Origin of the sequence: Amycolatopsis speibonae (genome assembly GCF_042647925.1) — a bacterium.
GTDB classification, from domain to species: Bacteria; Actinomycetota; Actinomycetes; order Mycobacteriales; family Pseudonocardiaceae; genus Amycolatopsis; species Amycolatopsis speibonae.
In genome coordinates this window covers 168,266-224,749 of record NZ_JBHRWK010000024.1, presented here as the reverse complement: position 1 = coordinate 224,749, position 56,484 = coordinate 168,266, and the positions used below count along the sequence as shown (strand labels likewise).

At 67.7% G+C, this 56,484-nt stretch carries 47 protein-coding genes (2 of these 47 only partly in view); 21 read left to right on the top strand and 26 right to left on the bottom strand.

From position 1 onward, the window contains the following. The 3 genes in view from ACFOSH_RS18520 to ACFOSH_RS18510 are tightly spaced (at most 37 nt apart) and all read left to right on the top strand, a layout consistent with a single transcriptional unit that may run on beyond the window. A protein-coding gene (locus ACFOSH_RS18520; protein WP_378240188.1) for an oxidoreductase crosses the window boundary here: on the top strand, positions 1 to 622 show its 3' portion. The gene continues 53 nt to the left of window position 1, outside the view; 622 of the gene's 675 nt are visible here — the last part of the coding sequence; its start codon lies off the left edge, out of view; it ends in the stop codon at positions 620 to 622. Between the two features lie 37 nt (positions 623 to 659). Next, positions 660 to 1,010, top strand: coding sequence for a PLDc N-terminal domain-containing protein (locus ACFOSH_RS18515; protein WP_378240186.1), 351 nt, complete (start codon positions 660 to 662; stop codon positions 1,008 to 1,010). Between the two features lie 36 nt (positions 1,011 to 1,046). Next, positions 1,047 to 1,463 (top strand): nitroreductase family deazaflavin-dependent oxidoreductase, encoded by a 417-nt coding sequence (locus ACFOSH_RS18510; RefSeq protein ID WP_378240184.1) that lies wholly within the window; start codon positions 1,047 to 1,049, stop codon positions 1,461 to 1,463. A 1-nt stretch (position 1,464) separates the two neighbouring features. Here ACFOSH_RS18510 and ACFOSH_RS18505 read toward each other — a convergent pair whose 3' ends face one another. Both ACFOSH_RS18505 and ACFOSH_RS18500 read right to left on the bottom strand, forming a co-directional pair. After that, the gene (locus ACFOSH_RS18505; protein ID WP_378240183.1) at positions 1,465 to 2,646 is read right to left on the bottom strand and encodes an acyltransferase family protein; all 1,182 of its coding nucleotides are present in this window, start codon (positions 2,644 to 2,646) and stop codon (positions 1,465 to 1,467) included. A gap of 97 nt (positions 2,647 to 2,743) precedes the next feature. Continuing rightward, positions 2,744 to 4,078, bottom strand: coding sequence for an FAD-binding oxidoreductase (locus ACFOSH_RS18500; protein ID WP_378240181.1), 1,335 nt, complete (start codon positions 4,076 to 4,078; stop codon positions 2,744 to 2,746). A gap of 70 nt (positions 4,079 to 4,148) precedes the next feature. On the opposite strand from ACFOSH_RS18500, the gene ACFOSH_RS18495 reads away from it, so the two are divergent. After that, positions 4,149 to 5,033 carry a LysR family transcriptional regulator gene (locus ACFOSH_RS18495; RefSeq protein WP_378240180.1) on the top strand — a complete coding sequence of 295 codons (885 nt, stop codon included), beginning with the start codon at positions 4,149 to 4,151 and terminating at the stop codon, positions 5,031 to 5,033. Here ACFOSH_RS18495 and ACFOSH_RS18490 read toward each other — a convergent pair. From ACFOSH_RS18490 to ACFOSH_RS18480, 3 genes are all read right to left on the bottom strand, one after another. Beyond that, a complete protein-coding gene (locus ACFOSH_RS18490) occupies positions 5,002 to 6,111 on the bottom strand; it encodes a methyltransferase (RefSeq protein WP_378240179.1) in 1,110 nt (369 codons plus the stop codon). The two genes, ACFOSH_RS18495 and ACFOSH_RS18490, sit on opposite strands and share 32 nt — an antisense overlap. A gap of 125 nt (positions 6,112 to 6,236) precedes the next feature. Next, entirely contained in the window at positions 6,237 to 7,061 is an 825-nt protein-coding gene (locus ACFOSH_RS18485; RefSeq protein ID WP_378240178.1) for an SDR family oxidoreductase, read from the bottom strand. After that, the gene (locus tag ACFOSH_RS18480) at positions 7,058 to 7,666 is read right to left on the bottom strand and encodes a hypothetical protein (protein ID WP_378240177.1); all 609 of its coding nucleotides are present in this window, start codon (positions 7,664 to 7,666) and stop codon (positions 7,058 to 7,060) included. Before ACFOSH_RS18480 ends, ACFOSH_RS18485 begins: the two co-directional genes overlap by 4 nt. A 52-nt stretch (positions 7,667 to 7,718) precedes the next feature. Here ACFOSH_RS18480 and soxR point away from each other — a divergent pair, with 52 nt between their 5' ends. Beyond that, positions 7,719 to 8,165, top strand: a complete 447-nt coding sequence (gene soxR, locus ACFOSH_RS18475; protein WP_378240176.1) for a redox-sensitive transcriptional activator SoxR — start codon at positions 7,719 to 7,721, stop codon at positions 8,163 to 8,165. Here the strand turns inward: soxR and ACFOSH_RS18470 are convergent. The 3 genes from ACFOSH_RS18470 to ACFOSH_RS18460 all read right to left on the bottom strand — a co-directional run bounded on the left by ACFOSH_RS18470 (position 8,155) and on the right by ACFOSH_RS18460 (position 11,377). After that, positions 8,155 to 9,372 (bottom strand): RNA polymerase sigma factor, encoded by a 1,218-nt coding sequence (locus tag ACFOSH_RS18470; protein WP_378240175.1) that lies wholly within the window; start codon positions 9,370 to 9,372, stop codon positions 8,155 to 8,157. The genes soxR and ACFOSH_RS18470 overlap by 11 nt on opposite strands. Beyond that, positions 9,363 to 9,728 carry a YciI family protein gene (locus tag ACFOSH_RS18465; RefSeq protein WP_378240174.1) on the bottom strand — a complete coding sequence of 122 codons (366 nt, stop codon included), beginning with the start codon at positions 9,726 to 9,728 and terminating at the stop codon, positions 9,363 to 9,365. The genes ACFOSH_RS18470 and ACFOSH_RS18465 overlap by 10 nt, the downstream gene beginning before the upstream one ends. Positions 9,729 to 9,832: 104 nt before the next feature. Next, positions 9,833 to 11,377 carry a trypsin-like serine protease gene (locus ACFOSH_RS18460; protein ID WP_378240173.1) on the bottom strand — a complete coding sequence of 515 codons (1,545 nt, stop codon included), beginning with the start codon at positions 11,375 to 11,377 and terminating at the stop codon, positions 9,833 to 9,835. Between the two features lie 159 nt (positions 11,378 to 11,536). On the opposite strand from ACFOSH_RS18460, the gene ACFOSH_RS18455 reads away from it, so the two are divergent. Beyond that, positions 11,537 to 12,304 (top strand): SDR family oxidoreductase, encoded by a 768-nt coding sequence (locus ACFOSH_RS18455; protein WP_378240172.1) that lies wholly within the window; start codon positions 11,537 to 11,539, stop codon positions 12,302 to 12,304. 6 nt (positions 12,305 to 12,310) lie between these two features. Here ACFOSH_RS18455 and ACFOSH_RS18450 read toward each other — a convergent pair whose 3' ends face one another. Continuing rightward, positions 12,311 to 12,847 carry a TetR/AcrR family transcriptional regulator gene (locus ACFOSH_RS18450; RefSeq protein WP_378240171.1) on the bottom strand — a complete coding sequence of 179 codons (537 nt, stop codon included), beginning with the start codon at positions 12,845 to 12,847 and terminating at the stop codon, positions 12,311 to 12,313. A 77-nt stretch (positions 12,848 to 12,924) separates the two neighbouring features. Here ACFOSH_RS18450 and ACFOSH_RS18445 point away from each other — a divergent pair, with 77 nt between their 5' ends. Together ACFOSH_RS18445 and ACFOSH_RS18440 are read left to right on the top strand one after the other, a co-directional pair. Next, entirely contained in the window at positions 12,925 to 13,419 is a 495-nt protein-coding gene (locus tag ACFOSH_RS18445; protein WP_378240170.1) for a DoxX family protein, read from the top strand. Between the two features lie 51 nt (positions 13,420 to 13,470). Continuing rightward, complete coding sequence (locus ACFOSH_RS18440) at positions 13,471 to 13,632, top strand: hypothetical protein (protein ID WP_157376423.1); 162 nt, start codon at positions 13,471 to 13,473, stop codon at positions 13,630 to 13,632. Between the two features lie 9 nt (positions 13,633 to 13,641). Here ACFOSH_RS18440 and ACFOSH_RS18435 read toward each other — a convergent pair whose 3' ends face one another. The 3 genes from ACFOSH_RS18435 to ACFOSH_RS18425 all read right to left on the bottom strand — a co-directional run bounded on the left by ACFOSH_RS18435 (position 13,642) and on the right by ACFOSH_RS18425 (position 17,018). Continuing rightward, positions 13,642 to 14,349 (bottom strand): hypothetical protein, encoded by a 708-nt coding sequence (locus tag ACFOSH_RS18435; RefSeq protein WP_378240169.1) that lies wholly within the window; start codon positions 14,347 to 14,349, stop codon positions 13,642 to 13,644. 400 nt (positions 14,350 to 14,749) lie between these two features. After that, the gene (locus ACFOSH_RS18430) at positions 14,750 to 15,940 is read right to left on the bottom strand and encodes an HNH endonuclease signature motif containing protein (RefSeq protein ID WP_378240211.1); all 1,191 of its coding nucleotides are present in this window, start codon (positions 15,938 to 15,940) and stop codon (positions 14,750 to 14,752) included. Between the two features lie 211 nt (positions 15,941 to 16,151). Next, positions 16,152 to 17,018 carry a DUF4394 domain-containing protein gene (locus ACFOSH_RS18425; RefSeq protein WP_378240168.1) on the bottom strand — a complete coding sequence of 289 codons (867 nt, stop codon included), beginning with the start codon at positions 17,016 to 17,018 and terminating at the stop codon, positions 16,152 to 16,154. Between the two features lie 149 nt (positions 17,019 to 17,167). Between ACFOSH_RS18425 and ACFOSH_RS18420 the strand changes: the two genes are divergently transcribed. Continuing rightward, complete coding sequence (locus ACFOSH_RS18420; protein ID WP_378240167.1) at positions 17,168 to 17,599, top strand: hypothetical protein; 432 nt, start codon at positions 17,168 to 17,170, stop codon at positions 17,597 to 17,599. Position 17,600: 1 nt separating this feature from the next. Here the strand turns inward: ACFOSH_RS18420 and ACFOSH_RS18415 are convergent, their stop codons facing one another. From ACFOSH_RS18415 to ACFOSH_RS18390, 6 genes are all read right to left on the bottom strand, one after another. Next, positions 17,601 to 20,615 carry an AfsR/SARP family transcriptional regulator gene (locus tag ACFOSH_RS18415; RefSeq protein WP_378240166.1) on the bottom strand — a complete coding sequence of 1,005 codons (3,015 nt, stop codon included), beginning with the start codon at positions 20,613 to 20,615 and terminating at the stop codon, positions 17,601 to 17,603. 87 nt (positions 20,616 to 20,702) lie between these two features. Continuing rightward, positions 20,703 to 24,689, bottom strand: a complete 3,987-nt coding sequence (locus ACFOSH_RS18410) for a TIGR02680 family protein (RefSeq protein ID WP_378240165.1) — start codon at positions 24,687 to 24,689, stop codon at positions 20,703 to 20,705. Further along, positions 24,686 to 25,906 (bottom strand): TIGR02678 family protein, encoded by a 1,221-nt coding sequence (locus tag ACFOSH_RS18405; protein WP_378240164.1) that lies wholly within the window; start codon positions 25,904 to 25,906, stop codon positions 24,686 to 24,688. The genes ACFOSH_RS18410 and ACFOSH_RS18405 overlap by 4 nt, the downstream gene beginning before the upstream one ends. Next, on the bottom strand, positions 25,903 to 27,396 hold the full coding sequence (locus tag ACFOSH_RS18400) for a TIGR02677 family protein (RefSeq protein WP_378240163.1): 1,494 nt from the start codon (positions 27,394 to 27,396) through the stop codon (positions 25,903 to 25,905). Before ACFOSH_RS18400 ends, ACFOSH_RS18405 begins: the two co-directional genes overlap by 4 nt. 87 nt (positions 27,397 to 27,483) lie before the next feature. Next, positions 27,484 to 27,810 carry a hypothetical protein gene (locus tag ACFOSH_RS18395; protein ID WP_378240162.1) on the bottom strand — a complete coding sequence of 109 codons (327 nt, stop codon included), beginning with the start codon at positions 27,808 to 27,810 and terminating at the stop codon, positions 27,484 to 27,486. Positions 27,811 to 27,845: 35 nt separating this feature from the next. Continuing rightward, a complete protein-coding gene (locus tag ACFOSH_RS18390) occupies positions 27,846 to 28,205 on the bottom strand; it encodes a hypothetical protein (protein WP_378240161.1) in 360 nt (119 codons plus the stop codon). A 408-nt stretch (positions 28,206 to 28,613) separates the two neighbouring features. Here ACFOSH_RS18390 and ACFOSH_RS18385 point away from each other — a divergent pair, with 408 nt between their 5' ends. Together ACFOSH_RS18385 and msrA are read left to right on the top strand one after the other, a co-directional pair. Continuing rightward, complete coding sequence (locus tag ACFOSH_RS18385) at positions 28,614 to 30,008, top strand: helix-turn-helix domain-containing protein (protein WP_378240160.1); 1,395 nt, start codon at positions 28,614 to 28,616, stop codon at positions 30,006 to 30,008. 81 nt (positions 30,009 to 30,089) lie between these two features. Next, positions 30,090 to 30,584 carry a peptide-methionine (S)-S-oxide reductase MsrA gene (gene msrA / locus ACFOSH_RS18380; RefSeq protein ID WP_378240159.1) on the top strand — a complete coding sequence of 165 codons (495 nt, stop codon included), beginning with the start codon at positions 30,090 to 30,092 and terminating at the stop codon, positions 30,582 to 30,584. 87 nt (positions 30,585 to 30,671) lie between these two features. Here msrA and ACFOSH_RS18375 read toward each other — a convergent pair whose 3' ends face one another. Genes ACFOSH_RS18375 through ACFOSH_RS18365 form a run of 3 tightly spaced genes read right to left on the bottom strand, consistent with a single transcriptional unit; the run spans position 30,672 to position 33,271 of the window. Beyond that, complete coding sequence (locus ACFOSH_RS18375) at positions 30,672 to 31,898, bottom strand: plasmid pRiA4b ORF-3 family protein (protein WP_378240158.1); 1,227 nt, start codon at positions 31,896 to 31,898, stop codon at positions 30,672 to 30,674. Between the two features lies 1 nt (position 31,899). Next, on the bottom strand, positions 31,900 to 32,640 hold the full coding sequence (locus tag ACFOSH_RS18370) for a hypothetical protein (protein WP_378240157.1): 741 nt from the start codon (positions 32,638 to 32,640) through the stop codon (positions 31,900 to 31,902). A gap of 52 nt (positions 32,641 to 32,692) precedes the next feature. After that, the gene (locus ACFOSH_RS18365) at positions 32,693 to 33,271 is read right to left on the bottom strand and encodes a TetR/AcrR family transcriptional regulator (RefSeq protein WP_378240156.1); all 579 of its coding nucleotides are present in this window, start codon (positions 33,269 to 33,271) and stop codon (positions 32,693 to 32,695) included. A 78-nt stretch (positions 33,272 to 33,349) separates the two neighbouring features. On the opposite strand from ACFOSH_RS18365, the gene ACFOSH_RS18360 reads away from it, so the two are divergent. Further along, complete coding sequence (locus ACFOSH_RS18360; protein WP_378240155.1) at positions 33,350 to 33,736, top strand: cupin; 387 nt, start codon at positions 33,350 to 33,352, stop codon at positions 33,734 to 33,736. Positions 33,737 to 33,739: 3 nt separating this feature from the next. Here ACFOSH_RS18360 and ACFOSH_RS18355 read toward each other — a convergent pair whose 3' ends face one another. Beyond that, entirely contained in the window at positions 33,740 to 34,297 is a 558-nt protein-coding gene (locus ACFOSH_RS18355; RefSeq protein WP_378240154.1) for a DUF6907 domain-containing protein, read from the bottom strand. A gap of 330 nt (positions 34,298 to 34,627) precedes the next feature. Between ACFOSH_RS18355 and ACFOSH_RS18350 the strand changes: the two genes are divergently transcribed. The 4 genes from ACFOSH_RS18350 to ACFOSH_RS18335 are packed head-to-tail and all read left to right on the top strand — an operon-like array spanning position 34,628 to position 40,005. Continuing rightward, positions 34,628 to 35,239 (top strand): DUF4365 domain-containing protein, encoded by a 612-nt coding sequence (locus tag ACFOSH_RS18350; protein WP_378240153.1) that lies wholly within the window; start codon positions 34,628 to 34,630, stop codon positions 35,237 to 35,239. Next, the gene (locus tag ACFOSH_RS18345; protein ID WP_378240152.1) at positions 35,236 to 36,297 is read left to right on the top strand and encodes a hypothetical protein; all 1,062 of its coding nucleotides are present in this window, start codon (positions 35,236 to 35,238) and stop codon (positions 36,295 to 36,297) included. The genes ACFOSH_RS18350 and ACFOSH_RS18345 overlap by 4 nt, the downstream gene beginning before the upstream one ends. A 13-nt stretch (positions 36,298 to 36,310) precedes the next feature. Continuing rightward, on the top strand, positions 36,311 to 36,937 hold the full coding sequence (locus tag ACFOSH_RS18340; protein WP_378240151.1) for a hypothetical protein: 627 nt from the start codon (positions 36,311 to 36,313) through the stop codon (positions 36,935 to 36,937). Then, positions 36,934 to 40,005, top strand: a complete 3,072-nt coding sequence (locus ACFOSH_RS18335; RefSeq protein WP_378240150.1) for a helicase HerA domain-containing protein — start codon at positions 36,934 to 36,936, stop codon at positions 40,003 to 40,005. The genes ACFOSH_RS18340 and ACFOSH_RS18335 overlap by 4 nt, the downstream gene beginning before the upstream one ends. A 74-nt stretch (positions 40,006 to 40,079) precedes the next feature. On the opposite strand, the gene ACFOSH_RS18330 is transcribed toward ACFOSH_RS18335, so the two are convergent. Genes ACFOSH_RS18330 through ACFOSH_RS18315 form a run of 4 tightly spaced genes read right to left on the bottom strand, consistent with a single transcriptional unit; the run spans position 40,080 to position 48,080 of the window. Next, entirely contained in the window at positions 40,080 to 41,309 is a 1,230-nt protein-coding gene (locus tag ACFOSH_RS18330; protein ID WP_378240149.1) for a TIGR02679 family protein, read from the bottom strand. Then, positions 41,309 to 45,346, bottom strand: coding sequence for a TIGR02680 family protein (locus tag ACFOSH_RS18325; protein ID WP_378240148.1), 4,038 nt, complete (start codon positions 45,344 to 45,346; stop codon positions 41,309 to 41,311). Before ACFOSH_RS18325 ends, ACFOSH_RS18330 begins: the two co-directional genes overlap by 1 nt. Beyond that, positions 45,343 to 46,536, bottom strand: a complete 1,194-nt coding sequence (locus tag ACFOSH_RS18320) for a TIGR02678 family protein (protein WP_378240147.1) — start codon at positions 46,534 to 46,536, stop codon at positions 45,343 to 45,345. The genes ACFOSH_RS18325 and ACFOSH_RS18320 overlap by 4 nt, the downstream gene beginning before the upstream one ends. After that, positions 46,533 to 48,080 carry a TIGR02677 family protein gene (locus tag ACFOSH_RS18315; protein ID WP_378240146.1) on the bottom strand — a complete coding sequence of 516 codons (1,548 nt, stop codon included), beginning with the start codon at positions 48,078 to 48,080 and terminating at the stop codon, positions 46,533 to 46,535. Before ACFOSH_RS18315 ends, ACFOSH_RS18320 begins: the two co-directional genes overlap by 4 nt. Positions 48,081 to 48,286: 206 nt before the next feature. On the opposite strand from ACFOSH_RS18315, the gene ACFOSH_RS18310 reads away from it, so the two are divergent. The 5 genes from ACFOSH_RS18310 to ACFOSH_RS18290 all read left to right on the top strand — a co-directional run. Then, the gene (locus ACFOSH_RS18310; protein WP_378240145.1) at positions 48,287 to 49,000 is read left to right on the top strand and encodes a hypothetical protein; all 714 of its coding nucleotides are present in this window, start codon (positions 48,287 to 48,289) and stop codon (positions 48,998 to 49,000) included. Positions 49,001 to 49,562: 562 nt separating this feature from the next. Next, positions 49,563 to 49,988: a DUF6416 domain-containing protein gene (locus ACFOSH_RS18305; RefSeq protein WP_378240144.1), complete on the top strand. Its 426-nt coding sequence runs from the start codon at positions 49,563 to 49,565 to the stop codon at positions 49,986 to 49,988. A gap of 703 nt (positions 49,989 to 50,691) precedes the next feature. Then, entirely contained in the window at positions 50,692 to 52,218 is a 1,527-nt protein-coding gene (locus tag ACFOSH_RS18300; protein WP_378240210.1) for a DUF2397 domain-containing protein, read from the top strand. Then, positions 52,215 to 53,360, top strand: a complete 1,146-nt coding sequence (locus ACFOSH_RS18295; RefSeq protein ID WP_378240143.1) for a DUF2398 family protein — start codon at positions 52,215 to 52,217, stop codon at positions 53,358 to 53,360. The genes ACFOSH_RS18300 and ACFOSH_RS18295 overlap by 4 nt, the downstream gene beginning before the upstream one ends. Positions 53,361 to 53,365: 5 nt before the next feature. Beyond that, positions 53,366 to 56,484, top strand: partial view of a TIGR02680 family protein gene (locus ACFOSH_RS18290; protein WP_378240209.1) — the 5' portion only. 1,072 nt of this gene lie beyond the right edge of the window; 3,119 of the gene's 4,191 nt are visible here — the first part of the coding sequence; the start codon lies at positions 53,366 to 53,368; its stop codon lies off the right edge, out of view.

Sequence of the window (56,484 nt, the reverse complement as noted above, 5' to 3'; positions counted from 1 at the left end):
GCCGGGTGGCGTCCGGTGGTTGCGGGCGACCGTCGCCCGGTTCAGCCGCCCGGAGGACCACACCCGGCGGAGGGCGCTCGTGCTCACCGCGCTCGCGCCGATGGGGTCCTTGCGGGAGAAGGCTTTCGCGTGCACCAAGGCGATGGAGGACGAGCCTGTGGAGCGGATCCTGTGGACGGTCCCGGTCGCCGTCCTGGCCGCCGAACTGGGTTTGCCGGACGTTTCCCGCGACATCGCAACGGTTTCCGCGAGTTATCACCCGCACACCGAAACCGGGCCCGACGCCGAAGAAGCCATGCGACGGCTGATCGAGGCCTGCGGCGGTGACGTCGACGAGCGGGCGGCCGCGCGGATCGGGCTCCTGGTGCAGGCCTGCGACGCGACGGCCAAGTTGCTCGGCAAGGCCCTGGCCGCGCACCGGCCCGGCGAGGACGCCGCGAGCCTGCTCGACCGGGTCCTGCGCGAGGACCCGCCGGTCCGGATCACCCGAAGGTGGGTCAACGGTGCTGTGGTCGAGGTGGACCTGACGGAACGGCCATTCGGAGCAGGGCCCAAGAAATGCCCGGGACAGGCGCACGCGCTGGGTGTGGCCGCGGGAATTCTCGACGCCCTCCTGTGCTAATACTTACCCCGGCAATCCGGAACTGGGGAGATTTTCGATGCTGTATTTCAATGGCTTATTCGGCGTTATCACCCTCGGCCTGTGGATCTTCTGCATCGTCGACGTGATCACCACGGACGAGGGATCGTGTCGCAACCTGCCCAAGACCATGTGGCTGTTGCTGGTGCTGATCGTCCCGCTCGTCGGCTCCATCGTCTGGCTCGTCGCCGGTCGCCCGCAGCACGCCGCCCGAGCCCCGCGCGGCCGCTACGAACGTGAGTCGCCGGCGTTCCCGGAGTACGACCGGCCGGGCCGCTTCGCCGCGACGAGCGCCGATGACGACGAGGAATTCCTGCGCAAGTGCCGCGAACGCGCCGAAGCGCAGCGCCGCAAGGCCCGCGAGGACTGACGTAACCTCGGCGAGAAGATCGACACTGGAGGACGAATGACCGATCCGCTGGACTGGAACCGGAACATCATCAAGGAATTCCGTGAGAACGAGGGGAAGGTGGGCGGCCCGTTCGAGGGCGGCGCGCTGCTCCTGCTCACCACCACGGGGGCGAAGAGCGGCGAGCCGCGCACCTCACCACTCGCGTTCGGCGAGGATGACGGCCGGTACGTCATCGCCGCGTCGTACGCCGGGTCCGACAAGAACCCGGCCTGGTACCACAACATCGTGGCGAACCCGAAGGTCACCATCGAGATCGGCACGGAGAAGTTCGAAGCGACCGCGACGGTCGTGCTCGAAGACCGCGCCGAGCGTGACCGTCTTTACGCCAAGCTGGTCAGCGTCATGCCGGGCTTCGCCGACTACGAGAAGAAGACCGATCGGGTGATCCCGGTCGTCACGATCTCGCGCTGAGTCAGCGCGCGCCGCTGGGGGCTTCGACGACGCTCGGCGCCTTGAGTTCGGCCTCGGCCGCACGCAGTGCCTTGCGCTCCTGGCGGCGCGCGATCAGCTTCTTGCCGACGAGGATCATCGGCTGCTCCACCCAGCGGTGGATCAGGTCCGCGATCCCGAGCCCGACCGCGAACACGGTCAGCGCGCTGATCATCCGGTGTTCGCCCAGCGGCGGGATGGCCGCGACCACGGCGAAGTGCACCGGCCCCTGCAGCAGGTAGAGCGAGTACGAGCGCTCACCGACGAACCGCATCACCCTGGTCGCCAGCAGCCAGCGCAGCGGCCCCGGCGAGACCAGCACGACCAGCAACATCGCCGAGAGCAGGCCGTAGGCGATCAGCAGGCCCAGGTTGCTGCCGGTCTCCCACCACAGGCTTTCCATGTTGACGTGCAGCAGGGCGAACGCGCCGAACACCGGGATCGCCGCGAGTGGGTGGGTCAGCGGTTTGATCACCGCGTAGGACCGGCGGTAGTGCATCGCGATCGCCAGCACGCAGCCGATCAGCAGGATCGCGTAGTGCACCGTCGACCGGTAGATCGGCACCTGCGGCCCGTTGAGCACCCAGCCGCTGGTGACCCCGACCAGCCCTGCCATCAGCGCGAACGCGGCGAACGCCAGCGCGAGCTTGCGCCAGGCCGCGGCCAGGCCGACGGCACCCGCGACCACCAGCAGGAACGGCCAGACCAGGTAGAACTTCTCCTCGATGCCCAGCGTCCAAGAGCCGCTGAAGAAGTTGTCCGGGCCGTTCGGCGTGCTGCCGGGCAGGAACTCGTTGAAGAAGGTCAGGTAGTACTTCAGCGCGTGCGGGAGCTCGCGGGTGAAGAACTCGCCGCGCAGCCACACGAAGACGACGATCCCGCCGAGGATCACCAGGTAGGGCGGCAGGATCCGGAACACCCGGCGCAGGTAGAACGCCGAAAGCGAGATCCGGCCTGTCCGGTCCTGCTCACGCAGCAGCAGCGTCGTGATCAGGAACCCGGACAGCACGAAGAAGATGTAGACACCGACCCAGCCGGAAAGCCAGCTCCACTTCGGACCCGCGAAGTGGAAGAGGATCACGATGGTGGCCGCGATCGCGCGCAGCCCGTCGAGCGCGGGGAACCGACGCATGGCGAGGAACTCGTCATGGTCCAAAGTGCGCACAGTGCCCCCTGATGGCGGTATCGGCCCGGAAGTATACGGGTGCCGCCCACTGCGCCTTCGCCCCGGATGGACGCCCTCGATCAGCGAATTCCGGAGATCACCCAGCGTCACGCGCCGGTTCGACGTTGTGCGTCAGCCGGAAACGGTTCGCCGGGTCGACGGCCGCCTTGACCTCGGCGAGACGCCGCAGGTCCGCGGGGGAGTACACCTTGGACGCTTCCTCGGACGCGCCGCTCTCGCCGTAGACGAAGGTCAGCAGTTTGCCCGTCGACCAGGGTTTCAGGACGTCGAACAGCTTCCCGTGGGCGGCGTTGATCTCGGCGGGCGAGGCGTCGTCCACTACGGACAGTGTCCGCACGGTGAAGCCGGCTTCGCGGTCCCAGCCGACCCCGGGGTGCTCGGGCTGGTCGGACAGCGCGCCGCCGAGGAGGTCCAGCAGGACCACGGTCGGCACCGGGGCGCCCGGTCCGGCGTGTTCGAGGATCGCGTCGAGCATCGTGTCATTGAGTTCGGACACGGTGACGTTGTCGGCGCGGTAGCCGTGCGGGAACGGCGGCTCGTTCGCGATCTTGCCCGATTCGGTGAACGGGATCTCGGCGAGTGTGTCGGCCAGCGGTTCGGCGGCGGCGCGCAGCGGGGCGACCAGGCGTTCGCCCTCGGCGGCGTCGCCGAGATAGGCGATCCGGATCTGCGCGACATGCTGCCCGCGCAGCGGCTCGGGCACCATCGGCAGGTCCGGCATCGGGACCATGCCCAGCGACGACGTCATCTCGCGCGGCATCTCGGCCGCCCAGTCGCGCCAGGCGCGGAGCACCGTGGCCAGTGATCCGGTGCCGAACTGGAGGCTGCCGCCGTACAGCCGGGTGACCGGGACGAGCCGGAATTCGAGCGCGGTGACGATCCCGAAGTTGTCGCGGCCGCCGCGCAGCGCCCAGAACAGGTCCTGTTCGGTGTCCGGGGTGGCTCGGCGGAGTTCGCCGTCGGCGGTCACGACCTCGATCGCGGTCACCTGGTCGGCGGCCAGGCCGTACTTGCGGCCGAGCAGGCTGAACCCGCCGCCGAGGGTGTAGCCGACGACGCCGACGCCGGGGAAGGAACCGCTCAGCGGCGCCAGCCCGTGCTCGGCGGCCGCTTCGATGACCGCACCCCAGCGCACGCCCGCGTCGACCCGTGCGATCCCCTCGTCGATCCGGATCCCGGTCATCCGGTGGGTGGTGATCAGCACGCCGCCCTCGAAGGGGACGCCCACGCCGTGCCCGGTCGACTGGACGGCGATCGGGAGGTCGTGCTCGCCGGCGTAACGGACGGCCTCGACGACGTCGGCGGCCGAAGCGGCGGCCACGATGACGTCGGGACGACGGGGCACGGCGGTCTGGAAGCCGGCGAGTTCGTTGTCGTAACCGGAGTCGCCGGAGCGGAGCATTGTGGTCATGACACCAGTTTGAGCCCGATCCGGCCAGAAGTCCAAGATCTGGTTTGTCTGGCAACTATAATCATCGGTTATGGAACTGCGTCAGCTCGAATACTTCGTCGCGGTGGCCGAGGAAGCGAACTTCACCCGGGCCGCCGAGCGGCTGCACGTCGCGCAGCCCGGGGTCAGCGCCCAGATCCGCCGTCTCGAACGCGAACTCGGCCAGCCGCTGCTCGACCGGTCGGCCAGGGCGGTGCGGCTCACCGAGGTCGGTGCCGCCGCGCTGCCGCACGCGCGGGCCGCGCTCGCCGCCGTCGCCGGGGTGCGGCAGGCGGTCGACGACCTCACCGGGCTGGTCCGCGGCCAGGTCGCGATGGGCATGGTGTCCTCGCGCGGTCCGGTCAACCTGCCGGATCTGCTCGCGCGCTTCCACGAACGTCATCCCGCCGTGGACATCACGCTCGCCGAGGCGACCTCCGACGTCCTGCTCGCCGGTGTCGCCGACGGCCGGTTCGACATCGCGCTGATCGGCGTCTCCGGCGAGCCGCCGCCGGGGATCGGTCTCGAGGTCGTCCTCGACGAACCGCTCGTCGCCGTCTCCGGGCCGGAGGATCCGCTCACCGCGCACGCCACGATCACGCTGTCGGAGCTGGAAAGCCGCTCGCTGGTCAGCCTGCCGAAGGGCACCGGCATGCGCGCGATCGTCGACGCGGCCTTCCTCGCCGACAGCGTCCAGCCGAGGGTGACGCTGGAGGCGGGCGACCCGAACGTCGTCGCCCAGCTGGTCGGGCGCGGGCTCGGCGTCGCCGTGGTGCCGATGTCGCTGGCGACGCACTACACGGAACTGCACGCCATGGAGATCACGCGGCCGGCCGGGCTGCGGGCGAAACTGGCGCTGGCCTGGCGGACGGAGGGGCCGGTCAGCCCCGCCGCCCGCGTGTTCGTCAGTCAGGCGCGGGCGCTGCTCGCGCTTTGAGCCTCCGTGTTGTGAGTTGCCACAGCGAGGTCACCTCCCGCGCGCGGGCGTCGTGCAGCGGATCGCCCGGATCGGTGGCGCGCGGATGTCTCGGCCGGATGTCCTGCCTGCCGCGTACTTCGAGGCCGGACCGCTCGAACGCGGCGAGGAGCTGCTCGCGCGTACGCAGGCCCAGGAGTTCGGCGAGGTCGGAGAGGATCAGCCAGGCCTCCCCGCCGGGGGCGAGATGCCGGGGCAACCGGTCCAGGAACGCGTGCAGCATCCGGCTTCCCGGGTCGTAGACGGCGCGTTCGAGCGGGGTGTGCGCCCGGGCGGGCAGCCAGGGCGGATTGCAGACGACCAGCGGCGCGCGGCCGGGCGGGAACAGGTCCGCCTCAAGGGTTTCGAGGCCGCCGAAACCGAGGCGTTCGAAGTTCTCGCGCGCGCAGGCGAGCGCGCGGGGCTCGTTGTCCGTCGCCACCACTCGTTCGACGCCGCGATGGGCGAGGACAGCGGCGAGCACGCCGGTCCCGGTGCCGATGTCGAACGCCAGTTCCCTCGTGGGTAACGGAGTTCTCGCCACCAGATCGACGTACTCGCCGCGGACGGGGGAGAAGACCCCGTGGTGCGGATGGATCTTCGCGCCGAGCGCCGGGATTTCGACGCCCTTCACCCGCCATTCGTGCGCGCCGACGACGCCGAGCAGTTCGCGCAGCGACACCAGCGCCGGGCTTTCGGAAGGTCCGTAGACCTCGGCGCAGGCCACCCGCACGTCGGGTCCGCGCCGGAGTGGCAGGACGTGCCCGGGATCCAGCGGGACCAGCAGCCTGCCGAGGATCCGCGCCCGGCGCGCCTGATGGTTCCGCTGGTCCTGGAAGGGTTTCCCGGCCGCTGTGCCGCAGCGACGGGACATCGCGGAGAGAAGGTTCCGCGCGTTCGGGAAGTCGCCGTGCCAGGCGAGACCGGTGCCGGCCGCGGCGAGCCGGAAAGCCTCGTCGGCGGTGGTCCCGTCGTCGATGGTGACGACGGTTCGAGGCGGTGAAGCGGAGACGGTGGTCAGCCAGCGCCGACCACCGTCCTTTAAGGACAGGGGGTTCATGGTTTCCGTTCCTGTTTCCGCCCGCGGCGAAGAGACCCCGCGGGCGTTGCTCCGTGGGGGGCGATTTCAGGAACGGCGGCTAGTGGACCGCCGCGGCATGAACCGGTGTCGACACGGACCCGAGTTTACCGGAACTCGCCGGCGTGCTCGGCCGCCCAGACCTCGAAGTCCAGTCCCGGCCTGCCGGTGACGTCCTGGACGGTCGAGGTGACCGGGCCCGGTGCCGTCAGCAGGCCCCGCATCCCGCCCAGCATGGTGTCGACGACGAAGTCCGGCATCTTCGTGAGCAGGGCCGCTCGCGCTTCTTCGACCGGGATCTCCTCCCAGCGCGCCGGACGGCCCGCGGCCTCGCCGATGATCCGCACCTGCTCGATCTGCGTCATCGACCGTGTGCCGGTGAGCGAGTACTTCGCCCCCGCGTGCCCGTCACCGGTCAGCGCCTCGACGGCCACCGCGGCCATGTCCTTCTCATGGATCAGCGGCATCGACGCCTCGCCGTACGCGCCGCGGACGACACCGTCCGCACGGATCGCGGGCGCCCAGCCGAGGGTGTTGGCCGCGAATCCGTGCGGCCGCAGGAAAGTCCATTCCACGCCCGCCGCTTCGATCGCCTCCTCGACGGTGCGATGCCAGGCGCCGATGGCGTTGTCCTGCTCTGTCAAGGAATCGTCGACGGCGCCCGAGGAAAGGAACACCACGCGCTTCACCCGCTCGCCGAGCAGTGACACGGTGGGCACCAGTGCTTCGGCGGATCCGGCGAGCATCAGGAACACCGTGTCGACGCCGTCGAGCGCCGGCGCGATCGTTTCGGGTTTCGTCAGGTCGCCGCGGACACCGTCCGGCGGCGGGTTCCGGCTCAGCGGCCGGACCGGGACGTCCCCTGCCCGCAATTGGGCGACTACCTGCGAACCGACGTTGCCCGTCGCTCCGGCGACCAGGATCGGCTTCATGCCGCCACCGCCGAGAAGACCGGGCGGTACCGCTTGACCGACCCACCCGACATCCCAGGGTAGGTCTGCACCTTCTTCCACACGTCCGTCGTGCCGATGCCGTTCGCGCCAGGGGCCGCGAGCGCGGCGAGATGAGCTTCGACGCTGGTCCATTCGGCGTAGTTCAGCACCCGGGTTCCGTCGGCGCTCACGTGGAAGAAGCCCGAGATCCCGCCTTCCGGCCGCGCGGGCTCCGACGCCAGCGCTTCGAAAACGAGGTCGATCCAGTCGCGTTGCCGTCGTTCGTCGGGCCCTTCGAATTCGACCGAGACGACCACGAGCACGCCGGGCGTCCCCTCGCCGCGCTGCCCGCGGTAGAGGCGGTACACCGGTGCGCCTTCGAGGTTCTCGATCGCGTCTTCGCTGGTCCACTGCTCGTAGGTGAAGGCGCCGTCGTGGCCGACGCCCTCGTAGGCGGTGAAGGAAACGAGCCCGTCGTGGCTTTCGAACGCCCTCCGCGCCGCGTCGGCGTCCGGCCATTCCCGCGCCACCGCGACCGTCGCCTCGTTCGGCGTCGGCCACTGTTCCTTGTGGATGGTCATCTCGGAGGTCCCCTGTGCTGTCATGCCTCCAGCATGAAACTTAAACAAGGGTTCAAGTCAAGCTAAGCTGGGGCGCATGTCCGAACTGCCGTCCGAACTCACCATCGGGGAGCTGTCGCGGCGCAGCGGGGTCGCCACCTCCGCCCTGCGGTTCTACGAGCGTCAAGGCCTCATCAGCAGCAGGCGGACCAGCGGAAACCAGCGCCGCTACCCCCGCACCACGCTCCGCCTGGTCGCTTTCGTCCGCGCGTCGCACCACCTCGGCATCCCACTGGAGGTGATCGGCGGCGTGCTCGACCTCCTGCCGGAGGGCGCCGCGCCGGATCACGAATTCTGGCGGCGCGCCTCCGCCTGCTGGAGCGCGGAACTCAACAAGCGCATCGAGCAACTGGAGTGCATGCGCGACCGGTTCACCGAATGCATCGGCTGTGGCTGCCTGTCCTTCGATCAGTGCGTGCTGGTCAACCCCGGTGACTTCCTCGCGGCGAAGGGGCCTGGCGCGGCCCGGCTGATCACGGACTGACGACGGCCAGTTTCCTTTCCAGCAAACGGCGTTCGGCGTCGTTCCCCGCCAGCCGGATCGCCGTTTCGTAGGCCCGCGCCGATTCCGCCTGCCGGTCGAGCCGGTGCAGCAGATCGGCGCGGATGGCGTGGTAGAGATGGTATTCCTCCAGCTCCAGGCCGTCGATCACGGCGAGCGCCGCCTGCGGGCCGTCCACTTCGGCCACCGCGACGGCGCGGTTGAGCGCGACGATCGGGGTCGGGTTCATCGTCAGCAGCAGGTCGTAAAGCTGGACGATCTGCGGCCAGTCCGTGCTTCCCGGGTCGGCGGCGTCGCTGTGGACGGCGTTGATCGCCGCCTGGATCTGGTACGGCCCAGGCTGGTTTCGCCGTAGGCAGCCGCGGACGAGCTCCTGGCCTTCAGCGATCAGCTCGCGGCTCCACCGTGACCGGTCCTGGTCCGCCAGCAGCACGACGTCGCCGTCCGCGCCGGTGCGGGCGGCCCGGCGGGATTCGGTGAGCAGCATCAGCGCCAGCAGCCCGGTGGCCTCCGGTTCGTCGGGCATGAGACCGGTCAGCAGCCTGCCGAGCCGGATCGCCTCGGCGCACAGGTCCTCCCGCACCAGGCGTTCGCCCGAACTGGCCGTGTAGCCCTCGTTGAACACGAGGTAGATCACGGCGAGCACCGAACGCAGCCGATCCGGCAGGTCGGCGTCTTCCGGGACGCGGTAAGGGATCTTCGCGTCGCGGATCTTGCCCTTCGCGCGGACCAGCCGCTGCGCCATCGTCGTTTCGGGGACGAAGAACGCGTGCGCGATCTCGCCGGTGGTCAGCCCGCCCAGCAGTTTCAGCGTCAGCGCGACCTGCGCGGTGACGGCCAGCGCGGGGTGGCAGCAGGTGAAGACCAGTCGTAGGCGATCGTCGCGCACAGGTCCCTCCTCGGCTGGTTCGTCACCGGCGCTCATCAGCGCGGCTTGGGCGTGTTTGTCGTCGCGCGCGGCTTCCCGGCGCAACTTGTCGATGCCCTTGTTGCGGGCGGTCGTGATGATCCAGCCCGCCGGGCTCGGCGGCAGACCGGTGGACGGCCACCGGTCCACCGCCGCGGCGAAGGCGTCCTGGACCGCGTCTTCGGCGAGGTCGATGCTGCCGAAGACGCGGACCAGGACAGCCACCGAGCGGCCGTACTCCTGGGTGAAGACCCGGCCGATCTCTTCGGTGGTCAGACGCACGAAGGGCCTTCTTCGCCCTGGAACGGCCGGACCTCGACGGGCAGGTAGGTGATCTCGGTGACCCGGCGGCCCCATTCGAGCGCGGCGTCCAGATCCGGTGCCTCGACGATGGTGAACCCGCCGAGATGCTCCTTGCCCTCGGCGTACGGGCCGTCCGTCATCGCGATCTCGCCGTTCTCCTTGGCCCGCAGCACGGTCGCCGTGGTCGGCGGGTGCAGCCCGCCGGCGAACACCCAGGCGCCCGCGGCCTTCATCTCCTCGTTCAGCGCCTGGATCTTGCGCGCGATCGGCTCGAGGAACTCCGGCGGCGGCGTGGGACCGTCGGGCTGGTACAGGCTGATCAGGTACTGGGTCATGGCGTCCTCCTGAAGTCGAAGCGGCTTGTCACCCCCTATACGAAGGGGCGTCCCGCCGATTCGACAGTGGCGCGGAAATTTTCTTCCGAGCACATCTTCGCAGGTCAAACGGAGGTCAGCCGGCAACCGGGGCGGGACAGGTCGATTCGCGATCCCTTGGTCAGGCAGGCGGAGATCCGATAGACCTGCTGGCCGTAGCTGCGGCCCTTCAGCGCGGTCACGGTCCCGTCCTTGCCGACCTCGCACGGGTTGCCCTCGGTGCATCGCCCGCCGTCACGGTTATGGGTGTTGTTGATGCCCGCGACCGTCTTCGCGTCGGGGGTCAGGAGTGCCGAGCCGGAGTAGCCGGGCCCGCTCACGCACGTGTCGCTCGGGGCGTAGCGGACCGCGCCGTCCTGCTGGTATCCGGCCTCGCGCAGATGCGGCACCACGGCCTCCACCGTGCACTGCGGACGGCTGCTGGAGTAGGACATGAGCAGCCTGTCACCGGTGCGCATCGGGGCGGTGGCCAGCCGGAAGACCTTCGCGCCTTCCCTGGCCAGTTGCGCGTAGGTCTTGTCCAGCCGGTACAGCGCGATGTCGGTGCCCGTCATCGTCGCGTAGACCAGCCGGGTGGCGCGAGCGGTGGCCTTCGGATAGCCGTCCCGGCCGGCGATGGTGACCGGGCGCGGCAGGTCGGCGGGCCGATCGACCAGGGCCGTCCCCGGTGCGGGGCGCCCGCTCGGCACGCAATGGCCGTTGGTCAGCGCCAGCGCCGGGTCTTCGGGACGCGCGGTGGCGGCGCGCACCACCGAGCCTTTGCAATCGCCCACCTCGGCGGTGCCTTCCACGTTCGGGCCGGGGTCGTCCGGGGGTACGTCGCTTCCGGTCACGATGCCGTTGATCCAGGAGGAGTTCTTCGCGACGTCGGTGTACATGTCGGGGAAGTCGGCACCCCTGATGCCGGGGCCGATGACCGTCCCGGCCAGTGCCCAGTCGTCGCCGGACCGGACCAGCGCGGGGCCTCCGGAGTCCGTCGTCCCCGGCCCGACGGGAGGATCGGCGCGGCCGACGCACAACGGCAAGGTGTGCCCGTCGTCGTCCCAGCACCGGTCGAGCGGCACCACCTCGGTGTCCGCTTCGCGCAGCTTGCCGGGAAAGCACTTCGGGTCCTTGAAGTCGTCGCAGGAGGTCCCGGCCGCGCCCCAGCCGAGGATGCGGGCGGGTGTGCCGACGGCGGGCGTGGCCCCGGCGAGCCGGACGGGCTGGGCGAGCACGGGATCACGCAGGTGCACCAGCGCGAGATCCTCGCCGGGAGGGTTGTAGGAGAGGTGGCGGCGGTAGAACTTGTCGACGTCGGTGACCTCGCCCCCGGTGGTGGTGTCCAGTGAACCGACACGGACCTTCCAGCCTCGGGGGACCCCGGCCGTCGCGCCGTTCGGGGTGTTGGCGCAGTGGCCCGCGGTGACCGCCCACTGGGGCGCGACGAGCACCGCGCCGCATCGGTGCCCGTCCGGGCGGGGCGAGTCGTACTGGAGCGAGACCATGAACGAATACGGCCGGGTGGACTCGGTGCCGCCGATGACGGCCGACGCGGGGACCGCGCCCGCCGTCGTCACGGTCAGCGCGAGCCCGGTCATCAGCGTGATGGATCGGAAACGGATACGCATGCCGATCACGGTGGCCGGGCCGTGTCCGCGGAACGCGTTCAACCGGTAACAGTTTCGTTCCCTGGTACTGCCGGACCCAGGTTGAGCAGGCCGTGCCACCTCTCCTCGCCGACCGGTTACCTGGACTTCAGAACGAGAGTCCACAGAGGAGAGACGAACATGACGAACACTTCGGCGCCGCACTCGGGCAGGGTCGCCGTCATCACCGGCGCGTCCAGCGGGATCGGCGAGGCGACCGCGCGGCGGCTCGCGGCCTCCGGTGCGGCGGTCGCGCTCATCGCCCGGCGCGCGGACCGGCTGGAAACGCTCGCCAAGGAGATCGACCAGGACGGCGGTACCGCGCTCGTGCTCGCGGCCGACGTCGCCGACGCCGAGGCGATGCGGGCCGCCGCGGCCGAGGTCGAGGCGAAACTGGGCCGGGCGGACCTGCTGTTCAACAACGCCGGCGTGATGCTGGCGGCACCGATCGACGAACTCGCGACCGGTGACTGGCAGCGCATGATCGACGTCAACATGACGGGCCTGATGAACACGATCGGCGCGTTCGTCCCGCATCTGGTCGCTTCGGCGGGCGAAAAGGGCGTCGCCGACCTGGTGAACACGTCGTCCATCGGAGCGCAGGCGATCTTCCCGTCCTTCGCCGTGTACGTCGCTTCGAAGGCGTACGTGACGCACCTGTCGAAGAACCTCCGTGCCGACCTCGGCCCGAAGGGTGTGCGCGTCGCGGCGATCGAGCCCGGTCTGGTCGAGACCGAGCTACAGGGCCACGTCACCGACGCGGGTGCGCTGGAGTGGCTGGACGGCGTGCGCGAAACGCTGACCTGGCTGAAGCCCGGCGACATCGCCGAGACGGTGGCGTTCCTGACCTCGCTGCCGGCGCGGGTGAACCTGCAGCAGGTCACCGTCATGCCCACCGCGCAGGTCTGACCTGGTTCAGGGGAACAGGATCCGGGCGATCGCGCGGGCGGCGGTGTCCGGATCCTCGAGGTGCTCGGCACGCAGCGCGCCGGTGAGCCACAGGTTCGCGAAACCGTGCATCAGCGACCACGCGGCGACTCCCGCCATCGCGTCGTCGCTGACCGACGACGCGCCGCCGGTCAGCAGGAGACCCGCGCGATCGCGGGCGGCGGCCAGCGCGGGGTCGTCCTGGCGCTGGAGTTCGGGGCGGAACATCACCTCGAAATGCGCGCGATGCTCGATCGCGAACCGCACGTAGGCCACCCCGACTTCGACGAAGTCCCGCTCGCCCTCGGCGGCGAGCGCGTCCGCGAGCAGGTCGAACCCCTCGGCGGCCAGCGCGGTGAGCACCCCGGCCTTGTCGCCGAAATGGTGCACCGGCCCGGCGTGTGAGACGCCCGCGCGTCGGGCGAGGTCGCGGAGGCTGATCCCGGCCGGACCGTGTTCGGTGATGGCCGCGACGGCGGCGTCGAGCACGGCCCGGCGAAGGTCGCCGTGGTGGTACGGACTCATGCGGATGAATCTAGTCATTGACAAGATGGCCCGCAAGAGCGCATCTTGTCAGTGGAAAGTTTCGCTGCTCGGAAGGCATGGTCATGGATCCCGGTCTCGTCCCCGTACTGATGCTGGTCGCCGTCACGGCGGCGTTGTTCTTGCTGGGAGCCGCCGGTGTCCGGCGGCTGAAGCCCTGGCCGGTGGCCGTGCGCGGCGGTGTCGCGGCACTGTTCGTCACGACCGGGCTCGCGCATTTCATCGGCATGCGCGACGAACTCGTCGCGATGGTGCCGCCCGCGTTGCCCGCGCCCGAGCTGCTGGTCACCGTCACCGGCGTCCTCGAACTGGCGGGCGCCGTGGGAGTGCTGTCGTCACGCACGGCGCCGTGGGCGGCAGGTGGGCTGACGCTCCTGCTGCTGGGGATGTTCCCGGCGAACGTGTACAAGGCGCTGCACGGGCCGGTGACGTCGATGATGGACGAACTGGTGCCGCGGAGCCTGATGCAGGTGGTGTTCCTGGTCGCGACCGGGGCACTGGTGGTGTATTACGCGCGTACACCGAACAGACCCTTTGCCCAAAGGAGACCTTAAGTCTTCCCCAAGTTCGGGACCCGTCGTTGAAAACGGCCCTACCATCTGAGAATGAAGATCTCATTGTGGATCGGATTCTGTGGGCTGTGCATCCTCGCTGGACACATGCTTCTCGGCGCTGTCGGTGTCGTACTGCTGATGAGCTGCCTTCCGGCGGGGCGCGATCACGAATCCGGTGACAGAACAGGGAAAACGCCCGCGCGGCTGGCCTGAAGAAAGACGTCAGCCCAAGGTGCTCGCGAAAGCGAGCGCGCCCAGAACCGGAACGGCGATAGCGGTGAACAGTACCGTCCGTCGACTCGGTTTGGGACTTTCCGGTAACGCGCCGATTCCGGCCGGTACCAACGCGACACAAAGCCCGGCGGTGCCGATGATCGACACGATTTCGGTGCCCTTCAACACGCCGAGCGGAAGAAGCCCCATCGTCGCCAACCCGATCGACTGGACGACGCCGAGCGCTTTCGTGCGATAAGTGGCGAAGGCGAGCACGTACCAGCCGAACATGATGGTGAACGACAGGAAACTGAACAGATGCAGGTCCTGGTACGACTCGCTGACCACGCTCTCGGCGAACCCGGCGCCACGCCGCTCGGCGAGTCCCAGCGCGGCGTGATCGATCCCGGCGTGAAAGGTCCGTTCGAAGAGTCCAATAAGGACAGACATGCCCGCCCAGGCAGCCAGCGCCGGATTCGCTCGGCCGATCTTCGTGGCGAGTGCGATGATCGCGGGCCACAACAGGACGTTGCCCGCCAGGAAACACGTGTACGCGGCTGTCATCAGCGCCGGATGATCGCTCATGGCCTTGAGCTGGTCCGGGAAGAAGAAGTTGAACTGCGACCGCAGCAGCGTTCCGGTGAGCAGAAGGATCGGGCCGAGGATCATCGAGACCGCGGCGACGCGGCGGCCAGGGAAGACGTAGTCGGTTTCCATGCCGCTGAGCCTGCCGATCGGGGCGGCTGCCCGGATCGGCTCAGGGGCTGTACTTGGGGCTCAGTCCGTGGGTGGAGTGTGGGGTTGTGTCTACACCTGGATGCCGTCGCCGTTTTTCCGTAATGGGGTTCAGGATGGCGGGGGTTCTGTTGTAGTTCTTGCCGGTTCTTCGGTACTTGCGGTCGGCCTCTGGCTGAGCTCGTGGAGGGCTGCCGGTGGGGTGTGCGGCGTCCGATCGTCGCCGTTTTCTGGCAACGTGGCTCAGAGGGGCGGTGGTGGGGTGCTGTCGTAGGTGAGCCGGTAGACCCAGCTGGGTCTTCGGTACTCGCGGTCGGTCTCTCGCAGGCTTGCCGTTGGGATGCGCGGCCGACCGATCGTCGCCGGTTTTCGGCGACGGGGCTCAGAACGGTGGTGGTTCCTCGGTGGTTTGTGGGCGGGGGTCGTGGAGGGGTGGTGGGGTGCTGTGGTGGGTCTGGCCGGTGGGGGTGGTGATGGTGAGGGTGCCGTCGGGGTCGAGGTGGTAGGTCCAGCCGGGTTCGTCTTTGAGGCGGTGGTCTCGGCGGCAAAGGTCGATGAGGTCGTCGGCGTCGGTGTGGCCGCCGTGCTGCCACGGCACCGCATGATCCAGATCGCAGGCCTGCGCCGGCCGGTGGCAGCCAGGTCTTCGGCACTCACGGTCCCGCACCCGGACGAACTCGCCGAGACCGGCGGTGGGCCGATACCGCTCCCGACCGAGGTCGAGGACTTGCCCGGACAGCGGGTCGGTGATGATCCGCCGCAACACCGTGCCCGGCCCGGCCGCGATCTCCCGCGCCACCCCGGCGGGCAGATGACCATGCCCCGCCAACTCCGCCGGATCATCGTTGAGACCGAGATAGGTGGCCAAGTCCATGTACAGGAACACTTCGGTGCGTTCGCTCGCGCCGCCCTGGCCGCCGAGCAGGAGATCGAGGGCGACGTCGGCGCGCAGCTGGTCCAGGGTGCGGGTCTCGCCGCCGGCTCTGAGCGCCCTGGCCTCGCGATCGATCCGCCGGTAAGCGGCGGTCACTTTCTCGACCGGGCCGTCCTCGACCTCGATCGACGCGACCCCGGTCTCCCCCTGCCGCATCGTGAGACGACGACCCTCCCGATGACGCTCCGCACGAGTCTCGGCACCCTCACGATCGACCGAGATCGCCGCATGACTCGCCGCCTTCCGGATCTGATCGGCGTTCCTCCCCGGTAACCGATCCTCCAGCAACGCATCAGCAGCGAGCGCGTTCTCATCCGACAGCCACGCCGTCGCCGCGGCGACCTTCATCGCACCGAAACCACTCAGTTGACCTTGGTCCATCAGGTGCAGGGTGCGGGGCAGACGGGTGATCAACGCCTCCGCGGCGGCGACCATCGCCCCCGCGTGATTGTCCACAAGAGACAGAGCGAACGCGACCTCCTGCACCACACTCCGCACGCCGTCTCGATGACGGTTCAGCTGAGCGAGCGCCCGGAACCGGACCGCCTCCAGCTGCGCGATCCCCGCCGACGCCGCCTGCGCGAGAGCAACACAATCGCTGTCCTCCAAGGAAAAGACAGCACCGTTGACCGACACCAAGACGTCCGGGTCGATGAGTTCTCTGAGTTGCGCCACAGAGGTGGCTTCGCGTGTGTCCACCCATCGAACATACGACCGAACACCGACACTTTTCGATCATCCAGACGCCACAAGGCGTCGCCGATTTCCGGCAACGAGTAGAGCCGTCCGGTGTCCGGCCAGGACCGGGAACCGAACAGCCCTATCACCCAGAAAACCCAGCCCAGCCGGCTCAGTTCGTGTCGAGCGCGATCGTGACATCCCCGATCGGCAACGGGAACTCGCCGACCTTGGTCGCCGCGCCCGTCAGCAGATCGACGGTGGTGAACACCGACGGGCCGGACGCCGGGTTGAGTACGGCGAACGCGCTCACCGAGGTCGTCTTGCCGTTGGTCAGATCGCTGAAGATGTCGAGGCCCGCGACGGGGCCGGTGTTGATGCCGAGCGCTCCGGTCGGACTCAGGAATCCGTTGTTGGCGGGAGCCTGGACGAGCACCTGGTCAGTGGCCGTGCCGATGTCGAACAACGTGGTCGCGGTGTCGGGGTTGAGGTCGTTGTTCGTGTAGGCGGCGGCGGTGACGCCCCGGGTGGGCCCGCCCGCCGGTGGAGTGGTCAGGATGGTGTCTTCGGTGGTGATGTGGTCGCCGAGGTTGTGCCGCAGGTTCTGGCCGGTGTCGCTGATCACCCGCAGCCGGTCGGCGGCCGGGTTGAAGTCGATGTCGAAGTCCTTGCCTTCCAAAGGAACACTCAGTTGCGAGACCTTCGTGACGACGACGTCGGGTGTCGTGGGCGGGGTCGAGATCGTGTAGATGCAGCCGTTGTTCCCCAGCCCGTACATCAGGCCGTTCTGGACCCGGAAATCGATCCCGATCAGGCCGCTTTCCCCGCAGGTGAGGCCCTGTACGAGCCGGACCCAGTTGAGCACGTGGGGCGCGGTGGTGTTGAAGTAGGCCATCAGCTTGCCGTCCGACGAGATCGCGAACGCCCACTGACCGGCGGCCTGTGCCGAACTCGTGTTCGCGGTGCCGACGACGAGCGCCGCCGCGACGGTCACCGTGGTGGCCGTCGCGACCATTGCTCTCTTCAGCCGTTCCTTCATCAGTACTCCCCTCGCCGGAAACTGGTGTGATCACAAGCTATTGGGCGGCACTGGACGGCCATTGGACGTCGATTGGATCCGGCGTCCGGCGCCTTGCGGGTGCCGGGAAGCGGCGGAACAGTGGAACGACGACGGATTCAGGGGGAGCGATGACGATCAAGAACGTTCTTGCCGGTTCGGTGGTCCTGTGGGCAGGCCTCACGTTCGCCGCCACCGACGAGGCGAGCGCCGCCCGGGACTGCGCGTCCGGGGTCAGGACCATCAAACCGGTCGTACTCGAAGAACCCGGGAAATGGACCTATACCTACAATCTTTCGTGGTGCGCGGACGGTGGGGCGGTCGTCTGGGTCGTTCCCGCGGTGACAGCGCGGGTGCACTCCGCGGCCTGCCGATGGATCGGCCGGATAGAGGAGTCGGTGCGGCCGACCAAGGACGAACGCGGCCGGTGGACCGCCTTCGACATGAGCGAGTTCTCCTGCACGGACAACGCGGGCAAGGAACACGGCGTCAACCCGTGGGTCGTCGTCACCTTCGAGCCCGCGGGCGCGTACGACACCACAAGCGGCATCGCCGCGGCGTGAATCAGGCGCGAAGGATCGCCTCGACGGCGGCCGCCGCCCGTTTTCGCAGCGCGCCGTAGCCCGCCTGGCCTGCCAGAGCGAGCGCCTGCCGGGCCTGGCCGAGGTCGCCGGTGGCGGTGGCGAGCCCGATGAGCGCGTCGACCTCGGGGTACCGGTCGCCGGTTTCCCGCAGCAGGGCCAGGGCTTGCCGGTACCGGCGGACGGCGTCCTGCCGATGGCCCGTACGCCGATGCACGCTCGCGAGCGCGACGAGCGCTTCGCCCTCACCTCGCGGTTCGCCGGTCTCCCGCGCGAGCCGCAGCCCGTCGCGCGCGTGGTCGAGCGCGTCGGTGAGGCGGCCGAGATCGCAGTACACCGAGGCGAGCCTGCCGAGCGTTTCCGCCTCCCCGGCGCGGTTCCCGGCCGCCCGGTGCAGCACGAGGGCCTTGGCGAGCAGCCCGGCCGCCTCGGTGGCACGGCCGCGGGCGTGCTGCACCTGGCCGAGGTTGGCCAGGTTGATCGCCTCCCCGTAGCGCGAACCCATCCCGCGATACCGGTGCAAGGCCTGGACGTAGTGCATCGCGGCCTTGGGCAGGTCGCCCATCTCCCAGTGGACGAGCCCCAGATTGCCCAGCGCGACGGCTTCCCCGGCGGGTCTGCCGGCGCGCCTGCTCAGCTCCAGCCCGCGGGAGAACCGCACCGCGGCGGCCGGAAGCCGCCCGGACTGCCAGTACGCGCAACCGAGGTTGCCCAGCACGGCGGCCTGCGCTTCCACCCAGTCCGAGCGCCGGGCGAGCACGAGCGCGCCGGTGTAGTGCCGGACGGCCTCCCGGTACCGCCCCTGACGGAAACTCAAGTCCGCCAGGCTGAACCGGGCGGACGCGCGGGCGCGGGGATCGCCGTCCTCCTCGGCGGCGGACAGCGCGGCCCCGGCGGCCGCCCGCCATTCCACCTGGCGCACCGACATCCAGAAGTAGCCGCGCAGGGCGTCGGCCAGCAGCCAGGCCACCGGACGCGGCCCGTTCCGCGCCGCGTCCTCGACGACGGCGACGAGGTTGCCCAGTTCGGTCTCCAGCCATTCGGCCGCGTTCTCCTTCGCGGCGGTGGGCGCCGGGCCGTCGGGTACGGACAGCGGAACCCGGAACATGTGCGGGTACACCAGCTTCGCCGCGCTGTCGACGCCGCGCAGGTACCACTCGTGCAACCGGCGGCGGGCGGATCCGCGTTCGGCCGGGGATTCCCGCGACGTCAGGCGATCGGCGGCGTAGCGGCGGAGCAGGTCATGGAAGTGGTAGCGGTCCGGCGCGTGCTGCTCGACCAGGTGCGCGCCCGCGAGCGTGTCCAGGATCGGGCCCGCCCGCTCGACGCCGGTGAGGACCTCGACCGCCTCGGCGCCGATGTCGTTGCCCGGCACCAGGCTCAGCAGCCGGAACACCCGGCGCGTTTCCCCGGGCAGGGCCGCGTAGGAGAGGTCGAAGGCGGTCCGGACGGCGATCTGCTCGTCGCCCGGCACGGTGAGCGCGGCGAGCAGATTGCCCTTGCGCAGCTCGATGGCGTAGTCCTCGATGCCGTGCCCGGGGTAGTCGGCGAGGTTGGCAGCGGCGATCCTCAGCGCCAGCGGCAGATACGAGCACAGCCCGGCCACCTCGGCGGCCGCTTCGCGCTCGGCCCGGATCCACTCGGAACCGAGCACCCGCGCGAGCAGTTCCAGTGCCTCGCCGGGATCCAGCATGCCCAGGGTGAGCCGCCGGGCGCCGTGCAGGGCGACCAGCGCGGTCATCCGGTCCCGGGCGGTCACCAGCACCAGACAGCCCGGCCCGGCGGGCAGCAGCGGCCGGATCTGCTCCACGCCGTCGGCGTTGTCCAGCAGTACCAAGGCCTTCCGGTCGGTCATCAGCGTCCGGTACAGCGCGGACGCGGTCTCCGTGTCCGCGGGCAGGCGTTCGGCGGGGACCTCCAGCGCGGACAGGAACCGGGTGAGCACTTCGAGTGCCGTCGCGGGCGGCCCTGGCGAATGGCCGCGCAGGTTCGCGTAGAACTGCCCGTCGGGGAACCGGTCCTTGACCCGGTGCGCCCAGTGCACGGCCAGCGCGGTCTTCCCCGCCCCCGCCGTCCCCGTGATGGCCGCCAGCGCCACTGCGCCGCCGGAGCCGCCCGCCTTCGGCACCAGTTCGTCCAAAATGGACAGTTCAGTCGTCCGGCCGGTGAACCCGGGCGGTTCGGCGGGCAGCTGCCGGGGGACCCGGGCCGAGGGACGCGGGCCGGGCGGCGATTCCCCGTCGTCGAGCAGGGCGGCGTGCGCCACGAGGAGTTCGGGTCCGGGTTCGACCCCCAGTTCCTCGACGAGCCGCCCGCGAACCTCTTGGTAGAGCCGGAAAGCCGTCGCCCGCTGGCCCGCGCCGTGGTACGCGCGGATCAGCCGGGCCTGCGCGGGCTCGTCCAGCGGCTGGTCCGCGGCGGCCTCGACCAGCTCGGTCAGCACTTCGTCGGGGGCGCCGATGGCGAGCATCGCGTCGCCGTACCTGGCGAGCAGCGCACGGCGTTCCGAGATGAGCGCCACGACCTTCGGATGCGTTGTGAGCGAGGGGATGTCGGCCAGCGGTTTGCCGCGCCACCGGCGCAGGGCCTCGCCGAGCAGGGCCGCGGCACGGGCGGTCTCGCCGTCGCGCTGGGCGTCGTTCGCTTCGGCGGCGAGCCCGCGGACGTGGGGCAGGTCGATCTCGACGGCGTCCCAGCGCAGCGCGTAGCCGCCACCGACATACGGCAGGATCTCGCTCCCCGAGCGGGACGGGCGATCGGGTTCCAGCAGCCGACGCAGGTGTTTGACGTGGGTCTGGAGGACGTTCACCGCGCTGCGCGGCGGCCGTTCGCCCCAGAGCGCGTCCACCAGGTCCTGCTTGGACATCGCCTCGCCGCCGGCGAGGACCAGCAACCCCAGGACGGCGCGTCGGCCCGGTGGGCCGAGGTCGACTTCCGACCCGTCGAGCCATACGCGCAGCGAACCCAGCACCTGGATCCGCACAGCCGTCGGCGCCACCGGCAGGAACGTAGCGAGCCGTCCCGCGCCGCACAAGGACGAACGGCGGAAAGGGCCCCGCTGCGCCCGGCTTTGGGGCCGCTCAGGCTAACGCGGTTCGGCGGGCAGGAGGTCGTGACCGTTCCAGGTGAACCGGGCCGTGGTGACCGCGTCGTCGCCGTCCCCGCCGGTGATGAGCTGGTGGATCCCGACGCCGCCGAGTTCGGCGTAGGTGCACCACTCGTGGTCCGACGTCAGCATCAGGTCCAGGTCGAGCGCGGACAGCAGGGCGAACACCTGCCCCCGGTTGGTGGTGTCGACACCGACGAACACCTCGTCGAGCAGGATCACCCTCGGCGCCTCGGGCGCGGCCTGATAGTGCGCGGCGACGGCGGCGAACAGCGGCAGGTGCAGCGCGATCGCCTTCTCCCCACCGGAAAGCGCGCCGTGCAGCTTCTTGGTCAGCAGTTGCCAGCCCGCCCCGTTCGCGCGGTCCACCTTGACCACGAACCGGTGCCAGGACGTGTAGTCGAAGACCTGCGCGAGCTGCTGCTCCCAGCTGGTCGCGGTGTCGTCCGCCTTCGCCTGTTCGACGCGTTCACGGAAGAACTTGTGCAGCGAGACGCGATCCTCGGCGGTCAGCTCGTCCGGATCCTTCAGCAGCAGGTCCCGCGCGGTCTTGGTACCCGGCGGCAGGTCGGGGGAGACCTGCCAGACCAGCCGGACGGCGACCCTGGACGCGGTCCGCACCCGTTCCAGCCGCGCGTTCATGCGATCGACGAGGTCGTTGGCCTGCCGGATGCGGGCCGCGAGATGGCGGCGGGTGTCGCCGGTCAGCGTCTTGTCGAACAGGTCGCTCTCGCGGCCGGTGATCTCGTGCCTGCTCTGTTCCGCTTCCGCGTAAAGGATCTTCAGCAGTTCGGCCGCGCCGACCCGCAGCCCGTCGACGACGGCGGTGAAGATCTGGACGTCCTCGTCGGTCTCCAGATCGAGTTCCGCGCGCGAGCTGAGCGTGTTCCGGCAGGTGTGCACGGCCTCGGAAAGCCGGTGCAGCGCCTCGCCGAGGTTGCCCGTCGCGTGCGGCACGGACGGCCACGCCGCGGCCACCAGACGGGCCGTGTCGAGCGCCGCCCGCACCCCCTCGGAGGCGGACAGGGTGGCCTGGAACTTCGGCAGGTCCTCGATGCCGCCGTCGGCGGGGAAGACCCCGGTGGCGAGCTTCCGGAACCGAAGCGCGGCGGCGTCCTGCTTCTTGGCGGCGTCCTCACGGGCCCGCGCGTCGTTCGTGCGCCGGACGCCGAGGGCGCCCAGCGCGACGGCCAGCTCCTTGGCGTCGGAGTTCGCGGCGCGGAGTTCGCCCGAGAGCTCGCGCAGTTTCGTGCGCAGGCCGTCGATCTCGGCGAGCACCTCGCGCGAGCCGGTGCCGACGGATCCCTCGATCGCGTCCAGCATCGCGGTGAGCTTCGTGCGCTCGGCCTCCGCCTCGGCGGCCTCGTCCTCACGGCGGACCGCGTTCCCCGCCGACCGGTCCGCCTGTTCGGCGAACGTCCCGGCCCGCTGGGTCGCCGTGAACAGGTTCCCGTGTTCGTACAGCCAGTTCTCGCCCTGGTCGGAGTAGGTGCGCAGGGCCGTGGCGAGCGCGGCCAGCGGCGCGCGTTCGGTCGGCAGCCCGTGGTCGGACGCCTGGCCGGTCAGCTCGTGCAGGGCGGTCTTGGCTTCGGACTCCAGCGCCGAGACGGCCGTCTCCCGGTGCCGGACGGCGGCGTCGGCGGCGGTCAGGTCTGCCTCGGCCGTGGTCATTTCCCCGGTCGCGGCAAGGAGATCGTCGTGACCGGGGCGGGCGGCGCGTTCGATCTTGATCAGCTCGCGCCTGCCGCGCAGCGCGGCCAGTTCGCCTTCCAGCTCGGCGATGCTCTTCTCACGGCCGGTGATCTCGTCCCGCAGCTCGGCGATCCGGCGTTCACGGGCACGCGAGCGGGCGGAAGCACCGATGTAGGACGGGGCCTCCTTCGCCCAGCTGCCCGACAGGCCGCCCATCCGCCAGCCGCCGTCCGCGCCGATCGCGGCCGGGCCGGTGGGGAGTTCGTCGTCGAACGCGATCACTTCCAGCACCCGCCGGACCTTCGCCGGGGCGACCCCGGCGTCGGGTTCCGGTACGAGGACGTCGGCGAGCGAACGGCCGGAGGCCACCGGCAGCGTCCCGGTTTCGGCGAGCACGTCGTGGCCGTCGACGACACCGTGGGAGTTCACCCAGGCGTCCAGCAGCCCGGCGCCTTCGAGCGCGGCTTCGATTCCGGCGTGCGCGCTTTCCGGGACGGAGCTCGCGAAATCGACCAGCCGCCACAGCGGTGCGCCGCGCATCTCGGTCCGGTCCGCCGTCCTGGTGCGCGGCGACTCCGGCTTGAGGACGTCCTCCGTCTCGAGCACGCCCGCCTCGACGAGGAGTTCGTCGTGCTCGGTGCGCGCGGTGGCCAGCGCGGTACCGGTCGCCGATTCCCGCCGGATGATGTCTTCGAGCACGGTCTCGGCGACCGCGCTGATCCTGCCCAGCAGCGCGACTTCCGCCTCGGCTTCCCGCACGAGCGCTTCCACGTCGGGGAACCGCAGCTCGCGGCAGCCGATCGCCCATTCGGCGAGCCGGGTCCGCAGATCGCTCAGCGCGAGTTCGCGGGTCGCCGTCGTGAGGTCCAGTTTCTCCTGTGCGGCCGCGAAATCCGACCTCACCCGGTCCAGGTCCGCCTCGGCCTGGTGACGGCGTCCGACGGCGCGTTCGTGCTTGTCCAGTGCCCGGCCGAGGGTCTCCACCTGGTCACGTTTGCCGCGGACGGCGGCCTGCAGCAACGGGCGGAGCCGGGCCGCCCCGCCCAATCCGGCGACGAGTTCGTCGTGCACGCCTGCCAGGTTCGCGCGGGTCGCGGCGGCCCGGACCTCGGTCTCCTGCGCACGGACGAGGTCGGCCTGACGCTTCACCACCTGTTGCGCCGCTCGCGAGCGCTCCTCGTCGGCGTCCGCCTCGGTCCGGAGCCGATCGGCGTCCGCGCGGAGCGTTTCCGCCTTTTCCGTGGTGGACAGGGTCCGCTGCCGCAGCTTGTCGAGCTCCTGGCCCTTTTGGTACGACTCGGACTCGGTCAGCCCGGAAAGGCGGGCTCCGGTCTCTTCGACGTCCTTTTCGAGCTTCGCCGCGCGTTCCTCGGCTGTTTCCTTCTGCGCGGCGACCTCGTCGTGCTCCTCGGCCGAACGGCGGGCGGCCGCGGCGAGGTCGTCGAGTTCGGCGGTCGCGGCGATGAGGTTCGCCGAACCCGCGCGCAGCACACGCTGGGCGTAGGTCTTCTGCCGCGCGGCGAGCGCTCGGGTCGCGTCGACCTCGGTCTCCAGCGAACCCAGCCGCTCACGCTGCGCGTCGAGCCGTTCGAAACCCTCGGCGAGATCGGCGATCTCCTGCTGCCCCAACGGCGGAAGCGCGCGGGAGAGCAGGTTGGACAGCAGGCTCGGGTCGAGCCGCTGCGAGAGTTTGGGCATCCGCAGCTGGAGCAGCGCGGTGATCAGCGCGTCGTACCGCTGCTCGCTCAAGGTGGGGAACAGCTTCGCGCGGATCTCCGTGCGGTACTCGGCCGCGCCGGCGTGCACGGTGCCCTGTTCGCCGAGCGCCTCCTCCAGCGCGTTCTTGGTCAGCGGCTGGCCGGCCTCGTTGACCAGCGAAAGGCCGTCGCCGATCCGCAGCCCGGTGGTGAAGAAGTCGGCGTGCACCGTGCTGGTGTGCGTGCTGGCCTGCAGCCGCGCACCGCAGGTGAACCACTTGTCCCCGGCCATACCGAATTCGAGCCAGACGAACCCGACGCGCGTGGCGCCGGAAGCGCCTTCGCCCATCAGGTTCCAGTGCATGCTGCGTTCGCTCGTGCCGAAGGTCGAAAGCCGGTTCGCGCGCAGGCTCGCGTCGAACAGGAACGGCAGCAGCAGCTCCAGCGCCTTGGACTTCCCGCTCCCGTTGGGGCCGCGCAGCAGCAGGCGCCCGTCGTGGAACTCGAAGATCTCGTCGTAGTAGCGCCAGATGTTGAGGATGCCCGCGCGGGACGGGATCCACCTCGTCACGGTCACGGCGCCTCCTCGTTGCGGTCGGTGTACCTCGCGGCGGCCGGGAGCGGCCGGACGAGTTCGGCTTCGATGCGGACCAGCCCGAAACCGGTCAGCACCGCGAGCGCGTCGACGGTCAGCCGTCGCACGCCGTCCTTGCCCCGGTAGGTCTTGGCCCAGCGCGGGAACCGTTTCAGCAGTTTGGCGGTCGCCTTCTGCAGGTAGTCGGTCGTCCGCGGCTCGTCCAGCGCGTCGAGCAGCAGGAGCGCGGCCACCTTGGCGTTGCTGCCGTCGTCCGGGAACTTCTCGTCGGTGGCCAGCCCGTCGACGTCGACGAGCAGCACGCCCTCCGCGCGTTCTTCGAGGACGAAACCGCCCTGTTCCGCGGCGCGGCGCAGCAACTGGCGCCCGGTCGGCGACCCGAGGTACGCGCGCTCCTCCGCGGTCAGCTCGGCGAAGTACAGCACCGGGTCGTCGACGAGACGCCGGAAAACGGTGTGCCGGAGCCACAGGTTCCGCTGGACGTCCGAAGCGCTCGGCGTGTCCTCGTGGCGGCCCGACGAGAGGCCGTAGCGCTGCTCGTGCGACACCGCCTCCAGCAGTTCCTCGAACCGCAGCGCGACGTCGTCGGCGGGCACGGCCAGCTGCGACGGCCCGACAGGTGCGGCGAGCATCCGCAGCAGCAGTGTCGCGTCGACCCGGAACAGCACCTTCGCGGTGACGTCGTCCACAAAGGACTCAGTGTCGCCGTCGGCCGTTTGGAGGACGCCGTAGGACTCCAGCAGTTTGAGGACGTCCACGAACGCGAGCCGCTCGGCCCGGGAAGCGACGTCGAACGTGGTCACGAGGTCGTCGGCGGCGCTCGCGTGCGCGACGCGGCCGGCGAGCAGGCCGATGGTGGTCACCGGCACCGTGAGCAGTTCGGCCGCCGCCACGCACAGCAAGACGTAACGACGGCGGTCGAACGCCGCGCGCCCGGACCGCAGCCGCCGGGCGGGACGGCTGGGATCGACGGCCGCGCGGACCTTGACCAGCCGGGCGTAGCCGAGCCGGGGTTCGACGGTGAGCGTCCAGCCGCAGTAGTAGTCGAACCACTGCCGGATGGGTTCGCGGCGGCGGCGGATGAGGTCGAAGGTCTCGGGGGAGCCGCGTTCGCCGATCAGCGGCTTGGCGAGTAGCGCCCGGATCCCGCGCGCGACCTCTTCGCGTTCCGCGATGACCAGTTGGTTCGTGAGGCTCACGCACCGCCTCCGGCCGTGCTGATCTCGATTTCGTAGTCGGGGCCCCGGAAGACGCCGCTCGTGGTGGTCAAGCGGGCCACGGCGCCCTGGGGAGGTGGCCGGAGAACGATCTCGATCTGGCCGTCGGACGTCGTGCTCCGCCGGGTGCCGTCCGCGCCGACGGGGCTGCCCAGTGCCTGCCCCAGCAGGTCCAGCAGCCGCTCGAAAACGGTGTGGTCCAGCTTCTCGAACGCCGAAAGCCGCACGACCCCACCGGTGTCGAGCATGCTCCACGCCGCTTCGAGTTCGGCGCGCTCCTCCTGGGCTCGTACCGCTCGCGCTGCCCGGAGCGCGGTGACGTCGCGGACGCGTCCGGTCTTGGTGAACCGCTCGGTACGGCCCGCCGACCGGAGCAGTTCGGACACCTCGACAGGCGGCGCGTCGAGCCACGACGCCGTCGTGCTGACCACTTCCGGGTCCGCGTGGGCCAGATGCGCGTGCCGCGCGGAACTGAGCCCGAACATCGTGGACCACAGGCGATGCAGGTCCTCCTGCGCCGGGACGACGGTGAACCACCGCGCCAGCTCGCGGAAATCCGCGACCGCGCTGCTCGCGCGCCGCCGCGACTCGGTGATCCGGTCCAGCACCTGGAGGAGGGTGACGATCGCCCGCCGCGCGAGAACGTGCAGGTCCTCGACCCGCGGCTCCGCGCCGTCCTCGGGCAGGAACCACGCGCGCAGCCCGGCCCACCGCGCCTTGCGGACGTCGAGCCAGCGCTGATCCGGGCTCTGCAGGGCCGCACCGTTGAGCGCCCGCCGGTGCACCCGCTCGATGCCGTGGTCGTCGATCTCCTTGATGCGGGTGGCGATCGTGTGGGTGTGGTGCTCCAGGTCGTTCAGGAACTCCTGCAGATACGCGACGGTGGCCGCCTTGACCTCGTGGAACGTCACGAGATCGGCTTCGGCGTGCAGGAGCCGCTGGAGGTCGCCGTTGAAGCGCTTCGTGTTGTCGCGGAATGCCTCAAGATGGCTCTCGACCTCGGCGAGCGTGCTGAACACGCGCCGGTCGGTGCCGTCTTCAAGCTGCTTCGCGAGCTCGCCGAGCCGCTCACCCAGCGCGTCGAGGGTGGCCGTCTGCAGGGCGCCGGTGGCGTTGAGCACCTCGTTCGCGCGGACCACACCCGCGTACGCCGCTTCGCCCTGCCTGGTCAGCGAGTACTGGAGATTGCGGCGCTCGTACTCGGACGCCGTCCGATAGTCGCCCGCGTGGTTCTGGACGACGTCGAGGTGGCTCTGGCTCCTCAGCTGGTCCAGCGCCCTGACCAGCTCATCGTCGTCCAGCGTCTCCAGCCAGCCGGCCGCTCGCAGCTCGGTGCGGACGTCGTCGATGCCGAGCGCCGTCTCGAGTCGCTCGTTCGCCTCACTGAAGGCATGAAGGATCGCCAGGGGGAGCCCGGATCTGCTCCCGTCGGTGAAACGGAACAGCTCGGGCGGTACACGGAACGGATCCATGCGTCCTCCGGCGGATGGTGCGTGGATCTACACGTTAGGGGGTCACCCAGACGAGTCCGAACGGCCCATCTTTTTAACGCTGAGTACTCACGTGGTGAACAACTCGAGGCGCACCGTGGTCCCTCGCAAGGTGACCTCGCGGTACACACGACGGCCGTCGACGAGCTGGTCGTCCCGCATGACCCCGGGTGCGAAGCGCGACGCTTCGAGCAGCTTGGGCACGTCCTCCGCCGGAAGGGACAGGACGACCACGTATCGCGCGTCGATGCCCCGGTCGTACCGCGTCTCCAGCACCTTGCCGCTCGCGGGCATCGAGATCCCGCCGAACTTGAAGGCCTCTTCGGGCTTTGGGGCTTCTTGTGTCGTCGCGCAGCCGGTCAGCAGGAGGGCCAGAGCCGCGAGCAGGAGCTTCACCCAGTGTGAGACGCGCGGGGGACGTAAGCGTTCCGTCAACTTTCGGCGATCAGAAGCTCCCCGCGGTCGAGTGGTGAGCCTCGGGAGACTACTTCCAGTAGCTCGGCGAATCTCTCGAGCATCACCCGATGCTCGTCGGCGCGTCCGGTGAAAGGCTTCTTGCCTGACCAGCGGAGCCACCCGCCGTCCGCCATGGTGCCACCCTCGAGAGTCGAGAACGGGGCGTCCGGTGTTCCCTCGCCGTGCAAGGTCTCAGACCTGGCGTCGAAGAACTCGGAAGCCCGCGTGGGGTCCACGTCTTCGACCAATGCCGCAGCCGCGCGCAGGTCCGAAACGATCGAGCACCGGCTGGGAGACGAAGCCGACCGCAGTATGAACAGGGCGAGATACTCCATTGGCGAAGTGTTCCGCAGCGGCTCTGTTCTCAGAGTGAAGCCGACAAACCCGGCTGGGTCTCGTGCGGGGTCCGGCATGCTTCGCAACCGAAGGCCGTGTCCGCCGGAAAGCGAGAAGTACGGCATGCCCAAGGCGGACATCATGACAGCGGCCACGCGGCGCGCTTGCTGGTCCGGAAACTCCGGTGGTACGGCCGCTAGACGGACATAGCGTCGAAGAGCACCCATCGCAGGCCTCCGCTGATCATCGCGTCGTCAAAGCTCTCAGACCATGGAACGCGCCTTCCCGCCTCAGGGCAGGGCTGTATGCGTGATCGGCAACAAGTTTGCGGAACTGTCAAATTGCGATCCGGGCAACGCTCTACTGATGTGGCGGTTCGGTGCGAGACCATCGCCAGGGAGGTCGCCATGGACGCACTCCACCCGTTTTGGTCGTCGCCCGAGGTGCTGCACGCCGCCGCGACTGCCCGGTACGGCTGGTTGACCAGGGCCGTCCGGCACGCTCGCCGGCTCACGCTGGCGCAGGTGGCGAGCCGTTGTCACCTCTCCTTGAGCACGTTGTCGAGGATGGAGACGGGCCAACGCAAGCTCATCGATGTCCATTACTTGCGGACCCTCTCCGAGGTACTGGAAATCCCGCCGCACCTCTTTGGTTTGGCGCCCGCATTCACCGGCGCGGCGCAAATGCGCGAAGATGGCACGCCGGTTAATGTCGGCACTGCTATCTCCGGTGGACAGGACGGTGACGAGGCGATGCGGCGACGACAGGTGCTCGCGGGGCTGGTCGGTGTCACGATCGCCGGGGTCCTGCCCGGCACGGCGCGTGCTTCCGCCGACGAGGAATCTCTGGAAGCACTGCTACTGGCGAAGTCGCAGTGCCCGGCCGTGCCTGTACCACTGGTCACGCTGTCACAGGCGCTCGCCGGCGCGCAGAGAAAGTTCGAAGCCTGCGAGTACGCGGACCTCAGTCACGTGTTGCCTCAATTGATAGCCACCGCACACGCGAGCAAGGACGCGTCCGTCGGGCAATTGCGGGAACGGATGTCCGCGGCACTTGCCAGGGCATACCTGCTCGGTTCGGAACTGGCAGTCAAGCAACACCGTGATTGCGTCGCCCGAGTCGCCGCCGATCGGTCTCATACGGCGGCCGAGGCCAGTGGCGACCCGCTGGTGATCGCCGCGAGTTCCCGGGCCATCGCGATCGGAATGCGGCGACACGCTCTCAGTGCTCCCGAGAAGATCGACAGGGATGCCGGTCTGAACGGTGCGATCACGATGCTCACCAGGACCGCTCTTGATCTGGGAGCCGATCGAGGCGACCCGCCGGTTTCGCAACTCGCGTCCTACGGCTCGCTCTTGTGCACCGCGAGCTATTCGGCGGCCCAGAACGGGAACACAGCTCAAGCCGTTGCGCTCATCGAAGAGGCAGAGGACGCGGCGCGGCGGTTCAAGGCCACTGGAAACGGAATGGGCAACGCACAATTCAGCGCGACCACCGTCGCCGTCTATCGCATCGGTGTGCACACCACCCTCGGTGACACCGCGCGGGCGCTGACCTATTTCGACTCGGTCGATCCACGGCGACTGCCGAGCGCAGAGCGACGCGCGCGAGCGCTCGTGGACGGCGCGCGAGCCTGGAAGGAGCACGGCGACGTCGAGCGTGCGGCGGGTGCGCTGCACCACGCCCATGACTGTGCACCTCAGGAGCTCGGCAGACCGTCGGTCCAACGGCTCATCACCGCCATGGTCGATTCACCTGGGCGTACTCCGGCTGTCCTCTCCGCGCTCGTTCGTCGGACTTAAGCGTTCCGTCACACTTGGACGGGGATGACAGGGGCGGTGCGACGCGTTGTACTGGGTGTCAACGACCAGAGGAGATCAACAGTGACGGAAAAGGCTGTTCTCGCGGGCGGCTGCTTCTGGGGCATGCAGGACCTGTTCCGCCGGCACCCCGGAGTCGTCTCCACCAGGGTCGGCTACACCGGCGGCGACGTGCCGAACGCGACCTACCGCAACCACGGCTCGCACGCCGAAGGCATCGAGATCGTCTTCGACCCGGCGAAGTTGTCCTATCGGCAGATCCTGGAGTTCTTCTTCCAGATCCACGACCCGACGACGCGCGACCGCCAGGGCAACGACATCGGCGCCAGCTACCGGTCGGCGATCTACTTCACCGACGACAAGCAGAAGCAGGTCGCCGAGGCGACGATCGCGGACGTCGACGCCTCCGGCAAGTGGCCCGGCAAGGTCGTCACCGAGGTGACCCAGGCCGGCGACTTCTGGGAAGCCGAGCCGGAGCACCAGGACTACCTGGAGCGCATCCCGAACGGCTACACCTGCCACTACGTGCGGCCGGAATGGCAACTGGGCGAGCGCTGATCGCGTCCCGGCCTGCTCCTTCAGGGCAGGTCGGGATCCGGGTGTTCAGCGATGGCGAACTTCTCCAAGCCGAGCATGCGGACAAACCTATCGCTGCACAGCGAGGCGCTGATTGGCCTCGTCGAGGCTGAAGCGCGCAGCGTCGAATCGGCTCGGGTCATCGAGACCGAGCCAGCCGACTATGTCCTGGTGCTCTTCGTGGCCAGGCTCGCCGAGGATCTGGATCAGCCGCGCGTAGCCCCCGGTGCCGCCGACGTCCTCCGGCGGGCACGCCGCTTGGCCGGCGACGCATCGCGGATAACGCCCGTCGGCCGTGGCGACCTTGGCTTCCTCGACGAGGATCTCGTGGTCCCAGCTGTCGCCGAAGTCGTAGTTGTACTCGAGACGGCCACCAGGCTTCACCAGGTCCTTCAGCCGCACTTTCCTTTCGTCGCGGTATTGCAGTTCAGGCTCGGCTTCGCCGTAGTGCGTCTCTCCGTCGAGGAAGTAGTGCAGGTGGTAGTTTTCCCAGCCCATCGCGGCCTGGATGACCACATGCAGCCGGTCGAGCCGGATGTCCGCCGGAACCAGCACCCGCCGCCACACCGGGAGCCCCTCGATCTCCAGCAGAGTGATCTTGACCTGGTAGATCGGATCACCGGCCTCCGGCATACCCAAGAGCCGTCGCATACCCGCCCGACCGAGATCGGTCAGCTCAGCGGATTCGTCCCGGAGGGTCACCGCCCCCAATCGCCGCAGGGCCTCGAGTACCTGCTTGGTGTCGCGGTCGGTCGTGATGCGCAAGGTTTCGAGCTGGAGTTCGGTGAGATCGTCAAGGACGTAAGGCGCACTCACCACGTTCCAGACCGTCGTGCACAAGCGCGCGATGTCGACGGCGCCCTCAGCGTTGTACAACGAGGTCAAAGCCGCGCGACTACCGTCGGCGAACTCCGGGCGCAGCAGTGACTCGCCGAATCCCGGGCGCAGGAATACCTCGCCCACCTGGTCGAACCTGGTGAACAGTGCGAGCCACAGCTTTTGCGGGTCATCGAGAAGCGCCTGATTCTTCTTCACCTGCACCAACCGTTGCCCGGTCTTGCGGACCAGCCCCGCCACCTTGGCGCACTCCACGACGAGCATCAGGTCGAGCAGACGCTCGCTCGACCTGGTTCGGTACACGTGGTCGCCGATGGTCTGCTCGAGCACGTCGCTGGTGCCCAGCAACGGCACCAGTGCTTTGGCGTCAGCCAAGGTGAGACGCCCGGTCTGGGTGAGCTTGCGCCCCGCGCCCACCCATTCGGTGAACGCGCGCACCTGCTCGACCAGTTCAGCCATGTCAAACCTTCTCTGTTCGTAGTCGCGCGGCGTTGTCGAGAAGATCGGCAACGGTTCGCCGTGGAGCGGCGGTAGCCGTGGTGTGGATGTCGCGGAATCGGCGAAGCAGCTCCATTCGCACGGTCGTGCCGGGTTCTCGAACGACCCGTGCCAGAAGCTCGTTCTTCTCGGCGAGCGGCAGCTTCTTTATCCAGGCCATCATCTGGTCATCCGCGGCGCCGGCGAAGGGTGGGCTGGTCCGGGCCGCGCTGGCGAGAAGTTCGTCGTCGAGGCGGAGGAAGTCGGCGAACGCTCGTTGCGGCGCGGTGAGCGTGGCCAGGCCAGGCGGCACAAGCGGCTCAAGGCTTTGGTCCGCGTCAGGCTCGAAGGCGTTTTCGTCTCGCTCCCAGTCGCCGTAGCCGGCCAACCAGGCGAGATAGAGGGGGCGGAGATCGCCCGCCGCGAGTTCGGTGCGGACTCCCACGGTGGCTGACAGCCGTGCTTCGGCCTCGTAATTGAATTCGAAGTCGTCGGACTCGTCCTCGCTCGTCATGTCGAGTACGAGGAACTCGTCCGCCGTCCAAGCAGAAAGATGGTGGCCGACGCGGTAGTCCTCGACCGTGTCGAGATCCAGGACGTGACGTGGCAGGCGGAACATGAGCCGGCGTGTTCCCCAGTTGCTCACATAGACAAGGGCGGCCTGCTGACGTTCGTCCAGCGGACTGTCGATCGCGAGGAATTCGTAGTACTGGTATTCACTCATCGTTTGACTTGGCCGATCCTTCAGGCTGTTGTCCGTCGAGTCGACAGGTTAGTCACCTTGCCAGGAGCAGCTCCTGCAGCCCCGTTTTGATCTGCTTCGGCGTCATGCCGTTTTGCCGCTGGTAGACGTACTGCGCCGCGGCGAGCGGCGCCAAGATCGCGTCCGCCCGGAAGTGCGCGTCGACGTCCGGCTCGATCTCGCTGATCAGCGAGACCAGGTGACTGTGGTGGAGCCGGTACGCGCCCGTGACGAACCGCGCCATCGGCGTCTCGGTCTCCGCGACCATGAGCAACTCGCCATGCGTCTCGAGCCTGTCGACGTACGCGTCCGTGAACGCTTTGAGCCGCTCTTTTGGTGGCGCTCCAGGGCCGAGCGGCGGCGGCCCGCCGATGAATGCCTCCTGGAACTCGCGCTCGTTCTCGTCGAGCAACGCCTGCGCCAACGCACCCTTGTCCGGAAATCGGCGATACACGGTGCCGATCCCGACGCCCGCCTCCGCCGCGACCTCGTCCAACGCGAGCCCGTCGATCCCTTTGGCCGCCACAAGCTTGGCCGCCGCGCGGACGATCTTCTGCCGGTTGCGAGCCGCGTCCGCCCGCTCTACCGGCCCGGATCCTGCGATGGGAAGCACTCCGTGAGCTTAGTCGGTGGACAAGTGGAACTTTCTCCAGTTAACTAAGTGGAGGAACTTCCACTTAAGGAGACTCGGATGTCCGTCGAACACTTCGCCAGCAGTGATGCCTCAGCCTGGTTTCAGCGACTTGACCAGCAGATCTTCTTGGCCGACGTCCTCTCACAGGACAGTGGCGCGGCTATGTCCGTCGGCTTCGGGCGCTACAAGAAGGGGGAGAAGAACCCGTGGAAGATGACGTACGACGAGGCCCTCGTCATTACCTCCGGAGTCTTTACCGTGGAGGGTCCTTCGGGCTCGGTGACGGCACGGGCCGGTGAGGTGATCTACCTTCGGGCCGGGACCGAGGTCGTCTACGCGGCCGATGAGGACACGGAACTGGTCTACGTCACCTATCCGCACTGGCTGGCGGCGACGGAGTCCTCCACTGAAGCGCATCGCCTCGACGACTTCCGCGAGGCGTGACAGCTAGTTCTCTGGGGCATTTGGCTGCGCGGTGGCAAGGCCGACGGCGAACAAGAGTCCATCGGCAACGGACTGTGCTTCGTCGACAGTCAATTCGAAGCCTTCTACGTTCCCTGGGAAAGCCAGGAGAACTATGGGAGCCGCCTCTCGAAGGCGCTGTTGCAGGTATACGGTCGCGAATTGGACGAAGTGTTCGTATTCGTCGCCGACGCGGCAGCTGTCCAATTCCTGAAGACTCAGTGGAGTAGCAGACTCCCACCTGCTGAAATGCAAACGATCTGGGGGCTGGTCGTATGCCTTGTGGGTTCCATGGCACCAGTGGGGGCAAGGTTCAGTCTGCCACCACGGGTGACCTGTCAGTGCGCAGGCTTCCGCCGCTTCGTCGGCGCACGCCCAAACGGCCGAAGAGTCCGGATGGTGCACTGGAATTCGTTGACCTTCAGGGGCGTCGTCGATGCCACACACGAGACAGACCGTTCCCTTGAGCTGGTCTGAAGACGGAGCGAGCGTATCTGGGAGTTCCGCGTTACGCGCCGCGACAGCTGTTATCTGATCGTTCATCGGCGGATCAGTGGTCGAGGTGTCCTGGTGTGAGCACAGCGGGGTGCAAGTGGCATGACCTCGCACCCGATCCGGGGAGCCTGATTCGGGTAGAGCTGTCACGGACATGATCCTCCGCTTCGATGTGGTGGTCCTGCATGGTGGAGTGGTCGGAACGGCCGCTCATTCACGAGACTCGGACGAACCAGAAGTGTGATGCGGATTTCACCAACTTCTCTCCGTGCTCAGGTGCGGTTTCGTCAGTTGATCAGTGACCGGTATGGCCCCGACCGCGCCGGCGCTCTCCGCGGCCTGACGGCCGTTTGTCGACGGAATTGATCACAGGCCACCGTGGCGTACCTGTACTTCTGCGCCATCCGGGTAGGGGTTGCTGACATCGGCGCCGTGTCGGTCGTAAAGTCGGACGCGGTCGGCCGCCGGGGAGGACGGGTGCTGGACGCGCAGAATCATCAGGGAAAGTTCGGCCACGACTATGTTCGCGCGCTCGCGTCCGCGGCCGGACTGCTCGTCTACGAATACGATCTTGACCGGGTGGGAATCGATCTCGGGTTCAGGTTTCCCGGTCAGCCGGGCGGTTTGGCTTCGCCTGCCATCGAAGTCCAGGTGAAGACGTCTTCGAACCCGAAAATGACCGGCGATGAATGGCATTACGACGGGCTCACGGAGCAGCAGTTCAACTGGCTTGCCGGACCCGACTTCACCGTGCCGCGCTACCTGTTCCTGTTGCCGGTACCGAACGATCGCAACGAGTACGCGCGGTTCGAAACCGGCGGGATGCTGTTGCACTACCTGGCGTTCTACCTGTCTCTTGAGAACGAAAAACCGATCGACGAACCCAGCACGAGTCGTCGGCGCAAGGTCAAGGTTCCGCTCGGCAACGTGCTGACCATCAAATCCTTGTTGCGTCTGTTGTTCGATCCTGCTCCGGCGGGAGCGGCGTGAACGGGCAGCTGTCCGTCGCCGATATCTCGAGCTACTTGGAACACGCCGGCTGGCGGCGACGGGAAGAGCTGTGGCGCGGTGCCGCGCTGTGGACGCATGTCGACGCCGACGACCTGCTTGTACCGGCACGTGACGGTATGGGTGACAGCGAGCTTCGCGTTGCCGAGATCGTCGAGGTGCTGGCGATCGCCGAGCAGCGGCCCGAGGATGAGATCGTCCGGGATATCAATTCCCCGGACGCGGACCAGCACTGGTACCGCACGTTTTCGACAGGTCTGCCGAGTGGGTTCACCACACTCCGGGATGGCGCGCAGGCGTTGAACGGCATGATCACCGTGTTCGGCTCGGCAGCACGCGCGGTGGTCGATGGTCCGCATTTCGCCTTCTCCGACGACGCCCCGGCACTGGTCAGCTCGCTTGTGGACCGCATTGAGCTCGCTCCGACCCGTGCGGGCAGCTACGTCTTCCCTGTCCGCGTCCCGCTGGGTGACGATCCGGAGCTGACCAGGCGGGTCTCCCTGCAACTGCTGGACGCGGCGGTCGCGGTCCGAGACGCGGCGGTATCCGGTGACCTGGCGGCGTTCGACAGTACGGTCTCCGCCGGGGTATCGGCGGAACTCTGTGAAGGCATGCGGAACCTGGCGGGAGCTGATGGCCGCGAGCCGTTCGAGATCGGCTTCCGCTGGGCTCGAGGACTGCCTGCCGAAGCCGCCCCGGTGAGTGTGACGTTTCCTGTGGGCAGTGCCGAAATCATCGCCGCGGCCGCCGACCATCTGCGACGTCGGAGCCCATCCGGGGAAGTCACCGTGACCGGCGTCGTCGAAGGCCTGCACGACCAGCCGGCTCACGACGACCGTTGGCGAATCCGCGTGCGTGGCGAGATCTCTGGCGTGAACGGCAGCCGTCGCGTGCTGTGGGCCCGCCTGAGCGGCCAGGACGCCTATAGCGCTGCGATCGCCGCGCATCAGGAGCGGCATCTGGTCCGCGCCCGCGGCGCGCTTTCCGAATCGGGCCGACGTGCGGAACTGATCACGGTCGACTTCGAAGTATTGGGCTGACAAGGGAGTACGAATGCCCGACAGGAAGCTGAACGCCAAGCAGCGGGCTGTGATGCTTGTGCTGATGGCCGAGGGGCGCGAACTGTCCAACACCGAGATGGACGAGCTGTACGGACTCCGCCTGACCGGCCAGGATCGCGAACAGCTCGACGACCAGGATCTGGTGACAAGCGGCCGATCGGGCAATGGCCCGTTCGTTCTCGGGTTGACCGACTCAGGGTGGGGCTGGTGTGCGGACGAACTCACCGCCGGTCGTCCGAATGCGTCCCGTCAGGAGTCCTTGGGCAAGGCTCTATACGCCGTGCTTGCCGGTCTAGGGCGCTATCTGGAGGACGTCGAGAGGGGCCTCGCGGACGTCTTCTCCTGCGTACCGGACGAATCCGTGGAGGACCGGATTCGCGCGATCTACCGGAAGCTCGCCGAACGACCGGGCGACTACGTCAGCCTCACAGACCTGCGGCAGGAGCTCAACGGTGTATCACGAGCGGAGACCGACAAAGCACTCCTGAACCTGAACCAGGAGGAGGGTGTGACTTTGGCTCCGGAGGAGGATCAGAAGTTGTTGGCTGAGCACGATCGGGCCGCGGCACTCCATTTGGGAACCCAGGATATTCATCTGCTGGCGATCGAGTCGTCATGACGCCGGATGAGCGGCGAGCACTCGAGGCGCTGCGCTTCAATTGGGCGTGGAAACCCGACGATGTGTGGGGTGATTCGCGATTCCATGTCGAAGGCATGCATGCCGAGGTGGACCGTGAGGTGCTGGCTGGTCTGCGGGATGCGAAGGAGGAAGCACCACGAAGTCCTATCGGCCTCGTGGTGCGCGGCCAACGTGGTGCGGGCAAGACCCACCTGCTCGGTTGGGTTCGCCTTCAGGCACAACGGGAAGGTGGCTATTTCTTCCTGGTCGACCTGGACCAGGTCAAGGATTTCTGGGCAGGTGTATCGCTGGCCGTGCGGCGCGACTTGTTGCGTGTCAACGGAAGTGGGGAAAGTCAGCTTACGGTTCTCTTGCGTCGTCTGGCGGCGAAGGCGGGGCTCGCACAGGAACGGACACCGGCGATCACGGGGGAGACTCGTCCGTCCAAAAAGGACATAGATGATTTTCTCAACGCGTTGCGCATAGTCGACCTGCAGGTGGCTGCGGAATGCCGGTTGACGCTGCGGGCCTTGGTGCTCTACGGATCGCCCGACGACGAGCTGAGCACGATCGGCGGGGACTATCTAGGTTCGTTCGACGAGTCGAGACCCGGCGAGCGTGCGGAATGGGGGATTCGCCCGTCTCCACGTGCCGCGCGGCTCGTCGTCCGTGACGTGTCCTGGCTACTGGCCATGACCGGGCCGACCGTGATCGCCGTGGACCAGCTCGATCCCATCGCCGCACAGTCCGGTCCCGACATCACCGGCACGCTCTCGCTTGAGCGGGTCGCACTGGGGCTGATGGCGCTCCACGACAACACCCGCCGGGCACTTTCGCTGGTCGCGTGCATCACGCCTACCTGGAAAAAGATCAAGGAGGCGGAGTTCGCCACGGCCGCCGACCGGTTTCGCGAGGTCGGAACGCTGGGCCAGATCGCGGACGCGGCGATTGCCCGCGAGATGGTGGTGCAACGGCTCGCCGTTCCTTATGCCGAGGTCGGCTTCGTGCCGCCGTACCCGACCTGGCCGATCGCGGAGCACGCTTTCGACGGCATCGAGAAGCGGTTCACACCTCGGGCGTTGCTGCAACGAGTCGACACACACGTGCGGTACTGCCTGCGCGTCGGCAAGGTGTCCGAATTGGATGGTCTGGACACTCAATCGGAAAAGCTCGAGGACGTCGTCCCGGCGCAGCGGGACCTTTCGTCTATGGACCATAAGTTCGCCGAGCTCAAGCAGAATTCTGACGTGCGTTCCGCGCTCGATTCGGCGCACGAGGACCGGATCATGCGGGAACTGATGATGGCGGCACTCACCGCATGGATGGTCGAGCAGGATGGTAGCGGCGTGGAGTGGAAGGTCGATCCGCCGTTCGGCACCAGGTCTCCGCTACTGCACGCGCGGCTCCGCCGGACGCTCGACGAAGAGACCGAGGCCGAGGCGCACTGGTCGTTCCGGGCGATCGCCCATCCGAACCCTCGGGCTGCGCAAACGAGGCTTCGCAATGCCCGTCTCGAATCGGGACTTCGTACGGACGGGACCCGGAACCTGGTGATCCTGCGCAACTCGAAATGGCCCGGGGGCCCGGTGACGGCCAGAGAGGTGTCTCTGTTCAAAGAGGGCGGTGGCCTCGATCTTCCGGTCACCGACGACGACCTGCGTACTTTTCGCGCGCTCGAAACGCTGCTGAGGGAGAAGCCGCCGGGGCTCGAGGCCTGGTTGATCGCCCGCAAACCGGCGACCGGAACCGAAGTGCTCGGCACGGTTCTCGGCACACAGGTCGAGGCGCGGAGCGCACCGGCGCCAGGGGGGCAGGCGAAAGAAGAACCGGAACTAGCCGATTCGAGGTGGATCACGGTAGGCGAGACCATGGCCGACGAATCACCTGTGAGGATCGCGCTCGAGGCGTTCAGGCGGCATACCGCGATCTTCGCAGGGCCTGGGTCCGGCAAGACGGTGCTGATCCGCCGTATCGTCGAGGAGTGCGCCTCGCGGGGGGTGTCGTCGATCGTGCTGGATCCGAACAACGATCTGGCTCGGCTCGGGGATCCCTGGCCAGAGCCGCCTCCGGGCTGGCAGCCCGGCGATGCCCGGCTCGCCGATGAGTATTTCGCTGGTACCGAAATCGTTGTGTGGACGCCAGGGCTGCAAGCCGGACGGCCACTGGGTTTCCAACCTTTGCCGGACTTCGCCGGTGTCGGCAAAGACCCGGACGACTTCAACCGAGCCGTTGAAGTCGCGGCGGCCACTCTCGCGCCGCGGGCGAACATCACTGGGCGGGGCAACAAGGCCGAGTGGAGCAAGGCGATCCTCCGTGAGGCACTGGACTACTACGCACGTCGAGGCAAGCGGAGCCTGGAGGGGTTCATCAGGCTGTTGGCCGACCTCCCGGAGGGCGCGAGCACCCTCGACGGCGCGCCCAAACTGGCGGCGGAGCTGGCGAAGTCACTGCACGCCGCGCGGGTCAACGACCCGTTGTTCGGCGGGTCCGGCGAGCCTGTCGAACCTGGCGTCCTGCTGAGCCCGTCACCGGGTAAGAAGTCGCGGGTCTCGGTGATCAGCTTCGTCGGACTTCAGACAGAGGAACAGCGGCAGGGTTTTGTCAACCAGTTGCAGCTGGAGCTGTTCGCGTGGATCAAGAACAATCCCGCTGGAGACCGGCCGCTCGGTGGCCTGTTCGTCATGGACGAGGCGCAAACCTTCGCCCCGGCCGGCGCGTCCACCCCGAGCACGCAGAGCACCTTGATGCTGGTCGCGCAGGCGCGAAAGTTCGGCCTGGGCATGGTGTTCGCGACGCAGGCGCCGAAGGCCATCAACAACCGTATCGCCGGCAACTCGGCGACGCAGTTCTTCGGGCAACTGAACGCACCCACCCAGGTGGCAGCGGCTCGGGGCATCGCTCAGTCGAAGGGCGGCACGCTGGACCACATCGGCGCGCTCAAGGTCGGACAGTTCTACGCGACTACTGAAGGCACCCGACCCCAACGGGTGAGGACGCCGAACTGCCTCAGTCACCACCCGAAGAGCGCGCTGACCCCCGAAGAGGTGATCAAACGTGCCACAACGTGATCTGAAGTGGACTTCCCGTATCGGGTGCGGGGAAGGGTGACGTCATGCGATGCGACGAAAGTCCCCTTCAGCCGCTAGCACACGAGGGCGCGTAGATCGTCCAGCAAGACAGGGAGAACCAGTTCCTCTTCGATGCGCACTTGGCGTCGCTCGAGCGCCGGTCGTAGTCCCGGATCCCAGGAGGCGTCCGCCGGTCTGCCTGCCAGCGGACCACCCGTCGCGGCCGTCGCGGTGTACGTCGCGGCATCGAATCGCCAGGGCTGCCAGGAGATCCTGTCCCGCAAGGTGTTGCCGATCCGGATGCCGCCCCAGTCGAAGTCACCGTGATACCTGAACCGGGCACCGTCCGCAGCCAGAAGATCGAGCAGCCGCCACACCGCGGCCGATGGCTGGCCGTTCACACAGACGAGGGGAGGGCATCCGGGGCCCAGCTCATCGGCCGCGGAGGCGAGCACGATCGGGTTCTCGCAGACCGACACGACCCCGGAGCCGACACCGAGAATCGCGGCGTTCAACTGACGTAGTGTCAGCACACACGGCTCTCCGGATTCCCTGGCCAGTGCCAGGATCCGGCCGGTCACCGTGTCCGCGCCACCGGACAAGCCGAGGCACAGCACGGACGAGGACAGCTCGTCACGGTGTACGCCGACCGCGGCCCAGGAAGCACGGCGTTCGCCCGCTGTTCCGTCTCCCACCGGTGGGGTGCCACGAAGGCACCTCGCCGCGGAGAGGACGATCGTCGCCAAGGGGCGCCCGTCGTCCAGGCCGTGCGCGTCGCCACTGGTTTCCGCGGCGAGGCGCCCCAACGCGATGCCCTTTGAGGGCAGCTCGGTGAGAACGCGGACCGCCGCGCTGGTCAACGCCGAAGCGGCCCCTGGATCGGAAGCCAATCTGCGAACCATGCCGGTGGAGTCCAACCAGCCGCGCCAGGTGGCCAGTTCCGGACGTTGTGCGGCCAGGTTGTCCAGGGGCTGATGAGCCGCTGCCCAAGCCACGGCTTCCCTCTCGCGGTCAGGCACGGTTCCGATCAGCAGCTTCGCCACGTCGGCGAGGCCGTCCGGCGCCGCACCGCTGCGGCGGAGTATCGCATCGACTTCGTCCAGAGAAACGCTGAGGGAAGTACCGGTTCCGGCTCGGCGACCAAGCAATCTTTCGATGGCTCTGCGCTGGTCATGTGTCGCCGAGCCGAGGGTGACGATCCCGCTCAACGGCTTGCCGTTGATCATCCGTCGGCGCAAGCGGTCGAGCAGCCACTCGGTTTCTTCGCCACCCAAGAGCCTGCGAAGGCGGTCAAGATCGGCCATCAGGCGCTCGGGACGTACGGAATCGGTCGTTGCTCCTGGACACGTTCGCGGCCGTTCCACCGCCAGGGCGTCACCAGCACGGCGTCGATTCCGTCGCGCCGGGCGAGCTGTGCGATGGCCAGACCGGGTACCTGCGGATAGCAGCCCCATTCGCGTTCGCTGGTCATGACGACATCGAGATCGAACGCGGCGAGCAGACCGAGGCACTTGGCCCGTGAGTCGTCGTCGACGCCGGCGAAGGCTTCGTCGAGTGCGATGAGGCGTGGTGTGTGGGGATTGGCCGACGACGAGTAGAAGGAGGACGCCGCGGCGAAGAGTGGAACCGACGCGGCAAGAACTCGTTCGCCGCCGGACGCCGGTCCGGTCGCCGACCGCCACTGACCGTCCTGGTAGCGCTGGATCGCGAAATCGTGCCAAGAGCGGTAGTCCAGTGCGCGAGTCAGCTGTTCGACCCAGCCACCCGCCGCGTCTTCGGCGTGTTCGCGGTTGATCTGCTCTTGGAGGAACCCTCCGACCGCGGTGCGGTCTTCCGCGCTCCAGGCGTCGGCGGTCTGCCGTAACAACCGGTCTCGCACCCGGCCGAGACCGTCGGGCGCCGTCCTTGAAATGCGCCACTGCAGCCGCAGGCGCATTCCGGTCGACGTCGGCCGGGCCTCCAGGTCGGTGTTGATGGACCGAACCTGGTCTTCGGCGTTGACGATCAATTCTTGCAGCGTGCCCGCCACTTCGTTGATGAGGTGGTTCTCGAGGATTTCGCGTTCCTTCGCCGAGAGCAAGTTCGCTCGCTGCTCGTTCTCCACCTCCAAAGCCGCCACCAGCGTCGGAATATCTTGAGTGCGCCCCTGGAACAGCACATCGACGACGATGATCCCGTCTCGTACGGTCATGCCGACCGAATGGCCATGCGTCGACAGCGCGTCGGTGAGCAGCTTGTGCTCGGCCGAGACACGTTGCTGCACCAGTTCCCATGGACGGTCTGCGTCGTCCACTCCGTCCAATGCGGTGTTGACGGCCCGCGCGAGGGCGACAGCCGGGTTGGGAGCCCATTCCTTGCCGGCGTCGGGGAATTCCAGTTCGGGAATGGCGGTTGTCAGCAGTCCTGTCATCGCGAAGGCCCGCAGCTCACTGATGGCCTCGTCACGTTCGGCCGTGGCGGTCGAGATCGAATCACGGAGTGTCTCGCGACGCCCATTGGCAGTACCCCGCTCTTCGCGGACAACCTGCTCTTCTGTGCGCACCTGCTTCTCACGAGCGTCCCGCTCGCCCAGTTCCTCGGCGACCGCGGCCAGCTTGCGGTACAGCTCGTCGACTCCCGCGCCCGCGGTCTCGATCAGTACACGGTGACGTTCCGCCACGGCTTCGGCGTCGGCGCGGGCTTCGACGGCCGACTCCTGTGCTTCGCCGTGGTGTTCGGCGGCTGCTCGCTGTTCGTCTTCGGCCTTGGCCGATTGCGCCAGCGCTCGAGCCAATGCCCGCGCCGCGGGCCAAAGCCCGGCCAGGGCCACCCGATAGTCACCGACGGCTTCACGAACTCGAGCCAGCTCCTCGCGGTCTGTCGGTAGCCCGACATCACCGGCGAATTCGACGACCTTTCCCTGTGCCTGCTCGGCTTCGTCAGCACACTCGCCGGAAATTGCCACTGCCTCGCCGAGTCGGACGTCGATCCGGCGCTTCGACTCGTGCTCGTTGGCGAGTTTGACATGAGCGTCGCGGAGTTCGTTGTCTTTCGGCTGAGCTCGGTGTTCCGCGGTGAGTGCAGCTCGCCGCGCGGCCAAGCTGTTCTCGGCGTCCGTCAATTCGGCCAGGCGCCGATCCAGCCGCGTTCCCTCTTCCCGCAGGCGCCGGACTCGTTCCCTTCGGGCGGCTTCGCGGGCGCCCTCGCCCAGGTAGCCGGCCTTGTCCTTGTGCCACGCCCCGCTCAACACGCCGACGGCGAATCTGCCGTCCACTCCGACCCAAGTGTGTGCACCGGGACCGAGGCCGATCGCGCGCAAGACCGATTCGACCACGTCGTCGTCCAGGGCCCCGGCCTGAGGGTCGGCCCGGTCCACTGCCGGAGCGAGCACCGCGGTGAGGCCACCGCCCGTCGCGGGGTCGCCGGGCTTGGCGACCACGTCACCGGTCAGAGTGCTGTGCAGTTCACCGTCCGGGGTTACCCAAGCGTCCAGAATGCCCGCGGCCTCCAACGCCGCTTCGAGACCGGCTCGGTGCTCGGCATCGACGCCGGGGACGAAGTCCACGACCTTCCAAAGCGGCGCGCCCGGGCGGCCGGTTCGGGCCTCTTCGTCACGGGTGTACGGCGTCGGCGGTGCGTCGTGCCCGCCCGCTTCGAGCCGGGCGATCTCGTCGGAGATGGCTTGCTGTTCGGTTTCCGCAGCCGTTCGTCCGGCCTCCAGGGTCGCTTGTCCGCGGCCGAGTTCCGCGGTTGCCCGCAGCACGGCTTCTTCCACGGCGGATGCCGCCGGGCTGTCACCGGTGAGGGTCTCGGTCCATGTGTCCAGCGAGTCGAGCAATTCGTCCACATCGGACAAGGTGAACTGCTCTACCTCCGCCAGGTAGGAGCGATAGGAGGTGACAAGCGCCGCACCGTGCTCGGCGATGTTCTTCTCTGCCGTCGTGATCCGTTCGGAGACACCCTGTTGCTCGGCGGTGATCCGGTCCACGCTTTCGCGTGCCGAGCGCAACGCGGCCTCGGCCTGCGTCGCGGCGTTGAGCAGCTGTCGCAGCTGGTCGACCGCCTTGGTCCGCCGTTCGATGAGTGCCTGCCCGGCTCGCTCATCTTCGTCAGCGACGACAGCAGCATGTCCTTCTGCCAGGTACGCCGCTTCGGCGGCCTCCCGCGCTATGTCCTTGGCTTTTTCGAAAATCTCCGAGTCGGCGTCAATCGTCCGCCGTGCTGTTTCGGCGTCCGCTTCACGGCGGCTTAGGTTGTGCACCGCTGATACCAGGTCGCGTTCCCGCGAAGCGGCGAATCCGCTGAGCTTGTGGGCCTCTTCCCCCACTCGTTTCAGGGTCTCCGCGTCCCGCATCTCCGGACTGCTCTGCAGCGCGGCGCGGCGTGCCTCCAGCTGGGCCTTCGCCGTTGTCAACTCACCGAGCAGCCGTTCTGTTCCGTCGAGTGCCAGTGTCGCCTTTTCGTAAGCCGCCTCTGCTTCCCCCAAGTCCCGTCCGAGCTGTTCGTACCTGCTGTGGGTGTGGCGAACAGGTGCCGCACGGCGTTTGGCCGCGATCCGGGAATAGCGCCGGTAATGGTTGAGAAACTGCTCTGCCGCCGTCTTCGCTTCGGCGAGGGCCCGCAAGGTCCCCCGCTCCTCGTCCAGTCCACGGAAAGCTTCCGCGACCGTTGTCACCAGGGCCGGGTCGAGCGGCGGTAATGCCTCGGTGAGCGCTCGGGACAGCAGTTTCTCATCCGGCTTCTTCGACAACTGCGGTTGTCGCAGCTGGATCAGCAGATTGACAAGGGCTTCGTAGCGGTGCTGTCCCAGCCCGAAAAGCGCTTCGTCCACCGCGCGCCGGTACTCGGACGCGGTGTCGTACACCAGGCCGTGTCCATCGACGGCGTCTTTGAGCTTCTCCCTGGTCAAGGCCACTCGGGTGGGGCTCACCAGGGAGAGGTCCCGGCCGATGCGCTGATCGGTGACGAAGAACCAGTGCCGGGCGATGCCGCGTCCGGCGACCGCCTTGAGGCCACAACCGATCGTGCGGTACTCGGCACTCCCGTCAGGAAGGGCCCTGCCGAATTCCAGCCAGGTGTAGCCGAGGCGTTCGTTGTGCGGATGTTTCCCGCCGAGCAGCAGGTTCCATTCCATGCGTTTGTTGCGGTCACCGTCCGGCTCGACCCGGTGCGCCGACAGTTCGCCGTCGAGCAGGAACGGCAGGGTGAGCGCGAGCACCTTGGACTTGCCGGTTCCGTTGTTACCGCGTAACAGCAAGCGGCCATCGTGGAAGTGGAACTCTTCGATGTCGTAGTAGAACAGGTCGACCAGGCCGGCACGAAGTGGCTGCCAACGGGCCGTGTCCGGAACGGGCAAGCTCATTTCCCGGTCTTCCTCTCCCGAATGGTGGGTGCGTCGATCCGATAACGGCCGATCGCGGGCAGCGCACGCACCATCGGCGGAATCCCTTCGGAGTCCTCGACGAGCCGCAGCGCGCGCAGCTTGTGCAACGCGATGGCGAGGAGCTCCTCATCGGCGCCTTCTTCGGTGACTCCGCGGCGCCAGTAGGTGGCGTGTTCACGGGCGATCTTCCTGATATACGCCAGCAGTCTTTCGATCGGCACCGGTCCGTTCCTCGCCGCGAGATACTCGGCGACGAGCAAAGTGGCATGACCATCGGTGCGCTGCTCCGGCATACGCACATCGGTCAGCTCGTCGTCGGGGTCGACCATCGCGATGCCCTCCGCGCGGACTTCGGCGACCAGCCCGGTGGCCTCCTCGATCCGGCGCGTTATCGCGTGCCGCTGGCTCGCCAGGTACGTTCGTTCGTCGTCGGCCAACTCGGCGTAGTAGACCACTGGATCGTCGAGCAGGCGGCGGGTGAGCCGGTGACGCAAGGCTCGATTGCGCAAATCATCGGTGTCGGCGACGGGTTCGTGGGAAAGCTCTTCAAGCCTGGTTTCGAAATCGGCGGCGTCGATCGTCGAAGGACCACGACCACTGGTCAAGAGCGAGGCGAGCACTCGGCGCTGTACGTCATAGAGGACGTCTCCGTTGTCGCTCAGATAGGCGTCTTCTTCACCGGCGACACGCTCGAGGACACCCCAGGTGAGCAGCAGCCGGACCGCGGCGACAAGATCCGAACGTTCATCGCGCCGGCTCAGCGTGAACGACACGCCCGCGTTGACAAGCTCGGGTTCACCCGCGGCGGCGAGCACACCTTCGGCGAGGCGGCCGAGGGTGATCTGTGCGTCGGCTCGCTCCAGAACGGCCAGTGCCAAGCAAAGCAGGACGTACCTGCGACGCCCGAACGGCGGTTTGCCCTTACCGTCCCTCGCCGGGTGGGTCTGGTCGGTCAGGGTCGGCGCGGTTTTGAACAAGCGCGCCGACTCCGCGCCGACCAGTAGCCGCCAGCCCGTCTCCGTGGCAAGCCAATCACGAAGGTCCGCCGCGTGGCGCCGGACCAACCGCAGTACTTCGTCGTCCGCTCCCGCCGTCAACAACGGCTTGGCGAGTAGCGCCCGCAAGGCTTTCCGCTGCTGGGTAGAAGTTTCCTCGTCAAGCGTGGTCATGCGATCGCCTCAACCCGGCCGTTCCCGATCAGGTTGACGATCTCGATCAGGTGTTCCGGCCCGCGGAGAATCCCGTCCTCGGTTTCGATGCTCACCGTTCCGCCGCCGCGCAGAAGCGTCAAGCGAATCTCCATCGTCCCGTCGCTCGTGGTGGTCCGGACCTCGTGATCGCCAGGGGCGCGGGCCGAGAGCGCGTCGCCGAGAAGACCAAGGAAAAGCCGGAACGCCCGTGAGTCGAGCTCACCCAGCGCCGATAGCCGCGTCGGCCCCGGCGTCTCCAGCCGTTCACGCGCCGCGGCGACCTGCTCGGCTTCGAGAGCCGCTTGCTCGGCCAGGATCTGCCGCTGCTCCGCACGGTCCGCGACCCGATTGGGCCGGCCACGACGCTCGTAGGTGCCCGTCCTGCGCAATTGCGGGCTGATGTGCACCCCTGACGCCTGCCGCCACGGCGTACTCGGTGCGGGCTGTTCTTCCTCCCAGGCGGCAACGGTTTCGCTGTCGACCGTGAGGTGTCGCGCAGAACTGAGCCCGAACGCCGTCCGCCACAGACGATGTGCCGCTTCATCGTCCGGGGACTCCGCGAACCAGCGAGCCAAAGTACGGAAATCCGCCGAGCGATCGGAACGCCCGGAACGACGCTCGTTGAGCGCGGCCACCGTGTCGATGAGCTGGGTGATCGCCGTGACGGCGGCTCCGCGCAGCAGCCGCGCCTGTGACTGACGTCGAGTGTCGGCCGAGACGAACCAGCCGTGCAGCCCCCGCCACCGATTTCGCCAAGTGCCGTAGCAGCTCTCGATGGCGGCAGCGTTCTCGTGATCGTCAGGCGCGACGTCGGCTGCTTCGCGTTTGGCAGCCACCATGAGCAGCTTCTCCACGCCGGCTTCTTCGATCTTGCCGAGCAAAGTCGCGATCTCCGCGCCTCGGTTGGCGAGATCGGCGATGAACCGGTTTACGTAGTCGATCAGCCGCTGCTTGTAGGCGACGAACGCTTCCACGTCCCCGTCGGCGAAATCGATCACCCGGCGTAGCGACGCCATGAATGCTTGAGCGTTGTCAGCCAAGCCTGTGAACCGCTCCGCGAGCGCGAGCAACAGCAAATGCACCTTCGCCGGGTCGATCTCCCGCGCCCTCGCCAGCTCTACGAGCGCCCGCAGCTGCGCGGCGATATCTTCCAGTGCCACCGACTGCAGCGAACCCCGTCGACCGAGAGCCTGGTCGTAGACCGCGAGCGCTTCTTCAGCGGCTTGACCGGCCGCGGTGAGCTGGTAGAGGTACCGGGCGCGATGGAAGTCGGCGACGCTGGTCACCCGGCTCGTATCCGGATCGGCCCGCAAGTTGCCCCAGTCGACAAGCTTGTCCAGCGCGTCCGCGACCTGCTCGATGTCACCCGATCGGCCCAAGTCGGTCGTGACGTCCTCCGGCCGCATGTGCACGATGAACCGGTCCCTCGCCCGCGCGAACGTCAGCAGGACATCGCGGTAGAGCGCCGCGTTCGGCGCACTCAGGTGTGCGAAGGGCTGCGGCTCCTGTCCGTCGGTCACCATCCCATTATGGAGAGGGCACCGACAGTTTCAGCGCGGCCCCCACCGCACGCCTGGTCGGCACGCGCATCTGCCTGGGTCGCAGGACAGTCGTCCAGTCTGCGCGGCAACTGCGAACCACAGGCAACCATCGGAAAGTGTCGGACGTGTCTGGTCCACTGGTTGCTCGATCGCGCGAAGTGCCGGCGTACTGGACGAGGGGCTTGCGAATGGCGGAGGACAGCGGGTGGCGCACGCTGCCCGATGGCCGAAGAATCAAACTGCGGAACAAAGGTACGGGGGCCGCGGTAGCCGCTGCGGCGGTGATCGTGGTCGGCGTCGCGAGCGGCGGGATGGGCGCGTTGGGAGGTCTCGGCGGCGGCTCTACGGCACCGGCGCTGGAGAGCAACTTGGCAGGCGATGTCGTCGATTCTCTGCCTGGCCGCTCGCTCAAGACGCGTAAAGCCGAGGCGCAGAACTCGGCGAAGCGGGGAAAGACGGACGAGGCGTTGAGCCGTTTCAAGCTCAAGCGACTCGACCGCCAGGTCAAGCATGAGATCGAGTGTGTCGCCTCGTCGACAGGGAAAGTGCGAGAGTTCCTGGTCCGCACGCCCTGTACCTCGTTGCACCGGATGTTGATGGCGGTGGGCGACGGCCATGGCAACGCGGCGGTGGTCTCAGTCGTGCGGGTCGGGTTCCGAAGCAAGAAGCAAGCAACTGCGTTCGAAAGGGTCAAGGCGGTCCACGGCAGTGGGGATATCCGCCCGCTGGAGATCGCCGCCATGCTAGGTCTGGCGAATGTTCGGATCAGCGGCCTGCACTACTCTCCACGTCCGGAGGGACACGGGATGGTAGTGGCGGAGACTGACACCGCGGCCGGTCATGTGGACTCCGCGACCCTGGACGCCCTTGCCGACGTCGCTGTCTATTTGCCGGTAAGATAGTTGGATAATCGGCGACTGGCCGCACTTCGTCAATGGTCGATTCGACGCCGTCCACGTTCTCCGGGAGAGTCACATCTCGAAGTGACTGTCGCATAGGGACCGTTTCCTCTTCGCCGATGCTGTATCTATCCAGTTCGTGAAGAATCATTGGGATTGCTGAATCACACTTGCCGAAGTTCAGTTGATCTGAGGCCGGAACAATCAGTGTTGATGGTTCCGCGCTACGAGTCTTGTCTCCGGTCACCGGACCCTTCATGGTGCACTCTTCATGTCGGAGGACGCGCGGTTCGGCAAGGCCTCGCCCGCACGTCGGGGGCGATCGCGCTGAACCGGTCACCTGGCCTCTGTGTGGTTCGAGGGCTGTCCGTGACTCGGTGAGCGAAGCAAGGGCGGCCGTGTCTTGATCTACTCCGTCAACGCCTGGTGGTCGCCGACTGAGTGATCTCTGGCGACCTCTGAGTACAAGGCTCTGAGATATGTCTGAGACCTTGTAAGATATCTGCAGGCAGGGTACGACGACCTTGTCGGGGACATGAAGGTTCCCAGGAGCGAGGAGCGGCGAATGATCGACATCACCGTCAAAGTCCCTGATGAGCGCGTCGCCGAGTTCTACTCGATGTTCGGAAGCTGGCTTGCCGAGCCCGCGACGAGCGAGGGCTTGCCGGCGGATGAGCTCGTCGCGTGGAGTCGCTCCGACGGCGAACTGGCCAAGATCGTCTGGGGAAAATTGAGCAAAACCGCCAAGGCGCTTTTCTCGATTTTGATGAACAAGCCTGGAGCGAAATTCAGCGGCGACGAACTGGGTCTGCTGCTTGAGCTTTCCAACGGAAAGCATGGTGTAGCCGGAATTCTCGGGTGGCCCGGCCGGCACTGTCAAGGGGCTGGGCGGACGTGGCTGTGGAGATGGGAATATCCGGAAGGCGAGAATGTGCGCTACTGGATGACCGATGAAGTCGCCGACCTCTTCCGGCAGGCGCGAGATCACTGAGTGCGTCCTGCTGTCTGTGTGCCCCCGGCAGGATTCGAACCTGCGACACCCGCTTTAGGAGGGTGGTCACCAGGCGCTACTAGGGACTCTACCTGCAACGTTAGTAACGTGGGCGGCCTCGGAGGGCGCACCGATCACACCGGTTAACGGTGGCTCGGGTCATAGGATGGGTCACGTCAGAATTCCTCCGCCGCTCGGGCGTGTCGTGCTTGGTGGGGCCTACCTCGGTGTGACCGCCCGACCGCGAACGCGGCCAAGCACCGGACGCTCAGGCTCCCTGCGCTGCGGCGGACACCTCAGCGAGCAGGCGGCGCAGCCGCTGCGCCGGCGGGCGGGGGACGTCGGGTGCTGCGGTATCGACGAGTACGCCTTGGGCCGGAAAGATGCGGGTGACCCCGGAGATCGAGCCAGCTCCGGCTCTGCTCCCGAAGACTTCGCGGACGGGTGCCACGATCCGATCAGCGACGATCAGGTGAGCGGCGACGGCATTCGGACGCGCGTTTAGACCTCGACGAAGTCGGTTCGCGGGGTGAATCGGGTGTCACAGTCGCGGCAACTTCGACCTCGATGTCCAGCAGCACGCCGTTTATCTCAAGAGCCAGGGCGGCTCCTAAAAGATATAGAGGAGCAACTTTCAGCACAACGAGTGACGTGTCGCTGCGCTTGCAGACCTGGTCCATCATCTCCGTACGCTGGGGCTGTGATGGACGACGAGATGCCCGAAGCTGAGGTGTCCGCCGATCTCTGGTCGGCCCTGCTACCCGGGCAAGATCTGGTTCCTGCCTATCTGACGTCCCGGTTCGCCGCGCAGTACCGCGTGATCGTCGAGGTTCTGCTGGCCGAGCAGGACACTAGCTTGACCGGGTTGTCCCACGATGAGGTGTCAGCCGGTGTACGGGATCATCTCACCGCTCAGGTGCCGAGCGAGGCTGTCGATCGTTTGCTTGCTCCGGAGGTACTGCACCTCGATGCCCGTATGGAGCGGCTCGTGCAGTGGCAGGTGGTGACGCGCTGGCAGGAGGCCGCACGATCCGGGGAGGACTTCTTGCGCCGGCGCGACCGGTATCAGCTCACGCCGAGGGCGGCCGCCCTCCACCTTTTCTGGTCGTCGGCCGACGCCGTCGAAGAGGGTGCCAGCGACTTGACTTTGGCACCGCGTGCCATTCACGAACGACTGGATGCTTTCGCCGAATCGATCCGTCAAGCCGTCTACACCACCGCGGCCACGGAGTTCCAGCAGGTCGGCACCATGCACCATGCGATGGCCACTGCGGCTCGCGGCTGGCAACGCACGTTGGCGCACGCCCTGTCCGGTGGGCCGGATCCGGGGAAGCAGGACTTGCTCTGGCAAACGTTGAGCTCGTACATCGGTATGTGGGGGGAACAGGTCGACGTCCACACGCCACGGATCGCGCAACTGCTGGCCCAACTCGACCCGCTGCTCACGCCGGAGGTGTGGGGTGGGTGCGCACGCGCCGCACTGGATACGGAGGTGAGCGAGGAAATTGTGCTGTCCCAGGCCAGGCGCTGGGAGCACACATGGGATGCACTCGGTACGTGGTTCCGCGGCGCCGACGGTCAAGCCCGGAAACTACGGCGCCAGCTGCGCAATCTCGTGGCGCCGTGGGCACGAAACATGAACCTCCTGCTGGACACCGGAGGTGCGGTGACTCGGCGCGCCGAACTCCTGGCGTTGGCTGTCGCGATCGAGCGAGCTCCGGACGACGACGCCGCGTGGCGGCTGTGGGACACCGCTGCCACGGCCTTCTCCGCGCGGCATTTGCTCCTTGTCTCGGATTCCATCGATGACCATGAACTGAGTTGGAGTCAGGCTCCGCCCGCACCGGTCACGGCTCGGTTCAGAGAGCAGGGCGCGCGGGCTGCCGTCGGCCGGCGGACCAGAATCCCGGACTACGCGACGGGCAAGGCGGAGGCCAGGCGCGCGAGACTGGCCGCCCAGGCCGCTCGTGCCGGAGCCGAGGCCGGATTGCGGCAACGCTCCGGAACCGACTTGGCCGAATGGGCCGAGCTCACCGACGCGGAACTGGACCTTTTGCTTGAGTTCATCGGAGTGGTGCGGCGCAAGCGTTCGGAGACCGCCGTGACCGGAGACGGGCGCTGGCAGATCACCTTGCGCCGGCCGTCGAGTGCGGCGGACACCACGATGCTGCGTGCTGACAGCGGCAGCATGGCGACCCTCAACTGGCACTTCCGGATGGAACCCGCATGAACCGCGATACGGCGGAGAGGCAACGAGCCTTCACTGCACTACTCCGGTCGCCGGTCCTCGACCGGTTCAGCCGCCCGGAAGTGTGGCCGTTGGTGCGGATTCACCGGGCGGTGCTGGGCGAGTGGTTCGCGCACCGGCTCGGCTATCGGCTGGTCGTGACGGATTCGGCGGCGCGTTTGTTCCGGCTGCCGCTCGAGGGCCGCGTGTTTGCGCCACAGCGGTTTCGGCCACCGGCCCGCCGGGTGCTCGTGCTGGCCGTGCTCGGCGCTGCGGCAGCCGAGGACGCGGAGGACATCACCACCACACAAGATCTTTCCGACCGGGTGAGGGCGCTTTCCGCCCACGAGGACGTCACGCTTGCACCGTACGATCCCGATCGGTTCGCCGAGCGCATGCTCTTCGCCAAGGCTGTGCAGCTACTGGTGTCCGTGGGCGCGTTGCGGTCGACCAGCCGGGACGATGATGAGCAGCGTGAGGGGTGGGCACATCGCCGTGACGCGATCGGTGGTGCGTATGAAGTCCGTCGCGAGCTGTTGCTGCGCATGGTGGACCCCGTTTCGTTGCGTGCCGCGCTGACCGATGGGCACGATGGCGAGCCTCCCCACGAGTCAGCGGCCCGGTTCGGATTGATGCGCCGGCTGCTCGAACTGCCTGTGATGATGTACGAGGATCTCACTGACGCCGAGCGGGTCTATCTGACGAGCCAGCGTCATCGGGTGCTGGCCTGGTGCGCGGAAATGACTGGCTGGCCGGTCGAACAGCGAGCCGAAGGAATGGCGCTGATCGCTGCCGAAGAACAGGACACCGATCTCCCGTTCCCGAGGCTGCGGGCGGCGGATTTCGCTGCTCTCATGGTGCTCGACGAGCTCATTCGCGGGCATGGTTCGGGCAGTGTCATCACCGCTGAAGACCTAGGCAGGGCGGCAGCAGAGGTCAGGGCGAGGTACGCCAAGGCAATGACCAACGAGCTGCGGACGGACGACGCGGTGGAGTCCATCGCTCGTGACACGCTCGTCGCGCTGGATCTGATGCGACCTGCCGGATCTCCGGACAGGTGGCGCCTGAGCGCGGCAGCGGCACGTTACCGTGATCCTCGAGTCGTGGTCGTGAACGCGAGGCTGGACGAGGAGGGAATGGGTTGACGCAGGTGCAACCGGACGGCGAGCGGTGGCTGTCGGCCGCGATGTCAGGTGGGCTGCCCGAACCGAGGCGTTCCCGTTGGCAGCCACTGCGGGTGGGCATCGTCAACCTGTGGGAATACGATCAGGCAGAGTTCTGGTTTGCCGATGGCCGCATGGTTCTTCGCGGTGGCAACGGCGCGGGCAAGACGAAGGTGCTCGAGCTGACAACGTTGATGTTGCTGCGCGGCGAAATCGGCCCCTCCGTACTCGATCCCTTCGGCTCTCAGCACCGGACGATGCGCTTCAACCTGCTGCCCACCGGCGACGACGACGATCCCCGGCCGATGTCTGATGCGGGTTTGGGCTACGCGTGGGTCGAGTTCGGCAGGGTCGACGACGAAGGAGTCCCCCAATTCTTCGTGTGTGGTCTGGGGGTGAGTGCCCGCCGCGGTAGCGGAACATCCGGGGTGACCACGTGGCATCTGATCACTCATCTTCGGCCCGGGCGTGATTTGCGTCTGTGCGTTGCTGATCGGCCGCTGGACCAGAAAGAGCTTAAGAAGATCACAGGGGTCGTGGTACCGGAGAGCGCCACGCGGTACCGGGCCAGACTGGCCGCCGAGTTGTTCGGACTGAGTTCTGATGCCTATGACAACCTGACCGAGTTGCTCAAGCAGTTGCGCAGACCCAAGCTCGGCGAGCGGCTCAACCCAGGAAATCTCGCCGAGACACTTCGTGCTGCCCTGCCTCCGCTCGCGAGCGCCGAGATCACGCAGCTCGCGGACGGGTGGGACAACCTCAAGAAACTCCGGGAGGCGGTGGAGGAGACTCGCGCTGCGGCGGTGAAAGTGGCCGGTTTCGTCCATAACGGGTGGACTCCGTGGGCTCGCACAGTGGTCCGCCTTCGGGCTGACGCACTGAGTTCGGCGACCACCAGGCTGGACGACACCACCAAAGACCGCCGGTCCGCCGAAACCGGCCTCTTCCAGGCGCGAGGGAAAGTCGAGAAGCTGCGAATTGAGTCTGCTGAGACGCGGGTGCGGCGTCAGGATCTTGCCACCGAGCTGCGCGAACTGCTGGACAGTCAGGCGTTCAAGGATGCTGTCGGTGCGGCGAGCCGTGCTGAGACGCTCAGGGAACAACTCGGCGGCCTCGAGGAGCAGTGCAGGGGCGGCGATGCGAGGTTTCGCGCGGCGGAGGACGAACTGTCCGAAGCCGCCGAAGGAGCTGACAAGGCCGCGGCCGACGTCGGGCAGGCCGAGTTGGAGACTGTTCGAGCGGCTGATCGCACACAGGGCACCGCGCAACCTGCCGGGCTGCGCGAGTCAGCGGCCCAGCATTTGCCTGCTCGCGACATCGCCGCTCTTCGAGCTGACCTCTCGGTACGTCGCGAGCGTTTCGACTGGCTGAATGGCCTGCACGGGACGTTCGAGCAAGCTGACCGGGAGGCAGAGCGGTCGGCCGAGACACTGTCGGATCGTCAAGCGGATCTCGACGAAGCTGTGGGGCAGCGGGAGGCGGCACGCGATGAGGTCTCGACCGCGGTGGACACGTTGCGCAGGGAGATCAGGGAGTGGAACGAGGCAGCCGTCTTCGTCAAAGCCGACGAGCGGACGGTCGAGGACTGGTGTGACCTGGTGGCCGAGCTGACCATTGTGGACGCACTGGAAACGCAACAAGTTTCCCCGGCTGCCGCAGTTGCCCGGCACGTTGGCGAAGTTCGCGACAAACTGCGGTCTCGCCGTGGCGTCTGCGAACATGAGCGCACCGCTCGTGTCGAGGAGCGAGCGCGTGTCGAGGCGGAGCTCGAGGTCGTTTTGAATCGATCCGAGCATCTGCCTGCGCCGCCGGAGTTCTGGCGACGACGCGACCGGCCGGGACCCGACGACGGGCTGGGTGCACCGTTCTGGCGGTGTGTCCAGCCGAGCGGTGAGGTCACGGCGGAGGAGCTGGATCTTTTGGAAGCGACGCTTGCCGCGGCCGGCGTGCTCGACGCCTGGTTCAGCGCCGATGGCAAGCTGACCGCGATCTCCGGCGGCGAGCCTGCGGACACCCTGATTCTGGAAGGAAAAGCGAAGCCCGACACCGACCTGACCGCGGTATTGGAGCCGACACCTGCAGGGGGTGTCTCGGCGCACACCATCCGAGCAGTGCTGACTGCCATCGGCTGGCACGGCTCCAGGCCGGCACCGGCCGACACCGCGGGTACCTGGCTGGCGGCGGACGGAACCTGGCAGTGCGCCGCGTTGACCGGCCGTACCGAGGCCACCCAGCCTGCATCCTACCTCGGCGCCACAGCGCGGGAGGCTGCCCGGCAGCGCGAAATCGTTCGCCTGCGGACACGGCTGGGAGACCTCGACTCCGCGATCACCGAGATCGAGGACCAGCTTCACCAGTTTGACGAAGACTTAAGAAGCATCGCCGGTGAGGCCGCAAGGATTCCCGCGGAGCGACCGGTCACGGATGCCGTCACGATGCTGCGTGAACGAGAACTGCGTGCTGGTGCCCTTGAACGCAAAGCGACAGCTGCTCGGGAGATCCATCGGCGGAACGAGTCAGCTCGTGACATTGCCTGGGCGGCATTTTCGGGTTACGCGGGAGAGCACTCCTTTCCCATCACGGACCTGGCTCACCACGGAGCGGCCCTACAGGCCTACCGGGAAGCGGTAGGCGAACTGGCTCGTCGCGTCGAGGTGCTCGGCTTGCATATGTCGACCCTTGAACGAGCGAAACGCGACCTCACCGCGGCCAAAGAGCGCCACTCGCGGATCAACGTCGAGCTTGAGACCCTGCGTACCCGTCGGCGGCAGACCGAAGTTCGGCTGCGCACCGCGGAAGCGGCGCTCACCACCGATATCCGCGCGCAGCTGGACCGTCGCACCAAGCTTGACGACCTGCTGACGCAGGTAGATCAGGCACTGGAACGCCTCAGCGAAGCGCGAGTCCAGGCCGAGACTGCGGTCGCACGAGCAGAGGAAACCCTTACACAGCACGAGGAACGGCGCCGAACAGCGGAACAGCTTCGCGACACCGCGCTGACGGCGTGGTGGGAGATCTACGACGCAGGGTTGGCGCGGCCCCTCAAGCTGGCGGAGCCGGAGCGCAGGACGGTCGAAGCCGGTCGGGATTCAGCCCGCGCCGCACG

Excerpts from the sequence above, each read along its gene's own strand:
- ACFOSH_RS18515 (WP_378240186.1), top strand. The coding sequence starts at position 660 with ATGCTGTATTTCAATGGCTTATTCGGCGTTATCACCCTCGGCCTGTGG.
- ACFOSH_RS18510 (WP_378240184.1), top strand. The coding sequence starts at position 1,047 with ATGACCGATCCGCTGGACTGGAACCGGAACATCATCAAGGAATTCCGT.
- ACFOSH_RS18500 (WP_378240181.1), bottom strand. The coding sequence starts at position 4,078 with ATGACCACAATGCTCCGCTCCGGCGACTCCGGTTACGACAACGAACTC.
- ACFOSH_RS18495 (WP_378240180.1), top strand. The coding sequence starts at position 4,149 with ATGGAACTGCGTCAGCTCGAATACTTCGTCGCGGTGGCCGAGGAAGCG.
- ACFOSH_RS18490 (WP_378240179.1), bottom strand. The coding sequence starts at position 6,111 with ATGAACCCCCTGTCCTTAAAGGACGGTGGTCGGCGCTGGCTGACCACC.
- ACFOSH_RS18485 (WP_378240178.1), bottom strand. The coding sequence starts at position 7,061 with ATGAAGCCGATCCTGGTCGCCGGAGCGACGGGCAACGTCGGTTCGCAG.
- ACFOSH_RS18480 (WP_378240177.1), bottom strand. The coding sequence starts at position 7,666 with ATGACAGCACAGGGGACCTCCGAGATGACCATCCACAAGGAACAGTGG.
- soxR (WP_378240176.1), top strand. The coding sequence starts at position 7,719 with ATGTCCGAACTGCCGTCCGAACTCACCATCGGGGAGCTGTCGCGGCGC.
- ACFOSH_RS18465 (WP_378240174.1), bottom strand. The coding sequence starts at position 9,728 with ATGACCCAGTACCTGATCAGCCTGTACCAGCCCGACGGTCCCACGCCG.
- ACFOSH_RS18460 (WP_378240173.1), bottom strand. The coding sequence starts at position 11,377 with ATGCGTATCCGTTTCCGATCCATCACGCTGATGACCGGGCTCGCGCTG.
- ACFOSH_RS18455 (WP_378240172.1), top strand. The coding sequence starts at position 11,537 with ATGACGAACACTTCGGCGCCGCACTCGGGCAGGGTCGCCGTCATCACC.
- ACFOSH_RS18450 (WP_378240171.1), bottom strand. The coding sequence starts at position 12,847 with ATGAGTCCGTACCACCACGGCGACCTTCGCCGGGCCGTGCTCGACGCC.
- ACFOSH_RS18445 (WP_378240170.1), top strand. The coding sequence starts at position 12,925 with ATGGTCATGGATCCCGGTCTCGTCCCCGTACTGATGCTGGTCGCCGTC.
- ACFOSH_RS18440 (WP_157376423.1), top strand. The coding sequence starts at position 13,471 with ATGAAGATCTCATTGTGGATCGGATTCTGTGGGCTGTGCATCCTCGCT.
- ACFOSH_RS18435 (WP_378240169.1), bottom strand. The coding sequence starts at position 14,349 with ATGGAAACCGACTACGTCTTCCCTGGCCGCCGCGTCGCCGCGGTCTCG.
- ACFOSH_RS18425 (WP_378240168.1), bottom strand. The coding sequence starts at position 17,018 with ATGAAGGAACGGCTGAAGAGAGCAATGGTCGCGACGGCCACCACGGTG.
- ACFOSH_RS18420 (WP_378240167.1), top strand. The coding sequence starts at position 17,168 with ATGACGATCAAGAACGTTCTTGCCGGTTCGGTGGTCCTGTGGGCAGGC.
- ACFOSH_RS18400 (WP_378240163.1), bottom strand. The coding sequence starts at position 27,396 with ATGGATCCGTTCCGTGTACCGCCCGAGCTGTTCCGTTTCACCGACGGG.
- ACFOSH_RS18390 (WP_378240161.1), bottom strand. The coding sequence starts at position 28,205 with ATGGAGTATCTCGCCCTGTTCATACTGCGGTCGGCTTCGTCTCCCAGC.
- ACFOSH_RS18385 (WP_378240160.1), top strand. The coding sequence starts at position 28,614 with ATGGACGCACTCCACCCGTTTTGGTCGTCGCCCGAGGTGCTGCACGCC.
- ACFOSH_RS18375 (WP_378240158.1), bottom strand. The coding sequence starts at position 31,898 with ATGGCTGAACTGGTCGAGCAGGTGCGCGCGTTCACCGAATGGGTGGGC.
- ACFOSH_RS18370 (WP_378240157.1), bottom strand. The coding sequence starts at position 32,640 with ATGAGTGAATACCAGTACTACGAATTCCTCGCGATCGACAGTCCGCTG.
- ACFOSH_RS18360 (WP_378240155.1), top strand. The coding sequence starts at position 33,350 with ATGTCCGTCGAACACTTCGCCAGCAGTGATGCCTCAGCCTGGTTTCAG.
- ACFOSH_RS18355 (WP_378240154.1), bottom strand. The coding sequence starts at position 34,297 with ATGAACGATCAGATAACAGCTGTCGCGGCGCGTAACGCGGAACTCCCA.
- ACFOSH_RS18340 (WP_378240151.1), top strand. The coding sequence starts at position 36,311 with ATGCCCGACAGGAAGCTGAACGCCAAGCAGCGGGCTGTGATGCTTGTG.
- ACFOSH_RS18335 (WP_378240150.1), top strand. The coding sequence starts at position 36,934 with ATGACGCCGGATGAGCGGCGAGCACTCGAGGCGCTGCGCTTCAATTGG.
- ACFOSH_RS18330 (WP_378240149.1), bottom strand. The coding sequence starts at position 41,309 with ATGGCCGATCTTGACCGCCTTCGCAGGCTCTTGGGTGGCGAAGAAACC.
- ACFOSH_RS18325 (WP_378240148.1), bottom strand. The coding sequence starts at position 45,346 with ATGAGCTTGCCCGTTCCGGACACGGCCCGTTGGCAGCCACTTCGTGCC.
- ACFOSH_RS18320 (WP_378240147.1), bottom strand. The coding sequence starts at position 46,536 with ATGACCACGCTTGACGAGGAAACTTCTACCCAGCAGCGGAAAGCCTTG.
- ACFOSH_RS18315 (WP_378240146.1), bottom strand. The coding sequence starts at position 48,080 with ATGGTGACCGACGGACAGGAGCCGCAGCCCTTCGCACACCTGAGTGCG.
- ACFOSH_RS18310 (WP_378240145.1), top strand. The coding sequence starts at position 48,287 with ATGGCGGAGGACAGCGGGTGGCGCACGCTGCCCGATGGCCGAAGAATC.
- ACFOSH_RS18305 (WP_378240144.1), top strand. The coding sequence starts at position 49,563 with ATGATCGACATCACCGTCAAAGTCCCTGATGAGCGCGTCGCCGAGTTC.
- ACFOSH_RS18300 (WP_378240210.1), top strand. The coding sequence starts at position 50,692 with ATGGACGACGAGATGCCCGAAGCTGAGGTGTCCGCCGATCTCTGGTCG.
- ACFOSH_RS18295 (WP_378240143.1), top strand. The coding sequence starts at position 52,215 with ATGAACCGCGATACGGCGGAGAGGCAACGAGCCTTCACTGCACTACTC.